Origin of the sequence: Altericroceibacterium endophyticum, assembly GCF_009827595.1 — a bacterium.
GTDB classification, from domain to species: domain Bacteria; phylum Pseudomonadota; class Alphaproteobacteria; order Sphingomonadales; family Sphingomonadaceae; genus Altericroceibacterium; species Altericroceibacterium endophyticum.
The window spans coordinates 402,060-459,730 of sequence record NZ_WTYT01000002.1 but is presented as its reverse complement, the minus strand read 5'-3'; the positions used below and the strand labels follow the sequence as shown (position 1 = coordinate 459,730).

General features: G+C 60.4%; 48 protein-coding genes (2 of these 48 cut by a window edge). 29 read left to right on the top strand and 19 right to left on the bottom strand.

What is annotated here, in order from left to right; all coding sequences use genetic code 11:
- The 15 genes from GRI91_RS15865 to GRI91_RS06065 form a co-directional block, all read left to right on the top strand.
- Positions 1-23, top strand: the end of a protein-coding gene (locus GRI91_RS15865; protein WP_202385477.1) for a hypothetical protein. The gene continues 394 nt to the left of window position 1, outside the view; 23 of the gene's 417 nt are visible here — the last part of the coding sequence; its start codon lies off the left edge, out of view; its stop codon occupies positions 21-23.
- A gap of 90 nt (positions 24-113) precedes the next feature.
- On the top strand, positions 114-386 hold the full coding sequence (locus tag GRI91_RS06130) for a DUF5676 family membrane protein (RefSeq protein WP_160735732.1): 273 nt from the start codon (positions 114-116) through the stop codon (positions 384-386).
- Between the two features lie 29 nt (positions 387-415).
- Positions 416-2,635 (top strand): copper-transporting P-type ATPase, encoded by a 2,220-nt coding sequence (locus GRI91_RS06125; RefSeq protein WP_160735731.1) that lies wholly within the window; start codon positions 416-418, stop codon positions 2,633-2,635.
- A gap of 89 nt (positions 2,636-2,724) precedes the next feature.
- On the top strand, positions 2,725-3,963 hold the full coding sequence (locus tag GRI91_RS06120; protein ID WP_160735957.1) for an APC family permease: 1,239 nt from the start codon (positions 2,725-2,727) through the stop codon (positions 3,961-3,963).
- Positions 3,964-4,375: 412 nt separating this feature from the next.
- A complete protein-coding gene (gene trbB, locus GRI91_RS06115; RefSeq protein ID WP_160735730.1) occupies positions 4,376-5,362 on the top strand; it encodes a P-type conjugative transfer ATPase TrbB in 987 nt (328 codons plus the stop codon).
- Positions 5,359-5,691 carry a TrbC/VirB2 family type IV secretion system protein gene (locus GRI91_RS06110; protein WP_160735729.1) on the top strand — a complete coding sequence of 111 codons (333 nt, stop codon included), beginning with the start codon at positions 5,359-5,361 and terminating at the stop codon, positions 5,689-5,691. Before trbB ends, GRI91_RS06110 begins: the two co-directional genes overlap by 4 nt.
- Positions 5,691-5,960, top strand: coding sequence for a VirB3 family type IV secretion system protein (locus GRI91_RS06105; RefSeq protein WP_160735728.1), 270 nt, complete (start codon positions 5,691-5,693; stop codon positions 5,958-5,960). Before GRI91_RS06110 ends, GRI91_RS06105 begins: the two co-directional genes overlap by 1 nt.
- On the top strand, positions 5,957-8,440 hold the full coding sequence (gene trbE / locus GRI91_RS06100) for a conjugal transfer protein TrbE (protein ID WP_160735727.1): 2,484 nt from the start codon (positions 5,957-5,959) through the stop codon (positions 8,438-8,440). Before GRI91_RS06105 ends, trbE begins: the two co-directional genes overlap by 4 nt.
- Positions 8,437-9,195, top strand: coding sequence for a P-type conjugative transfer protein TrbJ (gene trbJ / locus GRI91_RS06095; RefSeq protein WP_160735726.1), 759 nt, complete (start codon positions 8,437-8,439; stop codon positions 9,193-9,195). The genes trbE and trbJ overlap by 4 nt, the downstream gene beginning before the upstream one ends.
- 8 nt (positions 9,196-9,203) lie before the next feature.
- A complete protein-coding gene (gene trbK-alt, locus GRI91_RS06090; protein ID WP_160735725.1) occupies positions 9,204-9,503 on the top strand; it encodes a putative entry exclusion protein TrbK-alt in 300 nt (99 codons plus the stop codon).
- A 1-nt stretch (position 9,504) separates the two neighbouring features.
- The gene (gene trbL / locus GRI91_RS06085) at positions 9,505-10,812 is read left to right on the top strand and encodes a P-type conjugative transfer protein TrbL (protein ID WP_160735724.1); all 1,308 of its coding nucleotides are present in this window, start codon (positions 9,505-9,507) and stop codon (positions 10,810-10,812) included.
- Between the two features lie 5 nt (positions 10,813-10,817).
- Positions 10,818-11,501, top strand: a complete 684-nt coding sequence (trbF, locus tag GRI91_RS06080) for a conjugal transfer protein TrbF (protein ID WP_160735723.1) — start codon at positions 10,818-10,820, stop codon at positions 11,499-11,501.
- Complete coding sequence (gene trbG / locus GRI91_RS06075; RefSeq protein ID WP_160735722.1) at positions 11,498-12,511, top strand: P-type conjugative transfer protein TrbG; 1,014 nt, start codon at positions 11,498-11,500, stop codon at positions 12,509-12,511. The genes trbF and trbG overlap by 4 nt, the downstream gene beginning before the upstream one ends.
- Positions 12,508-13,746, top strand: a complete 1,239-nt coding sequence (locus GRI91_RS06070) for a TraB/TrbI/VirB10 family type IV secretion system protein (RefSeq protein WP_160735721.1) — start codon at positions 12,508-12,510, stop codon at positions 13,744-13,746. The genes trbG and GRI91_RS06070 overlap by 4 nt, the downstream gene beginning before the upstream one ends.
- Positions 13,743-14,015 (top strand): DUF2274 domain-containing protein, encoded by a 273-nt coding sequence (locus tag GRI91_RS06065; protein ID WP_160735720.1) that lies wholly within the window; start codon positions 13,743-13,745, stop codon positions 14,013-14,015. The genes GRI91_RS06070 and GRI91_RS06065 overlap by 4 nt, the downstream gene beginning before the upstream one ends.
- 257 nt (positions 14,016-14,272) lie before the next feature.
- On the opposite strand, the gene GRI91_RS06060 is transcribed toward GRI91_RS06065, so the two are convergent.
- The 8 genes from GRI91_RS06060 to GRI91_RS06025 all read right to left on the bottom strand — a co-directional run bounded on the left by GRI91_RS06060 (position 14,273) and on the right by GRI91_RS06025 (position 23,833).
- Positions 14,273-15,226 carry a LysR substrate-binding domain-containing protein gene (locus tag GRI91_RS06060; protein WP_160735719.1) on the bottom strand — a complete coding sequence of 318 codons (954 nt, stop codon included), beginning with the start codon at positions 15,224-15,226 and terminating at the stop codon, positions 14,273-14,275.
- Positions 15,227-15,414: 188 nt separating this feature from the next.
- Positions 15,415-16,089 (bottom strand): class I SAM-dependent methyltransferase, encoded by a 675-nt coding sequence (locus tag GRI91_RS06055; protein ID WP_337190330.1) that lies wholly within the window; start codon positions 16,087-16,089, stop codon positions 15,415-15,417.
- Complete coding sequence (locus GRI91_RS06050; protein WP_160735718.1) at positions 16,086-17,078, bottom strand: cation diffusion facilitator family transporter; 993 nt, start codon at positions 17,076-17,078, stop codon at positions 16,086-16,088. Before GRI91_RS06050 ends, GRI91_RS06055 begins: the two co-directional genes overlap by 4 nt.
- Positions 17,075-17,713: a cation diffusion facilitator family transporter gene (locus tag GRI91_RS06045; RefSeq protein ID WP_160735717.1), complete on the bottom strand. Its 639-nt coding sequence runs from the start codon at positions 17,711-17,713 to the stop codon at positions 17,075-17,077. Before GRI91_RS06045 ends, GRI91_RS06050 begins: the two co-directional genes overlap by 4 nt.
- Positions 17,710-18,081 carry a SpoIIAA family protein gene (locus GRI91_RS06040; protein ID WP_237437687.1) on the bottom strand — a complete coding sequence of 124 codons (372 nt, stop codon included), beginning with the start codon at positions 18,079-18,081 and terminating at the stop codon, positions 17,710-17,712. The genes GRI91_RS06045 and GRI91_RS06040 overlap by 4 nt, the downstream gene beginning before the upstream one ends.
- 22 nt (positions 18,082-18,103) lie before the next feature.
- Positions 18,104-21,367: an efflux RND transporter permease subunit gene (locus tag GRI91_RS06035; protein ID WP_160735954.1), complete on the bottom strand. Its 3,264-nt coding sequence runs from the start codon at positions 21,365-21,367 to the stop codon at positions 18,104-18,106.
- 58 nt (positions 21,368-21,425) lie between these two features.
- Positions 21,426-22,571, bottom strand: coding sequence for an efflux RND transporter periplasmic adaptor subunit (locus GRI91_RS06030; protein WP_160735716.1), 1,146 nt, complete (start codon positions 22,569-22,571; stop codon positions 21,426-21,428).
- A gap of 11 nt (positions 22,572-22,582) precedes the next feature.
- Complete coding sequence (locus GRI91_RS06025) at positions 22,583-23,833, bottom strand: TolC family protein (protein ID WP_160735715.1); 1,251 nt, start codon at positions 23,831-23,833, stop codon at positions 22,583-22,585.
- Between the two features lie 1,107 nt (positions 23,834-24,940).
- Here GRI91_RS06025 and GRI91_RS06020 point away from each other — a divergent pair.
- The 11 genes from GRI91_RS06020 to GRI91_RS05970 all read left to right on the top strand — a co-directional run bounded on the left by GRI91_RS06020 (position 24,941) and on the right by GRI91_RS05970 (position 38,963).
- Complete coding sequence (locus GRI91_RS06020; protein ID WP_160735714.1) at positions 24,941-26,167, top strand: tyrosine-type recombinase/integrase; 1,227 nt, start codon at positions 24,941-24,943, stop codon at positions 26,165-26,167.
- 42 nt (positions 26,168-26,209) lie between these two features.
- Complete coding sequence (locus GRI91_RS06015; RefSeq protein WP_160735713.1) at positions 26,210-26,908, top strand: hypothetical protein; 699 nt, start codon at positions 26,210-26,212, stop codon at positions 26,906-26,908.
- Positions 26,909-27,009: 101 nt separating this feature from the next.
- Entirely contained in the window at positions 27,010-27,177 is a 168-nt protein-coding gene (locus GRI91_RS06010) for a helix-turn-helix domain-containing protein (protein WP_160735712.1), read from the top strand.
- 5 nt (positions 27,178-27,182) lie between these two features.
- Positions 27,183-27,662 carry a helix-turn-helix domain-containing protein gene (locus GRI91_RS16380; protein ID WP_160735711.1) on the top strand — a complete coding sequence of 160 codons (480 nt, stop codon included), beginning with the start codon at positions 27,183-27,185 and terminating at the stop codon, positions 27,660-27,662.
- 2 nt (positions 27,663-27,664) lie between these two features.
- Positions 27,665-28,756, top strand: coding sequence for a tyrosine-type recombinase/integrase (locus GRI91_RS06000; RefSeq protein ID WP_160735710.1), 1,092 nt, complete (start codon positions 27,665-27,667; stop codon positions 28,754-28,756).
- A 136-nt stretch (positions 28,757-28,892) separates the two neighbouring features.
- Entirely contained in the window at positions 28,893-31,400 is a 2,508-nt protein-coding gene (locus GRI91_RS05995; protein WP_160735709.1) for a type I restriction-modification system subunit M, read from the top strand.
- Positions 31,400-32,626: a restriction endonuclease subunit S gene (locus tag GRI91_RS05990; RefSeq protein WP_160735708.1), complete on the top strand. Its 1,227-nt coding sequence runs from the start codon at positions 31,400-31,402 to the stop codon at positions 32,624-32,626. The genes GRI91_RS05995 and GRI91_RS05990 overlap by 1 nt, the downstream gene beginning before the upstream one ends.
- Positions 32,623-35,673, top strand: coding sequence for a type I restriction endonuclease subunit R (locus GRI91_RS05985; protein ID WP_160735707.1), 3,051 nt, complete (start codon positions 32,623-32,625; stop codon positions 35,671-35,673). The genes GRI91_RS05990 and GRI91_RS05985 overlap by 4 nt, the downstream gene beginning before the upstream one ends.
- Positions 35,673-36,377 (top strand): M48 family metallopeptidase, encoded by a 705-nt coding sequence (locus tag GRI91_RS05980; RefSeq protein ID WP_160735706.1) that lies wholly within the window; start codon positions 35,673-35,675, stop codon positions 36,375-36,377. Before GRI91_RS05985 ends, GRI91_RS05980 begins: the two co-directional genes overlap by 1 nt.
- Positions 36,378-36,632: 255 nt before the next feature.
- Positions 36,633-37,922 carry an amidohydrolase gene (locus GRI91_RS05975; protein WP_237437686.1) on the top strand — a complete coding sequence of 430 codons (1,290 nt, stop codon included), beginning with the start codon at positions 36,633-36,635 and terminating at the stop codon, positions 37,920-37,922.
- Positions 37,923-38,096: 174 nt separating this feature from the next.
- On the top strand, positions 38,097-38,963 hold the full coding sequence (locus GRI91_RS05970) for a nuclear transport factor 2 family protein (protein ID WP_160735704.1): 867 nt from the start codon (positions 38,097-38,099) through the stop codon (positions 38,961-38,963).
- Between the two features lie 37 nt (positions 38,964-39,000).
- Here GRI91_RS05970 and GRI91_RS05965 read toward each other — a convergent pair whose 3' ends face one another.
- From GRI91_RS05965 to GRI91_RS05930, 8 genes are all read right to left on the bottom strand, one after another.
- Positions 39,001-40,209, bottom strand: coding sequence for a serine hydrolase domain-containing protein (locus GRI91_RS05965; protein ID WP_160735703.1), 1,209 nt, complete (start codon positions 40,207-40,209; stop codon positions 39,001-39,003).
- Entirely contained in the window at positions 40,206-41,879 is a 1,674-nt protein-coding gene (locus GRI91_RS05960) for a carboxylesterase/lipase family protein (protein WP_237437685.1), read from the bottom strand. Before GRI91_RS05960 ends, GRI91_RS05965 begins: the two co-directional genes overlap by 4 nt.
- A gap of 35 nt (positions 41,880-41,914) precedes the next feature.
- Complete coding sequence (locus tag GRI91_RS05955) at positions 41,915-43,609, bottom strand: FAD-dependent oxidoreductase (protein WP_160735701.1); 1,695 nt, start codon at positions 43,607-43,609, stop codon at positions 41,915-41,917.
- Between the two features lie 102 nt (positions 43,610-43,711).
- Positions 43,712-44,335, bottom strand: a complete 624-nt coding sequence (locus GRI91_RS05950) for a MarR family winged helix-turn-helix transcriptional regulator (RefSeq protein WP_160735700.1) — start codon at positions 44,333-44,335, stop codon at positions 43,712-43,714.
- Between the two features lie 16 nt (positions 44,336-44,351).
- Positions 44,352-46,697: a TonB-dependent receptor gene (locus GRI91_RS05945; protein WP_160735699.1), complete on the bottom strand. Its 2,346-nt coding sequence runs from the start codon at positions 46,695-46,697 to the stop codon at positions 44,352-44,354.
- Between the two features lie 167 nt (positions 46,698-46,864).
- The gene (locus GRI91_RS05940) at positions 46,865-48,217 is read right to left on the bottom strand and encodes an MFS transporter (RefSeq protein ID WP_160735698.1); all 1,353 of its coding nucleotides are present in this window, start codon (positions 48,215-48,217) and stop codon (positions 46,865-46,867) included.
- A gap of 61 nt (positions 48,218-48,278) precedes the next feature.
- On the bottom strand, positions 48,279-49,721 hold the full coding sequence (locus tag GRI91_RS05935; RefSeq protein ID WP_202385476.1) for an NAD-dependent succinate-semialdehyde dehydrogenase: 1,443 nt from the start codon (positions 49,719-49,721) through the stop codon (positions 48,279-48,281).
- Positions 49,722-49,753: 32 nt separating this feature from the next.
- Positions 49,754-51,223 (bottom strand): carotenoid oxygenase family protein, encoded by a 1,470-nt coding sequence (locus tag GRI91_RS05930; protein WP_160735697.1) that lies wholly within the window; start codon positions 51,221-51,223, stop codon positions 49,754-49,756.
- 200 nt (positions 51,224-51,423) lie between these two features.
- On the opposite strand from GRI91_RS05930, the gene GRI91_RS05925 reads away from it, so the two are divergent.
- The gene (locus GRI91_RS05925) at positions 51,424-51,972 is read left to right on the top strand and encodes a MarR family winged helix-turn-helix transcriptional regulator (protein ID WP_160735696.1); all 549 of its coding nucleotides are present in this window, start codon (positions 51,424-51,426) and stop codon (positions 51,970-51,972) included.
- Between the two features lie 34 nt (positions 51,973-52,006).
- Here GRI91_RS05925 and GRI91_RS05920 read toward each other — a convergent pair whose 3' ends face one another.
- The gene (locus GRI91_RS05920) at positions 52,007-52,495 is read right to left on the bottom strand and encodes a DUF3237 family protein (RefSeq protein WP_160735695.1); all 489 of its coding nucleotides are present in this window, start codon (positions 52,493-52,495) and stop codon (positions 52,007-52,009) included.
- 124 nt (positions 52,496-52,619) lie between these two features.
- On the opposite strand from GRI91_RS05920, the gene GRI91_RS05915 reads away from it, so the two are divergent.
- Positions 52,620-53,102 (top strand): DUF3237 family protein, encoded by a 483-nt coding sequence (locus tag GRI91_RS05915; RefSeq protein ID WP_160735694.1) that lies wholly within the window; start codon positions 52,620-52,622, stop codon positions 53,100-53,102.
- Positions 53,103-53,197: 95 nt separating this feature from the next.
- Here GRI91_RS05915 and GRI91_RS05910 read toward each other — a convergent pair whose 3' ends face one another.
- The gene (locus GRI91_RS05910) at positions 53,198-54,457 is read right to left on the bottom strand and encodes a serine hydrolase domain-containing protein (RefSeq protein ID WP_160735693.1); all 1,260 of its coding nucleotides are present in this window, start codon (positions 54,455-54,457) and stop codon (positions 53,198-53,200) included.
- A 168-nt stretch (positions 54,458-54,625) separates the two neighbouring features.
- On the opposite strand from GRI91_RS05910, the gene GRI91_RS05905 reads away from it, so the two are divergent.
- A complete protein-coding gene (locus tag GRI91_RS05905) occupies positions 54,626-56,485 on the top strand; it encodes an amidohydrolase (RefSeq protein ID WP_160735692.1) in 1,860 nt (619 codons plus the stop codon).
- Positions 56,486-56,583: 98 nt separating this feature from the next.
- Here GRI91_RS05905 and GRI91_RS05900 read toward each other — a convergent pair whose 3' ends face one another.
- On the bottom strand, positions 56,584-57,671 hold the 3' portion of the coding sequence (locus tag GRI91_RS05900; RefSeq protein WP_160735691.1) for a spinster family MFS transporter. It continues 190 nt past the right edge of the window; the window shows 1,088 of its 1,278 coding nt (coding positions 191-1,278); its start codon lies beyond the right edge, outside the window; its stop codon occupies positions 56,584-56,586.

Genomic DNA, 57,671 nt, shown 5'->3' with positions numbered 1-57,671 from the left:
ACGGACATGGGACGAGCGCCTGAAAATGAGATCACGGCGCTCGCTCTCTCCGCAGAGCGGTCGTTCAGGCAAGTCACTGACGCCGCCAAGGCAGATCGAGGAGGAGAAGAACAATGGCGAAATCCGCAATTGGCCAAAGCATCAGGACCTGGGGCTGGACGCTAAGCCCGTTCCTCCTGATCACCTACTTCGTCTGCATCGCCTTCGGCATGGTGGCGCCTGATCAGATGCACATGCACCGCGCTTGGGCACCACTCTTGCCGGGGTTCGAGTGGTTGACCCCTTCCGGCTTCATCGCCGGAGCCGTGGGAAGTGTCATCTATGGCTGGTTTGCTGCAATCCTGCTGGTGCCGTTGTTTTACCATTTCAGTCGCCGCGCCGGTTGAGACCGCGCGGAGTCGAGGAGCTCCCCGATATGGCCCACGATCACGAACACGCCGGGCATTGCAGTCATCAAGCTGACAAAGATGCTCCAAGCGACGGGCGTTATGACATCGTCCCCGAAGGATACGAAGGAACGGTATACACTTGCCCCATGCACCCTGAGGTCAGGCAGACGCAACAGGGTTCCTGCCCGATATGCGGCATGGGGCTGGAACTGGAATCGGCCACAATGGTCGAGGAAGGTCCCAATCCCGAACTCGTTGATTTCACGCACCGCTTCTGGGTTGGCGCGATTTTGACTGTCCCCTTGCTGGTCCTGACCATGGGGCCGCTGGTCGGACTCTCCAGCATTCGCGAGGTCTTTGGGGAACGCACCACCGTCTGGATCGAGCTGGTCCTCGGCACGCCTGTGGTGCTGTGGTGCGGATGGCCCTTCCTGGTCCGGGGCTGGAACTCGTTCAGCACGCGCAATCTCAACATGTTCTCGCTGATCGGCATGGGTGTGGTCTCAGCCTATGCGTTCAGCGTGGTCGCGGTGATCGCGCCCGATATTTTCCCTGATGGCTTCCGCGATGCGGAAGGCCATGTCGGGGTCTATTTTGAAGCAGCAGCGGTTATCGTGACGCTGGTCCTGTTGGGGCAGGTCATGGAACTGCGCGCCCGCGAGGGTACCGGCAAGGCGATCCGCGCGCTCCTCGACCTTGCGGCGAAGACCGCGCGGGTCATCCGCGCTGATGGCAGCGAGGAGGAGATCCCGCTCGAACACGTCCATGTGGGAGACCGCCTGCGCGTGCGACCGGGCGACAAGGTTCCGGTCGATGGCGAAGTCGTCGATGGGAGGTCGTCCGTCGATGAAAGCATGATCACGGGCGAACCTGTTCCGGTCGAGAAGGTCGCCGGCGATTCCGTTACCGGGGCCACGATCAATGGCACTGGCAGCCTTGTGATCGAAGCCAAGCGGGTTGGATCGGACACCATGCTCTCGCAGATCGTCGAGATGGTTGCAGCCGCGCAGCGTTCGCGCGCACCGATCCAGAAATATGCGGACAAGGTCGCCGGCTGGTTCGTCCCGGCGGTGATCGGTATCGCCGTTCTTGCATTCATTGCATGGGCCATCTGGGGACCAGAACCCACCTTGGCCTATGCCCTGGTCGCCGCGGTCGCCGTGCTGATCATAGCCTGTCCCTGTGCCCTTGGCCTGGCCACTCCCATGTCGATCATGACCGCCACTGGCCGGGGCGCGCAGGCAGGCGTGCTGATCAAGAGCGCCGAAGCGCTGGAACGGTTCGAGAAGATCGACACTCTGATCGTGGACAAGACCGGAACGCTGACCGAGGGCAAGCCGAAGCTTGTGGCCGTCCTGCCCCAGCCGGGAAAGGATGAAGAGGAAGTATTGCGAGTGGCCGCATCGCTTGAACGCGGCTCCGAACATCCCCTGGCAGAAGCCATCGTGAATGGTGCCGAGGAGCGAGGCATCTCCCTGGTCGAGGCGAGGGAGTTCGAGGCGGTCACCGGGAAGGGTGTGAAGGGCGAGGTCGATGGGCACGCGGTAGCGCTCGGAAACAAGGCGATGATCGAAGACCTTGGCCTGGCCGCCGGTGATCTGGTCGAAAAGGCCAACCAGCGCCGTGACGAAGGCGAAACTGTGATGTTCGTAGCGATCGATGGGGCGATTGCCGGACTCGTGAGCGTGGCTGACCCGGTTAAGGAAACCACCCCTGACGCGCTCAAGGCACTGCACGCGCTTGGCCTGCGCATCATCATGGCGACGGGCGACAACGAACGCACCGCCAGGGCGGTTGCCGCACGGCTCGGCATCGACGAAATCCGCGCCGACGTCCTGCCCGAAGACAAGGCTCGCATTATTCGCGAATTGCAGGATGGCGGGGCCAGGGTGGCCATGGCAGGCGACGGGGTGAACGATGCCCCGGCACTGGCACAAGCCGATGTCGGCATCGCCATGGGCACCGGCGCGGATGTTGCGATCGAAAGCGCGGGCATCACTCTGGTGAAGGGCAATCTCGACGGGATTGTTCGCGCCCGCCGACTTGCCCAGGCGACCATGGGCAACATCCGGCAAAACCTGTTCTTTGCTCTGATCTACAATGCTGCCGGCGTGCCCGTTGCCGCGGGGGTGCTTTATCCGGTCATGGGCATGCTCATCAGTCCGATGTTTGCTGCCTTTGCGATGAGTGCGTCTTCGATCTCTGTGGTCCTCAACTCCCTGCGGTTGCGGACAACAAACCTGTGACGGACGAACACCAAAGCCACAGTGCTGGTGAGCATTCACACAGCGGATCGGAAGAGAAGGAAAGCATAACGCTCGGCGGCGCTGTCGCCATGGGCACCGGCGTGATGATCGGCGCGGGTATATTCGCCCTCACCGGACAGATCGCCGAACTCGCCGGACCATTGTTCCCGCTGTCATTCATCGCCGGTGCCATCGTCACTGCGCTGGCCGCCTACAGCTACATAAAGATGTCCAACGCCTGGCCTTCGTCAGGCGGCATCGCGATGATCCTGCAGAAGGCATACGGCCCTGGCACCGTAGCCGCTGCGGCTTCGCTGCTTATGGCGCTTTCAATGGTGATCAATGAAAGCCTCGTCGCGCGCACATTTGCCACCTACGCGCTGCGTCCCTTAGAGATGCAGGACAATGGCCTGCTGCAGTCGGCACTGGCCCTGGCGCTGATCGTGTTCGCCTATCTCGTTAATGCTTCGGGCAATCGCTCGGTGAGCATGGTCTCGATCGTCATGTCTGCGATCAAGATTGGCGGTATCGCGGTCTTCGCCATCGCCGCGCTCTGGGTGAGCGGGCTTTCGGGTGGAGCCTTTGCCGAGCCGATAGGCCAATTCGGATGGGAACGTATGGTTGCGTCCGTCGCCTTCTCGATCCTTGCATTCAAGGGCTTCACGACGATCACAAACAGCGGCGGCGAGATCGTTGACCCGCACCGCAATGTCGGGCGCACGATCATGATCGCCATCGGCATCTGCGTCGTGACTTACCTTCTCGTTGCAGCTGCAGTGGGAGCGAGCCTTGGCATCGACGAAATCGTGGCGGCACGCGATTACTCGCTGGCGGCTGCTGCCGAACCCGCGCTTGGCCGCGTCGGGTTCTGGTTCACGATTGTGATCGCTGTTACCGCCACCGCTTCCGGCGTCGTGGCGAGCGTGTTCGCCGTATCCCGCATGCTGACAATGCTCACCGAGATGAAGATGATCCCGCACAGCCACTTCGGGATGAAAGGCAGCCTGCGCAGCCACCTGTTGGTCTATACAGTGGTGGTTGCCGGGGTCCTGGCCGTCCTGTTCGACCTTTCCCGTATCGCTGCCCTAGGGGTTTTCTTCTACCTGGTCATGGACATGCTCGTGCATTGGGGCGTGCTGCGGAACCTGCGCAAGGAGATCGGGGCGCGCGCCGAGATCCTGCTGGCAGCACTGGCGGCTGATCTGGTCGTCCTGGGAGCCTTCACCTGGACTAAGTTGCAGAGTGACGCGATGATCGTCCTCTATGCCGCACTGGGGATCGCCGTTGTCTTCATCGGAGAACATCTTTTCCTGCGAAAACAGGTGTAAGCTAGGTGCAGCAAATAGGAATGCGCCAAGCAGCTACGAGAAACGACGAGCCGACAATTCGCGGCAGTTCGCATCCGAATGGGCAGCATACTGCGCTTGGCAGTCAAAAGCAGACAGTCTCCTTCCGGCTCAGCTTTCGCCAAACGCGAAAGGTCCGCTTTGCTCATTCGCCACCTGAAACTCGTCAGTCAGCAACTCGCCTCAAAAACCGCCAGTGAATGATTCGCCAAATCTGCGAACAACTCATTGAACTGAAGCGCTCATAGCGAACGCAAATTCGTCCTGCGTAAGTAACAGCCGCCGCCTGTACTACGTCGCCAACATTCTGTTGCGCGCGGGCCTTTTCTGGCTCTCTTGATGTGCCCCGACAGCCGGGCGGCAGTTCGCCCGGCACGCTTACAGGGGCCGAACCTTGACCGTCCAATCGATCCGATCCGAAGCGAACATGCGCGGTGCACGGATGCTGCGCACGGCGCTTGGGCCATCGATCGCGTCCTGGCTCGAAGATCCGGCTGTGATCGAGGTGATGCTGAACCCGGACGGACGGTTGTGGCTCGATAAGCTCGGCGCAGGAATCAGCGATACCGGCATGACGCTTGGTGCGGCAGATGGCGAACGGATCGTCCGCCTCGTGGCACACCATGTCGGCGTCGAAGTCCATGCAAGGTGTCCTCGCGTCTCAGCAGAACTGCCCGAAGGCGGCGAACGTTTCGAGGGTCTGCTACCGCCAGTCGTCGCCGCACCAGCTTTTGCGATCCGCAAGCCCGCCGTCGCCGTCTTCACGCTCGACGATTATGGGGAGGCCGGGATCATGTCGGCGGGCGAAGCCAAGGTGCTGCGCGAGGGCGTTGCGACGCGTGCCAACATTCTCGTCGCGGGCGGCACGGGCAGCGGCAAGACCACACTGGTCAATGCGCTGCTTGCCGAAGTTGCCAAGACCACCGACCGCATCGTTCTGATCGAAGACACACGCGAATTGCAGTGTGCCGCGCAAAATCTCGTCGCCATGCGAACGAAGGATGGCATTGCCTCGCTATCCGATCTTGTCCGCTCGTCGCTACGCCTGCGCCCCGATCGCATCCCCATCGGCGAGGTACGCGGCGCCGAAGCGCTCGATCTTCTGAAAGCCTGGGGCACCGGCCATCCCGGCGGGATTGGCACCATCCATGCCGGCACCGCGCTCGGTGCGCTGCGGCGCATGGAGCAGCTTATCCAGGAGGCCGTGGTTACAGTCCCGCGCGCATTGCTCGCCGAGACCATTGACCTCGTCGCTGTCCTCGTCCGCGACGGTCATGGCCGCCGCTTGGCCGAACTGGCCCGCGTCGAAGGGCTCGACCCCGCCACCGGCGATTACCGCCTGAGTTCTCTCGCATCCCCTAACCTTGGAGATCCCCAATGAACCATACCCTCAGACATGGCGCTGACCGCGCCATGCTCGCAGCGACCGCCGGCTTTCTTGCGCTGACTATCGCCGTTCCGGCTCACGCCGGCGGGTCGTCGATGCCGTGGGAAGCGCCGCTTCAGTCCATCCTCGAGTCTATCGAAGGCCCGGTGGCGAAGATCATCGCAGTGATGATCATCATCATCACCGGCCTGACGCTGGCGTTCGGCGACACGTCGGGCGGCGCGCGCCGACTCATCCAGATCGTGTTCGGCCTGTCGATCGCCTTTGCCGCATCGAGCTTCTTCCTGTCGTTCTTCAGCTTCGGCGGTGGAGCGCTGGTGTGATGGAAAGCGGTGAGCCGATCCCGGGCTACCATGCGCCGGTCCACCGTGCATTGACCGAACCGATCCTGTTGGGCGGCGCGCCGCGCGCGCTCGCCATCGTTAATGGAACGCTGGCGGGCGCAATCGGCCTCGGCCTGCGCCTGTGGATCGCAGGCATCGTCATCTGGATCATTGGCCACGCGCTAAGCGTCTGGGCCGCACGGCACGATCCGCAGTTCGTCGACGTAGCACGCCGGCACCTACGCTATCCAACCTGGATGCAGCCATGATGAGCTTGCGCGAATATCGCAGCAAGGCCGCGCATCTGGCCGACTTCCTGCCCTGGGCGGCGCTGGTCGGCGAAGGAGTCGTGCTCAACAAGGACGGCAGCTTTCAGCGCACGGCCCGTTTCCGCGGCCCTGATCTGGATAGCGCCACACCCGCCGAGCTGGTGGCGACGACGGCACGATTGAACAACGCGCTTCGGCGCCTCGGTTCGGGCTGGGCGATCTTCGTCGAGGCGCAGCGCAGGCCTGCGCTCGATTATCCAGACAGCCATTTTCCCGATCCGGTCTCGGCGCTGGTTGACATGGAACGGCGTGAGCAGTTCCGGGAAGAGGGATCGCATTTTGAGAGCCGGTATTGCCTAACGCTCTTGTGGATGCCGCCCGCAGAGGAAGCGGCACGAGCCGAGAGCTGGCTCTATGAGGGCCGATCTACCAGCGGTGTCGATCCCTGGGAACTGCTCAAGAGCTTCACCGATCGTAGCGACCGCATCCTCAATCTGGTCGAAGGCTTCGTGCCGGAGGTCCGCTGGCTCGATGATGCCGAAACGCTGACCTACCTCCACAGCACGATCTCCACCCGGCGCCAGCGCGTGCGTGTGCCGGAAACTCCGATGCATCTCGACGCGCTGCTCGCCGACGAGCCACTCACCGGCGGGCTCGAACCGAAGCTGGGCGAGCATCATCTGCGCACGCTGACCGTCACCAGCTTTCCGAGCGCGACCTTTCCCGGCCTGCTCGACGAACTCAATCGCCTCGCCTTCGACTATCGCTGGTCCACCCGCGCCATCATGCTCGACAAGAGCGATGCGACCAGGCTGCTCACGAAGATACGGCGGCAATGGTTTGCCAAACGCAAATCGGTCGCAGCGATCCTGAAGGAGATCATGACCAACGAGGCTTCGACGCTGCACGACAGCGACGCCTCGAACAAAGCGGCTGACGCAGACACTGCCCTGCAGGAGCTGGGCGCCGACTATGCCGGCATGGCCTATGTCACCGCGAGCGTAACGGTGTGGGACCGCGATCCCGCCATCGCCGCTGAGAAGCTGCGGCTGGTCGAGAAGGTCATCCAGGGTCGGGACTTCACCGTCATCCCCGAAGCCATGAACGCCATCGAGGCATGGTTTGGAAGCCTGCCCGGCCACACCTATGCCAATGTTCGCCAACCTCCGATTTCGACCATCAATCTCGCCCACCTGATCCCCCTGTCAGCAGTATGGGCGGGGCCGGAACGGGACGAGCATTTCGGCGCTCCCCCCTTGCTCTACGGCAAGACCGAAGGCTCGACCCCGTTCCGGTTTTCCCTTCATGTCGGCGATGTCGGCCACACGCTGATCGTCGGGCCGACCGGCGCCGGCAAGTCTGTGCTGCTCGCGCTGATGGCGATGCAGTTCCGCCGCTATGAGAATGCCCAGGTCTTCGCCTTCGATTTCGGCGGCAGCATCCGCGCCGCCGCGCTCGGAATGGGCGGCGACTGGCAGGATCTCGGCGGAATGCTCGCCGACGAAGCTGGCGAAGGCGTGCAGCTCCAGCCGCTCGCGCGGATCGACAATCCGGCAGAGCGCGCATGGGCGGCCGAATGGCTGTCGGCGATCCTTGCTTCCGAAGGCGTCGCGGTCGATCCGCAGGCAAAGGAGTATATCTGGTCTGCGCTCGGCTCGCTGGCCTCCGCGCCAATCGGCGAGCGCACCATCACCGGCCTGTCCGTGCTGCTCCAGAGCCAGCAATTGAAGCAGGCGCTTCAGCCCTATTGCATCGGCGGGGCATGGGGCCGGCTGCTCGATGCCGAGGCTGAGCGTCTCGGCAAGGCGTCGGTTCAGGCCTTCGAGACCGAGGGTCTGGTCGGCGCCGGATCGGCCGCCGCCGTTTTGTCATACTTGTTCCACCGGATCGAAGGCCGGCTCGACGGTTCGCCAACGCTCATCATCATCGACGAGGGCTGGCTTGTTCTCGACAGCCCCGCCTTCGCTGCGCAGCTGCGCGAATGGCTGAAGACGCTGCGCAAGAAGAACGCCAGCGTCGTGTTCGCCACGCAGAGCCTCGCCGATATCGAGACGTCGAGCATTGCGCCGGCCATCATTGAAAGCTGTCCGACGCGCATCTTCCTGCCGAACGAGCGCGGGGCCGAGCCGCAGATCGCGGCGATCTACGAGCGGTTCGGGCTCAATGCCCGCCAGATCGAGATATTGAGCCGGGCGACGCCCAAGCGCGATTATTACTGCCAGTCGAGGCGCGGCAACCGGCTGTTCGAACTGGGAATGGGCGAGGTTGCGCTCGCCTTCGCCGCCGCTTCGTCGAAAGCCGACCAGCTCCGCATCGCCGAGATCACCGAGACCCACGGAGCGTCCGCCTTTGCCGCCGAATGGCTGCGCCACCGCGGCTGCGCCTGGGCGATCGATCTTCTTCCCACATCCGAAACCCCTCTGGCGGCGCCCGGCCGGGAAGACCTGCGCCCGCTCTCCGAAAAGGAACCCAAAATATGAAATCGCCTCTCTTGCGCCGTGCTCTCATGGCCGGCGTTCTCGCAACCGCGAGCGTTTTCGGCCTCGCCGCTACGACGCCCGCGCACGCGCAGTTCGGCGGCATCGTCTACGATCCCAGTAACTATGCGCAGAACGTCCTGACCGCCGCCCGCACGCTCGAACAGATCAACAACCAAGTCCAGAGCCTCCAGAACGAGGCGCAATCGCTCCTCAATGAAGCGCGCAATCTCACCGCGCTGCCGCTGAGCCAGCTCCAGGAAGTGCAAACCCAGTTCCAGCGCACGCAGCAACTGCTTGGGCAGGCGCAACGGCTCGCCTACGACGTCCACCAAATCGATCAGACCTTTGCCCAGAGCTATCGTGGCACCAACCTGTCCGGCTCGGACCGGCAACTCGTCGCCGACGCGCAAGGCCGCTGGCGGACCAGCGTCGCCGCGTTCGAGGATGCGCTCAAGGTCCAGGCGGGCGTGGTCGGCAATATCGACGGATCGCGTGCCAGCTTGGAACGGCTCGTCACCGCGAGCCAGTCGGCAACCGGTGCGCTTCAGGCGGCGCAGGCGGGCAACCAGCTCGTCGCGCTCCAGTCGCAGCAGCTTGCTGACGTCACCGCGCTGATGGCGGCGCAGGGCCGCGCGCAGGCGCTCGACATGGCTGAGCGCGCTGCCGCCAAGGCACAGGCGCGCGAGCAGCTCCGCCGCTTCCTGACCCCACGCACCGGTTACCAACCCGGCAACGCCCGCATGTTCCGAGACTGAGAAGATCCGTGGAACCCAAGCTCCTCGCGCGCATCGGCGCCATCATCTTCGTCGCCATCGCGATCACCATGACCGCAATCGAGATGAGCCGCGCGCCCGAGCCTGTGCGCGAGGAGCCCGTCGCCGAGGTGGTGGCTTCCGGAATAGATCCTTTGCTGATCGAATTGCGCCGCTGCCAGGCGCTCGGTGCCGCAGGCGCCGATGATCGCGACTGCATGCGCGCCTGGGCCGAGAACCGGCGGCGTTTCCTCGCCCCCGGCGCGCGGCCGATGGCACGCATCGACGACACCACGGCGGAGGGCAACTGACATGGGCGGGACCGGCGTCGTCGATCGCTTTCTCGATGTCTTCACTAGCTACATCGACAGCGGGTTCGGACTGCTCGGCGGTGAGGTCGCGTTCATCGCCACCACGCTGATCGTTATCGACGTGACGCTGGCCGCGCTGTTCTGGACCTGGGGTGCGGATGACGACATTCTCGCGCGTCTCATCAAGAAGACGCTCTTCGTCGGCGTCTTCGCCTACATCATCGGCAACTGGAACAGCCTCGCGCGTATTGTCTTCGAGAGCTTCGCGGGACTGGGGCTGAAGGCGTCGGACACCGGCTTCTCGGCCGCGGAACTGCTCCAGCCCGGGCGCGTCGCACAGGTCGGGCTCGACGCCGGACAGCCGATCCTCGAGTCCATTTCCGACCTGATGGGCTGGGTCGCCTTCTTCGAGAACTTCATCCAGATCGCCGTGCTGCTAATCGCCTGGCTGTTCGTCATCCTCGCCTTCTTCATCCTCTCGATCCAGCTCTTCATCACGCTCATCGAGTTCAAGCTCGCGACGCTCGCCGGCTTCGTGCTCATTCCCTTCGGCCTGTTCGGCAAGACCGCCTTCATGGCCGAACGCGTGCTGGGGCTGGTGATCTCTTCGGGTATCAAGGTGCTCGTGCTCGCGGTCATCGTCGGCATCGGTTCCACGCTGTTCGAGGAGTTTCGCGCAGGATTCGGCGGCGCGCAGCCGACGATCGAGGACGCGATGACCATCGTGCTCGCCTCGCTCTGCCTGCTCGGCCTCGGAATCTTCGGCCCCTCGATCGCCAACGGCATAGTTTCGGGCGGCCCGGCGCTGGGCGCGGGTGCGGCGGCTGGCACGGCGCTCGCAGCCGGCGGCGCACTTGTCGGCGGGGCGGCTGCCGCACGCATCGGTGCCGGAGCCGCTGCGTGCGTGGCAGGCGGAACGGCGCGGGGCGCGGCCTTTACGTCTGGTGCTGCGAGCAGCGCCTATGCCCTCGGCTCGGCCGGAAAGAGCGGTGGTGCGGCGGTGGCGGGCGGAGCTGCGGGCATCGGCAAGGCCGCGCTTGGCGCAGCCACCTCGCCCCTGCGCAAGGCCGCGTCGTCCCTGAAGGACAGCTACCGTTCGGGGGGCCGTGCCGGTGCGACCGCCGCTGGTGCGACGATCTCGGGCGAGGCGACCGGCGCCGCATTGTCCCCCGACGTACAGCCCGCCTGGGCGGCCGCGATGAAGCGCCGCCAGACAATGACTCACGGCGCGACGGTCGCCGCTCACACGCTGCGCTCCGGCGACGGCGGAGGCGGCGGCGCGTCGGTCGATGTCAGAGAGAAGGATTGAGCCTTATGTTCCGACGCCCCACCATCCGCTACGGCCAAACGCCCGAACCGGTCACGCCCTATCAGCGCGCGGCGCAGGTATGGGATGATCGCATCGGCTCCGCGCGCGTGCAGGCGAAGAACTGGCGGTTAGCTTTCTTCGGCATGCTTGCTCTTTCGGGCGCGCTCGCCGGCGGGCTCGTCTGGCAATCCTTGCGCGGGCATATCGTGCCCTGGGTGGTCGAGGTCGATGCGCTCGGGCAGGCGCAGGCGGTTGCGCCCGCCGAAGCCGGCTACAGCCCGTCCGATCCTCAGATCGCGTTTCATCTCGCGCGCTTCATCGAGCAGGTGCGTTCGGTCCCCGCCGATCCGGTAATCGTGCGGCAGAACTGGCTCAGAGCCTACGACTTCACCACCGATCGCGGGGCGCTCGCGTTGAACGATTACGCCCGCGCCAACGACCCCTTCGCCGATGTCGGGCGGGTGCAGGTCGCGATCGAAGTCTCCAGCGTGATCCGCGCTTCGCCCGACAGCTTCCGCGTCGCATGGACCGAGCGCCGCTATCAGGACGGAAGCCTCACCGCGACAGAACGCTGGTCGGCGATCCTGACCATCACCGTGCAGCCGCCGCGCACCCCCGATGCGCTGCGCGCCAACTCGCTGGGCATATTCGTCAACGCCCTCAACTGGTCGAAGGAGCTGTCGCAATGACGCAAGCTTTAACCCACCGCGCTGCCCCCGCAGCGCTGCTCGCCGGAGCTCTCGGTCTGGCCGGTTGCGCCACTACTTCCGACATTCCGGACATCGCCTACGTCGATCCGCCACGCACCATCGAGGCGACGCTCGCGCCCGAACCGCCGCGCCCGGTCGAGGTGGTCGCGATCCCCGAACCGCTGCCACTGCCTGGGCAACTGAAACCGGTGCCGGACGGCGAGCTGGAACCCGAACCCGCCGATCCGCGCCGCCGCATCGGCGATGCCAACGATGCCGCGCGCATGCAGCCGGTGCGCGATGGGTTCCTCAACGCGATCCAGCTCTACCCTTGGGCGGACGGCGCGCTTTATCAGGTCTATACAGCGCCCGGGCAGGTGACCGACATCGCCTTGCAGGAAGGCGAACAACTGGTCGGGCCGGGACCGGTCGCAGCGGGCGATACGGTGCGCTGGATCATCGGTGATACGGTAAGCGGCAGCGGACCCGCAGCGCGCGTCCATATCCTCGTCAAGCCGACCCGTCCGGATCTCGCCACCAATCTCGTCGTCAATACCGACCGGCGCACCTACCATCTCGAGCTGCACGCGACGCCCTCGACCTATATGGCGTCGGTCTCGTGGAGCTATCCCCAGGACGAGTTGATCGCGCTGCGCAGCGCTAATGCGGCAGCGGCCTCCGTCGCGCCGGTGGCGAGCGGCGTGGACCTGTCCGCGCTCAATTTTCGCTATCGGATCGAAGGTGACCGCGTGCCTTGGAAACCCTCGCGCGCCTTCGACGACGGACGGCAGGTGTTCATCGAATTTCCTGCGGGGATCGCGCAGGGCGAAATGCCGCCGGTGTTTGTGACGGGCGCGGCGGGCGATGCCGAACTCGTCAATTACCGCGTGCGAGGCCGCTACATGGTGGTCGACCGCCTGTTTGCCGCCGCCGAACTGCGTCTGGGCGATCGTCGCAGTGAAAAGCGCGTGCGGATTCTTCGCGACGACGGACGGGAGCGGCGGCGATGAGCGAGGAATCCGACACCTTGGGAATCGAGCCGGATGCGGCGCACGACGTTCCCCCACCAGCGCCTGCCGATCCGCGTCCCTTTCAACTGCGCGGTGATGTACCGCGCGTGGTGCGTCTCTCCAGAAAGGCGCTTGCCGTTATCGGCGGGGTCGCTGCCCTCGGTATCGGCGGCTCGCTGATTTATGCGCTGTTGCCTGCCGACGAACGGGCGTCGGAAGAACTTTACAACACCGAGAGCCGCTCCGAAGCCGAAGCAATTACTTCGGGTCCGCGCGACTATGCGGAAGTGCCTCAACTCGGTCCGCCGCTTCCCGGCGATCTTGGTGGGCCGATCGTCGCAGCTCAGGAACGTGGGGAAGACGTGCCGCTTCCGCCGGTCGGCACGCAGGCGCTCCCGCCTGATCCACGCGCGCAAGCTGCCGAAGCCGCTCGTCAACGTGCCGAACAAGAACGTGACGCTGCGCGCACGAGCAATGTATTTCTCGATGGAGCTGGAGCTTCGGCAGCTAACTCGCCGCTCCCGAGCCTGACGGTCGCTCACGCAATCCCGGGTGCCGGGCTGCAGCCTCCAGCTGCACCGCAGAGCAATGTGGCCGGTAAGCGCGCATTTCTAGAGCACACGTCCGACCCGCGAACTGCGAGCGCTGAACGGCTGACAACGCCCGCATCGCCGAACATTCTTCAGGCTGGCAGCATCATACCCGCCGCGCTCATTACTGGTATCCGCTCTGATCTTCCCGGACAGATCACTGCGCAGGTGACCGCCAGCGTCTACGACAGTCCGACCGGCCGTATCCTTCTCGTCCCGCAAGGATCGCGGTTGATCGGCGAGTATGACAGCGATATCGCTGCCGGGCAGACCCGCATGCTGCTCGCTTGGGACCGGCTAATCCTACCCGGCGGCCGTTCGATCACGCTTGATCGTCAGCCCGCCGCAGACGGTGCCGGGTTCGCCGGTCTGCAGGACGGCGTGAACCAGCATTGGGGCATTCTGCTCCGCGCCGCCGCCATCTCGACACTGCTCGGCGTCGGTGCCGAACTCGGCGCGGACGGTGATGACGATCTGATCCGCGCGCTGCGGCGGGGCAGTCAGGACACCATCAACCAGACCGGACAACGGATCGTCGATCGACAGCTCAATATCCAGCCGACGCTCACCATCCGGCCCGGTCATCCGCTTCGCGTGATTTTGACGCGCGACCTGATCCTGGAGCCCGTCGGAGAGATGCGATGACGAAACTCAAACTGGGGCCGCTGGTCGATGACAAGCCGGTCAAGCTGACCATCGAGCTTCCCGCAGCCGTGCATCGCGATTTGACTGCTTATGCCGCGGCGTTGGCGGCCGAGACCCGCGGTGATGCTGTTCCGCCGGAGAAGCTTGTCGCGCCAATGCTCACGCGATTCATGGCGACCGACCGCGGATTTGCCAAACATCGACGCGCGGCGAAATCCGCGCTCAATCGCCCAAATAGCGGCGCCGCCGCTCCTCCGCCTCAACCTTGATGATCGCTTCTTCCGCATTCGTGCATTCGGCACCGCGCACAGTGCCGCGACGGCAGCCTTCGATGGTTCGCCGTGCGTCCTCTTCATGCGCGACGAAATACTGCACACCACGCGCCTCGTTCGGTTGCGCTGGCGCTGAGCGCGCGATGTAACCGCCATCCCCGCAGGCGCGGATGCTGCGCTCGCTCGTAGCACGAACCCCGCGCTAAACCCGATGACGAGAACGATCAGCATCATCATCACGCTCTTGCCTTGCGTCATGGTGCTTCTCCCGAAGACAGTATGTTCTCGTTAGCCTGTGTGCCGATCTCGAACGACAGCGCATAGCGCTTGCGGACGAAAGCCAGGAATCGCTTCAGGGCAGGATTGGCGTTGTCTTTCCGCCAGTATCCAGAATAGGCAATGAGCGCCGGTCCCTGTTCGCCATGCACAGGCCGATAGACGACATCAGGATAAAGCGCTCCGGTCGCACCCTCGCAGGCGACCGACAACATCCCAGTCTCGCCGAGAATGCTGAGGATCGTCTCGCGGCTTACTGGGTGTAACTGGATGTCTGGCTGCGCGCCCGACCGCCAAAGGCGCCCGATCAGCATGTCGCGGATTTCCGGACCGGGATCGGCCGTCGGGAGCGCGAAGCGTTGGTCGCGCAATTCCACCCAGTTGACGACATCGCGCTCCGACAGCGCATGATAGTTCGACATGGCGACAAAGACATGCTCGCTCCAGAACGAGGCGTGACGGAAGTCGTCGCGGTCAACTTCGCCCATGATGATGGTGATATCGATCTCGCCACTGTCGAGCCCTGCGAACAGAACGCTTCGGTCCGCTTCCACGCCTTCTATCTCGACGTCCGGGTTTTCATGTAAAGCCGAGACCAAGGTCGCGCGCAAATTGCCTGCTGAGACGGAGCTGTTGAAGCCAACCGTAAATCCGCCGGCGCGGCCTTTTCCACCTGCGCGGGTCGTAGCGAGGATGCGGTCCGCGTTGGCGACCATGGGCCGGGCGCTGCGCAAGATTTGCTGCCCGATCTTCGTAAGTCTTACTCCAGCCCTCGTCCGGATGAACAGCTCACTTCCGAGAGAACGCTCTAACTTCAGAACCGTCCGGCTTAAAGTCGACTGATCGACATCGAGAGCGCGGGCTGCCCTGTAGAAGCTGCCATGATCCGCAGCTGCAATGACATAGCGAAGCTGACGAATTTCAAATGGCACAACCCCTCCGCAATTTAGAAGAGGCTATTGTCCATTTGTCTTCGAAAGGACCCACGCTGTCGACAAACTGGGAAGCCGGTTCAATGGCCGCAGCTACGGCCAAGTGCATGCAGAAATAGGCAGACTTGGCGATCGCCACAAAGCCAACGGCGCTTTTAAGAACCGGATTAGTCGAGGGATCAGGCCGATCACGAGCCATCGGGCATTCGCACCTTTTCCGATGTCTGCGCCGCTACGCAGCGGTATGCGGCACCAGCCAGCAACTGCCGAAAGCTGATGATATCAAAATGCTCTGCCGCTGCTTCCCAAGGCTTAAAATCGGCATAGTCAGCGCTCGCGCCGAAGCGCTGTGTCAGCCAAATACCAGCAGTGATGAGCCATTTCGGCCATCGATTTGGGTATTTGAGTCCCAGAAGGCCAAGCCGCCCGCCCGGGCGAAGAGCAGCGGAAGTCCTTTCAATAACCTGCGCATATTGGGGAACCATCTCGAGACTAAAAGTTGAAACAACAGCATCGACATCGGATGGGATATCCCATGCCTCCACGTCCGCTTCGATCAGTTCAACATTACTCCAACCTGCGCGCTCGGCTTTACGCCGCGCTTTGCTGAGCATTCCGCGCGAAAGGTCGACCCCGATAATACTCCCAGATGCTCCGATGACCTTTAAGATGCTCTCGAAGTTTTTGCCGGTCCCGCAACACAAATCGATGACCGTGTTCCCCGTCTTGAGCCCAAGTTCGTTGATTAGCGCTTCCCGCTCCCGGCCGATCCCTACCAGCCTAAAGCCGAATAGAAGGCGGTCATATCGCGTCGCGATATTGTCGTAGAGTGCGCGGGCCTCCATCTTGTCGAGGATACTCACGATTCCTCTGCTCCGGGTGCGCCGCGGCCTTGATCGTTGTGATGCTCCCCATCATCAGGAGCAGCATGATCTGAAACGAGCTGGTTGTCGCAATCGGCGGCCAGACAAGCCTCAAAAGTCGCATGACCGATCCCATGCTGAGCTATCAGCATCGCACGCAGCTTTGCCTTGAGCTTTTCGAATTCTTCCAGCGATCCTTCTTGAGGCACAACATGCGCTTCGAGCGATTGCACATGCTCGCTGAGGCTCCAGATATGCAGGTGATGCACATCTTTCACCCCTTCCGTTGATCGCAGCGCCGCAACAATCTGATCGAATTCCAAATCGTCCGGAACCGCGCCCATCAATAGCCGGATCGTGCGCGGCAGCAGCGTCATTCCTTGCCAGATCACGTAGCCCGCGATGATCACGGTAATGATCAGGTCCGACACGTAGAGATCGTATAGCAGGATCAAAACGCCCGCTACGATCACCCCCACCGATGCCATCGCGTCGGACACATTATGCAGAAAGGCAGCCTTCATGTTGATGCTGTCCTTGGCACCGCGGTAGGTGATGAAGGCGGTGAGCAGATCGATCACCAACGCAACGCCAGCGACACCGATCACCGTCCATCCCTCGATAGGCTGCGGGTCGGCGAACCGATTGATAGCCTCAACGAGCAGATAGAAGCCGACAATAAGCAGCGTGGTCAAATTGATCAGCGCGGCGACGACCTCACCCTGCGCGTAGCCGAACGTCATCATCCTATCTGCCGGACGCCTGCCTATCCTTCGGGCGAACCACGCAAGGCCGAGCGAAGCCGCATCGCTGAAATTGTGCAGCGCGTCAGCGATCAGCGCGAGCGAGCCCGAGACGATTCCGCCGACGATCTGAGCGAACGTGAGCAGGACGTTAATCGCGACAGCGAAGATCAGCTGGCGATCGCTCAAATTCTCTTCGCCGTGGCTGTGGCTGCCATGCCCGCCATGTGTGTGATGAGTGCTCATGTCAGGAACTGATCCCCCTTCCGATGCTCGCTCCCTTCTTCCTCGTGAATGTCCATGTGTGCATCGCGCAGGATCTGGACGCCGCCGTATAAGGCGATGCATGCCACCGCGACGCCTACCACTAGGTCGGGCCAGTTGGCGCCGGTGAGCATCACGACGATGCCCGCGACGATGATCCCGCCATTGGCAATGAAATCGTTGAAGCTGAAGGTCGTCGCTGCGCGCATGCTGACGTCCTTGCCCTCAGTCCGCTGGAGCATCCGGAGGCACATCACATTCACCACGGCTGCCACTGCCGCCATCGCCAGCATCATGAAGCCACCAGGCTCCGACCCTTCCACGAACCGGCGCACGGCGTCGGCAATGACACCTGCCGCGAAGACCAGCAGCATGACCCCTGAGAACCGGGCGGCACCACGCTGCCAGACGCGCGAACGGGTCAGCGCAAGCAGGCTCAGCGCATAAACGATCGCGTCGGACGAGTTGTCGAGCCCATTCGCCAGGAGCGCGTTCGAGTCCGCGAAGTAGCCCGCGACGAAGAATCCTATTGCGATCGCGACGTTCAGCCAAAGCACGATCCACAACGTTCGGCGCTTCCCGGCTGAACCGAGATCGATATCGTGGTCGCCGCTCATGCGATGCTCTCCCCAGATCGGGCCCAGATTTCGGCGACCCGGCGTTCGGATGGCTCAAAGAACTTCATTTGGGCGTGGAAGAGCGGATCGGAGAGCCTGGTGCCCCATTCTTCCCATTTCGCATCGCCGACGATGGCGATCCTGCCGAAGCTGTCCCGGTGACGCGCGTCGAATTTGAGATCGCGCCAAAGTCCGGGGAGATCCCAGCCTGCAAAATCGGGCGCGAGTTCGATTACCATCGGCAGCTTGCCGGGCTTCCGCCCGACAAGCTGTTCGAACCGAGGCACGAAGTCGTCGTAGTCCGAGCTTTCGAGTTCGCCACTCGCGCGTATGCGTAGCAGCCCGTTCTCTTCATCTATCCTCAACATCGTATTCTCCTTTCCTGGACCATCATGCGATGTCCGTCAGTTCGCGCTGCTCGTCGCTGGTCACATTCCGACGCAGGCGATCCCACCACTTCTCGCGCCAGCTGCGCTCATCATCTGATCGATTGAGCACGAGCCGCGCGATCGCGGGCAGGACGAAGAGCGTGAGCGCAGTCGCGGTAATCAATCCGCCGATCACGACAGTCGCCAGCGGACGCTGGACCTCCGCGCCCGTGCCGGTCGCAAGGGCCATCGGCACAAAGCCGAGCGAGGCCACCAACGCTGTCATCAGCACCGGCCGCAGCCTCGCCAATGCTCCGTCGGAGATCGCGTCATCAAGCGACATTCCCTTCTCGAGGCGCTGGCGTATCGCGGTCATCATCACGAGCCCGTTCAATACCGCGACACCCGATAGGGCGATGAAGCCAACCGCGGCGGACACCGAGAACGGCATTCCCCTTAGGGCGAGGGCGAAAACACCGCCTGCCAGCGCCATCGGGATCGCACTGAACACCGCGAGCGCCGGAACCCAACCACCCAGCGCCATGAACAGGAGCAGCAACACCAGCGCGAAGCAGACCGGAACGACGAGTGCGAGCCTTGCCTGTGCAGCCTGGAGGTTCTGGTATTGTCCGCCCCATTCGATGAACGAGGCGGGCGGCAACTCGACGCCCTCGGTGACGCCTGCGCGGGCCTCTTCGACGAACGAACCGAGATCGCGTTCACGCACGTTCGCCGACACGATTACGAGGCGGCGACCCTGCTCACGCCGAACCTCGGCGAGACCGTCAACGACCCGGAAGTCTGCCAGCGTGCGGAGCGGAACCGTGACTCCGCTTTCGAGGACGATGGGAAGGGCACCGAGCTGATCGAAATCGTCCCGGGTCGCATCCTCGAGCCTCACGACGACATCGAAGCGGCGATCACCCTCGAAGACTAGTCCGGCGGGGCGACCGCCCAGCGCGATAGCTACGGACTGCGCGACCTCCTCCACGGTCAGGCCGTAGCGGGCGATCGTCGGTCGATCGAAGGCGATGTCGAGCGTGGGGAAGCCCGTGACCTGCTGTACCTTGACGTCCGCAGCACCCTCGACGCCGCGGAGCACCTCGGCCACTTCTCCGGCTGACCGGGTCAGCGCGGTCAGGTCGTCTCCGTAGAGTTTGACCGCCACGTCGCCGCGAACACCCGCGATCAGCTCGTTGAAGCGCAGTTCGATGGGTTGGCTGAACTCGTAGAGGTTGCCTACCAGACTACTGAGCGAGTCCTCCATCTGGGCGACGAGTTCGTCCTTCGACAGGTCGGGATCGGGCCACTCCTCGCGCGGCTTCAAGATGACGTAGGCATCGGACGCGTTCGGCGGCATCGGATCGCTCGCGACCTCGGCCGTACCGGTGCGCGAGAAGACCAGTTCGACTTGCGGGAAGGTCTCTAGCCTGTCCTCCACCTGTCTCTGCATGGCGAGCGATCGCTCGAGCGAGGTCGACGGTATACGCAGTGACTGAACCGCGATGTCTCGCTCATCCAGCTGCGGCGTAAACTCGCTGCCGAGGAACGTGAACACGAAAGCCGCTATGGCGAAGAGCCCGGCACCCGCGCCTATTACGGGCCATGGACGTGTGATGGCGCGGCGCACCGCCGGGCCGTAGCGCTCCTTCACGACCCGGACAGGTTTGACCTCCTTCTCGGTCAGTTTGCGATTAAGAAGCACCGCGATCATCGCCGGGACGAAGGTCAGCGACAGCACGAAGGCCGAGGCGAGCGCCAGCATGACCGTGATGGCCATCGGCGAGAACGTCTTGCCCTCAACGCCCGTAAAGGTGAGCAGCGGAGCATAGACCAGCAGGATGATCGCCTGACCGTAGACGGTCGGCTTGATCATTTCCTGCGCGGCCAGCCGGGTCTCGGTCAGCCGTTCGCCGAGGCTGAGCAGTCTGCCCTCGCGGTGCTGTCTGGCGGCGAGCCGCGCAACGCTGTTCTCAACGATGATGACTGCGCCATCGACGATGAGTCCGAAGTCCAGTGCCCCGAGGCTCATCAGGTTGCCTGAGACACCCAGCCTGTTCATTCCCACGGCGGCCATCAGCATGGATATCGGGATGACCAATGCGGCGATGATCGCTGCCCGGATATTGCCGAGCATGAGAAACAGGACTGCGATCACCAGCAGCGCGCCCTCGACGAGGTTCTTCTCAACCGTCGCGATGGTCGCATCCACAAGCGACGAGCGGTTGTAGACGATCTCGGCGACCACTCCGGCAGGGAGCGAGGCGCGGACTTCGTCCAGTCGCTCAGCCGAGGCGGCAGCCACGGTGCGACTGTTCTCGCCGCTGCGCATGAGGACCGTGCCCACGACCGCCTCCTCGCCATTGAGCGAGGCAGCACCGGTTCGCAGGTCACCACCGATGCGAACCGAGGCGACATCCCCGATCCGGATCGGAACACCCTCGCGGGTGGCAACGACCGCCTGTTCGATGTCCTGCGTGCTCCCAAGTCGCGCATCGACACGAACGAGCAGGGCCTCTCCGGCACGATCCACGAAGTTGGCGCCCTCGGCGAGGTTCGCAGCCTCCAGTGCCTCGATCAGCGAGTCAAAAGACAAACCGTATCCGGTGAGACGGGCGGGGTCAGGTCGGACGAGGAACTGCTTCTCGTAGCCACCGATCGAGTCCACGCCTGCCACCCCGTCGATCGAGCGCATCAGCGGCGCGACGACCCAGTCCTGAACCGTGCGCAAATAGGCTGCCTTGGCCACATCGCTATCGAGCCGCTCGCCCCGTTCAGTGATGAAGCTGCCGTCCGACTGCCAGCCCGTCCGGCGACCGGTCGGTGCCCCGCGACCTGCCGGATGCTCGTATTCGATCGTGTACATCAGCACTTCGCCGAGACCGGTCGAGATCGGCCCCATCGTGGGCTCCGCCCCTTGCGGCAGCGAGGCGCCGATCGGGGCGAGCCGTTCGTTCACCTGTTGGCGCGCGAAGTAGATGTCGGTGCCTTCTTCGAAGATCGCGGTGACCTGGCTGAAGCCATTGCGCGAGATCGAGCGGGTCATCTCGAGTCCCTCGATCCCGGCAAGCCCGGTCTCGATGGGGAAGGTCACCTGCGTCTCCACCTGCGAGGGAGAGAGCGCCGGGGCGCTGCTGTTGATCTGCACCTGCGTGTTGGTGATGTCCGGCACCGCATCGATCGGCAGGCGCAGAAGGTTCATGGCGCCGTAAATTGCGGCGAAAACGGTGAGGACGATGACTGCCCAGCGGAACCGCACGGCGATGTCGAGGATAGCCCCGATCAAACCGTGGCGATGACTGCCCGTATCGGCATGGGTGTCCACGGCGGGCTCGGTCTGAGTCTCAGTGACCATGGGTTGCGCCCTCCTTCCCGAGTTCGGCCTTGAGCAGGAAGGCGTTGCCGACAGCGATCCGCCATCCCTCCCGAAGACCGGAAAGGATCGTCACTTGACCAGCGGATCGTGTTCCAAGCTCAACGTCGCGAGCCTGGAAGCCGGTCTTCGTCCGGACGAAGACGACGTCGCGACCTTCGACCACCTGGATGGCGTCCTCGGGCACCGCGATGCCGTCGCTGTCGATCTCAGCCGAAGGCCTGATCCGCGCTTGGAGAAACGCGCCCGGCTGAAGCCCCGGCACGCCGCGCGACAACGACAGGACCGCAGTGGCACTGCGGCTCTCCGGATCGAGCGAGGGCGTTACCGAACGAACCCGGGCCCCGATTTCCCGACCGTCCCCGACGACCAGCATCGCCTCGTCGCCAGGTTGGATGCGCGAGGCTTCGGCAGAAGGCAGCGCCACCTCGATTTGAAGTCCGTTGGGATCGACGACGCGATAGAGTTCCTCGCCGGCATCTACGAAGGTTCCGAGCACGATCGGTGCTGCGGTGATCCTGCCAGCCAGGGGAGAGGTGACTGCCAGTGAACGCCCATCGCCGCTGACGCCAGCTGCCGCTACTGCGGCTTGCGCCCGCTGGAGTTCCGAGCGGGCTACGCTGAGATTGGCCTGCGCAGCTTCTAGATCCTGGCGAGCCGTTACATTCTCATCGAACAGACGCCGTTCGCGTTCATAGGCGGCGGACAGTTCGCTCATCCGCGCGCGTGCGGCGCTGAGCTGCGAGGCGAGAGCAGCGGCATCCGCGCTCTCGATGCGGGCGACGGTCTCGCCGCGCGCAACATAATCGCCCAGCGTCTTGCCCACGGAGCGGACGACACCCGAGGCGCGGGCGTCGATACGAGCGGATGCGGAGGGGCTTGCAGCGACGGTCGCTGGGAAGACGAGTTCGACAGCGGCTCCAGACCGCACTGGGGCCAACTGTATCCCGGCCTCGCTGATCTGCTCGTCGCTCAGGGTGACCACCCCCTCGGGTGTCTCGGCTTCGGCTTCCTCATGCGGATGGTCGTCGACCTCGGCGGTCGGCCAGAAGATCAGCGTCAGCGCGCCGATCGCGATCACGATACCGACGAGGATCGCCAGCTTTCTGCGTGTCATGGGAATATCCTTCACTGTGCGGCCAGCGCGATGAGTTCGGCTGCGGCCAGGCCCCGTTGCTCACGGGCGGCGATGAGCGTCTCGCGGATCGTGTCGCGTGACTGTGCGGCCGCGAGAACCTCGATCAGGGGAAAACGTCCGTTGCGATATCCGATGCGGACGAGGCGCAGCGCCTCCTCCGCCTGCGGGAGCGATGTCTGCGATAGTGTCTCGACCCTAGCTTGGGCCCCGAGATACCTCGCCCGCGCGGTGGCGACGGACTGCTCGTAATCCGCGAGTGCGACGGCTTCGCGCGCGTTCGCCGCCCGCGATCGAGCCTCGGCAGCAGCGATGTTTCCCTGATTCCGATCCCGGAAGGGCAGAGGGATCGACACGCCGATGAGGAACGCGTTGTCGCCGCTTTCCTCGAAGCGCCGCACGCCTGCGGAAACCGTCGGATCCGGAATACGCAGGCTTCGCTGCCGCTCCATTTCCGCCGCCGCGGCAGTGCTCTCGGCGCGCGCAACTCGATAGGTCAGGCTTCCCGTGGCCTGCGCCATCAGCGAAGCGGGCGGGACGATATTCGGAAATTCCGTCGGAACGAGTGGCGCTTCACCGCCAGACCATAGAACAGCGAGCGCTGTCCGCGCCGACAGGCTCTCCGCCTCAGCCTCCAACAGGCGCGCGCGCGCCTCGGCAAGGGCCGCATCCGCGCGCAGCGCGCGCAGAGGCGGCTCGCGACCGACCTCCACGAGGACACCGGCTATGCGTGCCAGTTCCTCGTTTCGCGCAACCACATCCTCGGCAAGTTCGACCCGGGCGGCCGCAGCAGCAGCCGCTAGGTATCGCTCGCGCACCAGTTGCCCGAGTTCCGCCGTGGTCAGGTCGGCCCGGAGAGAAGCCAGTTCGGCCTGTGCCTCGGCCGCACCGATCCGAGCGGAGCGCTTGCCACCGAGCTCCAGGCGCTGCCCCAAGGAAAGCGTATATTCGGTCGATTGAAGGCCGGAAAACGCACCGCTGCCGGCTACGTTTTCGACCTCGAAGGACACCTCGGGATTGGGCCTGAGGCGAGCTTGGTCGACAAGTGCGGCGGCAGCCTCAGTTTCAGCCCGGGGACCCACGAGGCGAGGATTGGTGACGGAGTCGGCCTGTTCGGCGACCCCGCTAAGTTCAAGGGCGTCGTCGAGCGTGACGACACGCGGGTCCTGCGCACTGGCAGGGCCCGAGGACAGGGCGAGTATCAGCCCCCAGAAGGGGACCGCTCGCCACGAGATGGCGAACATGGATGGGAATTCCTCTGCTGACGTTCAGATCGGTGTCGGAAAGAAATCCGACGCGCGGCGAACGTCAGGCGCGAGGAGGGGGGGTGGCCAGTTCTATCAGGCCGGAGCCGAGCGAGGACTGGGCCGCTGCGCGTAGCACGTTTGTGACCAATCCCCGGGCAAAGGGCTCCGACGACCTGTCGATGGCCTGTGAGGCATGATGGCAATGACCATGTGCGCAGGTGCCATGCTTCTCCGGTCCCTTGTCGTCGTTCCCCGGCTCGTCATGCTGCTCGAGTTGGGAGGCTACCGGAGGCTCTCCTGCGCATTCAGCCGCTTCCGCAACCGGTGCCCAAAGGACGCCGAATGCAGCGCACAGCGTGAGAAGCTGCAGCATGAGGGAGCGGGCAAAGAGCCGGGTCATCGACAGTCCGGTAGCAGCAGAAACTTTGCTATGAAAGAACAATCTCTAAGGTCGAAATGTGATTTCATCACAGAGAGATCAATTGATCTGCTTCAATTCTTGGACGAGCGATCACCGCGACACATCGATTGCTCACCAACGGAACATGCATCTAAGAAAAAGCGCTGACGTTCGAGCAACCTACATTTTCGGCCGGAAGTCTTTCCACGAAGTTTAACAAAGCGCGCGGGCAAGTCTGTGCCTCGCGTCATCATGATCGACCATCGCGCGATCCGACCGGCTGAATTTTTTGTCATCCGGCTAGGCATGAGAGACTTAACTTTTCGACCCGCCAGTACCAGACTGCGACTCAGCAGGGAGATCAGATTAATCGGCGCGAAATTCCTTGGTTGGGCTTCGAACCACTACAGCGCACCGAGCTGATGGTCAGCGTGATGGTTAAGGTTTAGAAAGTCCATGAATTAGACAAATAAAAACAATGCATTACCCCGCTCCTTCGAGTCCTCTTCTGGGCACCATTTTCCTGAACATAGCTGTTCGCTAGTGGTTGAAAAAACCGCAGTTTTCTGCCAAAAACCATGCCTTGGCCGTCGCCAATGTTCACCTTCACTCGCTGGCAATCGTGCTGCGATGGGGGCTTTTGCGGGGGCCTTCTTGTGATCAATGGGGTCTGAAATGGCCTCTCTGGCAGGAAAAGGCCCCCAATGGCGATTAACGACACTTTAATTCGTGCAGCCAAGCCCCGCGAAAAAGACTGGAAATTGGCGGATGAGAAGGGGTTGTACCTCCTTGTGACAGCCAAAGGTTCCAAGCTTTGGCGCGTCAAATTCCGGATAAACGGCAAGGAGAAGAAGCTCTCCTTGGGGGCCTATCCAGAAATCAGCCTGAAAGAGGCGCGGCGATTGCGGGATGAGGCGCGCACTACCCTTGCGGAGGGTGCTGATCCGGCGCGACGCAAAAGAGAGGAAAAAGTTGCGGCAAAACTTGGCGCTGAGAATAGCTTCGCGGCGATTGCGGAGGAATATCTCGACAAGCGGAAAAAGGAGGGCTTGGCTGAAGCCACCCTTACCAAGAGCCGCTGGTTTCTGGATCATTTGCGTCCAAGCATCGGCAAACTTCCGATAGCGGAGATTACCCCGCACGAAATCTTGCTCGCTTTGCGTAAGGTGGAGAATGCGGGCAAACGCGAAACAGCGAACCGCATTCGTTCCTTTGCCAGCCGCGTGTTTCGCTACGCCATTGCTACGGCGCGCGCGAATGCCGATCCGGCCCATGCCTTACGCGGGGCCTTGGCTGCTCCGATCGTGAAGCACTACGCGGCAATTACCGATGCGGCGGAGCTGGGCCAGCTCTTGCGATCGATCGACACTTATTCTGGCGAACCGGCCACGCTGGTTGCCCTTCAACTGACACCGCATGTTTTTCAGCGGCCCGGTGAAGTCCGGCAAATGCGTTGGCAGGAGCTGGATTTGGAAAGGGCAGTTTGGACAATTCCGGAATCGCGCATGAAGCAGCGGCGGGGCGATCATGCTGTTCCCCTGTCCCGGCAAGCGGTTGAATTGATCCAGCGGATGCAGGGACTCTCCAGCCATTCGGTTTACGTCTTTCCGTCGGTCCGCTCCAAAGATCGGCCCATGTCGGAAAACACGATCACCGGGGCCTTGCGGCGGCTGGGTTATGGCGGTTCAGAAATGACGGCCCATGGCTTCCGGACAACGGCAAGCTCGCTTTTGAATGAAAGCGGCAAGTGGAATCCAGATGCAATCGAGCGGGCGCTTTCGCACGCGGACAAGAACGCCATTCGCGGCACCTATAACCGCTCACCCTATTGGAAAGAGCGCGTGGCTATGGCGCAATGGTGGAGTGACCATTTGGAAGCCTTGCGCTCTGGTGCGACTATCCGGCCCTTTGATCGATCCGGAGCGGCCTGAGCAGCTGGACTCTAGAGCGTGCGCGGATAAAACCGTGCAGTAATGACCAAAGACGAACGCGAGCAAATTGAGCTGATACTAGACTATGAGTTTGGTCAAGCCCTTCAGCGTGCGAACAAGATTGCGAACCAAGTATGCGCGCGGAACAGTGCGGCGGGGTGTCTGCAATCCGGTGCTACAATCAAGGAGTTCTTGCGCCTTGTCCGAGAGGACTTGGAGACGTTGCTGGATACGCTGCTTTCTCAGCTTGGAGCGGTGAGCAAAGAACGAAAAGCAGCCATCATGCTATCTGTCGCTTGTGACGAGCATCTGGACAAGCTGAAGCATGGCGAAGTCCATAAGATCGCTACAGTGGCCAGTGGACGAGGAAGAAAAGAGCCAGACCCAAGCGCTTGGGACACAACTGAAGGCATTTTTCGTCAAATGAGAGACGCCTTAGATACCAAGCTGAGAATTGCCTCCTATGACTTCAAAGCAAAGGCGCTTCCCCAAGGCAGTGTGACTGCCGATGTGCAACCGCCAGTGAAGAACGTGGGCGGTAAACCGCGTGCAGAGCATTGGGACAGGATGTGGGCGGAAATTGCCGTTCAGCTCTGGCAGGGCGATCTAAATCCGAAGACACAGGCGGACATCGAAAAAGCGATGCTCGATTGGTTCGCCGCAAACAAGATTAAGGTTGGCGAATCCACCGTTCGCCAAAAGGCACGCCTCTTGTGGCAGCGCATGGGCGAGAGCGAATAGTATCTGCCCCTTTCTGCCCGTTTGAATCCGACAGGTCGTAATAGGTCGTCCAGATTCTCCTGCATCCGCTGGCACACGCCAGCCAATCAGGAGATCGCACAATGGAAAAGCTGGCCTACTCAATCAATGAGGCCGCAGCGGCACTAAGCCTCGGGCGCACCTCAATTTACAGCATGATCGCCAATGGACGGCTTGAGGCCTTCAAGCTGGGCCGTCGCACACTGATTAAGGCGGAATCGATCCACCGGCTTGTGAATGGGCAGGGCTGAACCGGATGGCGCGGCATCGGGTCAACCCCAAGCAGGTCAAGATACATCACAGCTACACCGTGCATGAATTGGCCGAGCGATTGGGAGTGTGCAGAAGCACAATTCGCAATTGGCAGAGAAAGGGCCTGGCCCCAATTGATGGCCAACGTCCCTATCTGTTTCAGGGTGTGCATGTTCGGCGTTTTCTCGAGGAGCAAAAGGCCAAGCGGAGGCAGCCATGCCCACCGGGCACCATGTATTGCCTGCGATGCCGCCAGCCGCGCGAGCCAGCCTTGGGCATGGTGGATTTTTCCCCGCTGCGCCCCGGAACGGGCAATCTGAAAGCGATTTGTTGCCAGTGCGGCGCCGTGATGCATCGGCGCGCTCGGCAGGCTGATCTGGCGCGGATCATGCCCGGCATCACCGTTCAAATCTCGCAAGCAGCACCACGCCTAGTTGGGTGTGAACCGCCTTCCCTGAATTGTGACTCTGGAAAGGACCAATAGACATGACGAAACACAACGCTGAAAACGAGCGCGTTAAGCGCGATTATTTCCGCTATTTGGAGCAGGCATTGGGGCGCGATCCGGCCAGCATTGACCGCGTGGCGAAATCGCTTGCCCGGTTTGAGGAGGCGACCGGCTGGAAGGCCTTCAAGTGCTTCCACCGTGAGCAGGCAATTGCTTTCAAGAAGCGCATGGGAGCCGCGCGCAATGTCCGATCGGGTGAGGCTCTCAGCAAGGCCACCATTCAATCGGCACTGCGCGATCTGAAAGCCTTCTTTGAATGGCTATCGCGTGAGCCGGGGTTCAAAGCGCGCATCGCCTATTCGGATGCCGATTACTTCAATCTGAGCGAAAAGGATGCGGCCATTGCCCGCGCCAGCCGGGAGAAGCCGGTGCCGAGTGTGGAGCAAGTGGAACATGTCCTGAAAGCGATGCCCGTCCAAACAGTGCTGGAAAGGCGTGATCGGGCGCTGGTGGCCTTTGCTGCTCTCACTGGCGCGCGCGTTAATGCACTGGCTTCGTTCCAGCTTGGCCATATCGATTTGGCCAATGGCTTTGTGGAGCAGGATGCACGGCAAGTCCGCACAAAATTCGCCAAGAGTTTCCGCACCTATTTCATGCCGGTGTGCGAGGGCGCGCTGGAAATTGTGGAGGCATGGGTAAAGGAATTGCGCGAGGATCATCTTTGGGGCGATGGCGACCCGCTCTTTCCCGCAACGGCGATCGGTATTGGCGAGACGGGCGGCTTCCAGCCGCAAGGTCTGGCGCGCAAGGGCTGGGCCTCAACCGGGCCGATCCGTGATATATTCAAGCGGGCCTTCGCGGCGGCGGGACTGCCCTATTTCAACCCGCACAGCTTCCGCGACATGCTGGTGCATCACGCCATGGCGCTCAACCTGTCACCGGAACAAATGAAGGCGTGGTCTCAAAATCTTGGCCATGAAAGCGTGCTCACCACATTTACGAGCTACGGGAAAGTTCCCATTCGCAGGCAAGGGGAACTTATTCGGGAGAAAGTTTCGTCGCATGTCACCGAAATTGATGACAATGCTTTACTCTGCTCCTTAGCTAAGCGATTGGGAAGGCGCGACTAGAGCGCTGGGCGAAAGTATCGGCGGCCCGCTAGATCGTTGCCTGAGGTTCGATCCTTTAGGGCGTCCCTTGAGGCGATGTAATGCTTCACCTGCTATGCCGCAACTGGCAGTAGGAATTATACGAGACGAGAGGCGCATGGCACTAAAGAAGTCGGAACTATACAGCTCGCTCTGGTCAAGCTGCGATGAGCTTCGTGGCGGCATGGATGCGAGCCAGTATAAAGACTACGTTCTCTCCCTGCTCTTCATCAAATACGTCAGCGACAAATACTCGGGCGTTCCTTACGCGCCGATCAAGATACCCGCCGGTTCAGATTTCAAGGCGATGGTTGCGCTGAAAGGTGCGACCGACATTGGCGACCAGATAAACAAACACATTATCGCTCCGCTAGCTGCTGCTAACGAGCAGCTCAACCAGGCCGATTTTCCCGATTTCAACGACTCCACAAAACTGGGAGATGGGAAGGAAAAGGTCGAGAAGCTCACCAATCTGATCGCCATCTTCGAAAACCGGGCGCTGGATTTCTCCAAAAACCGCGCTGAGGGCGATGACATTCTGGGCGACGCCTATGAATATCTCATGCGGCACTTCGCCACCGAGAGTGGCAAAAGCAAAGGCCAATTCTACACCCCTGCTGAGGTCAGCCGCATCATGGCTCAGATCATTGGTATCGGTCAGGCTCAAACCAGCACCGACACCACCGTTTACGATCCGACTTGCGGCTCCGGCTCGTTGCTCCTGAAAGTCGGGGACGAGGCCCGCGCCAAGGTGTCGCTTTATGGGCAGGAGAAGGACTCAGCGACGAGCGGCCTAGCTCGGATGAACATGATCTTGCACGATTACCCCACGGCGCAGATCGCGCCGCCAGGCAACACGCTGACCGATCCGAAGTTCAAGCACGGCGATACGATTAAGCAATTCGATTTCGTGGTTGCCAACCCGCCATTCAGCGACAAGCGGTGGAGCACGGGCCTGGATCCGCTGCATGACCCTCATGCCCGCTTCAAAGGCTTCGGCATTCCGCCGGCAAAGCAGGGCGATTATGCCTATCTGCTGCACAACGTTCGCTCGCTGAAAAGCACCGGCTCTAGCGCCTGTATCCTTCCGCACGGCGTCCTCTTCCGCGGCAATGCCGAGGCAGACATTCGTCGCGCCCTCGTGCGCAAGGGATATATCAAGGGCATTATCGGCCTGCCCGCTAACCTCTTCTACGGCACTGGCATTCCGGCTTGCATCGTCGTGGTGGACAAGAAGGACGCCCAGGCGAGAAAAGGCATCTTCATGATCGACGCCTCCCAAGGCTTCATGAAAGAAGGCCCCAAGAACCGTCTCCGCTCGCAGGACATTCACAAGATCGTTGACGCCTTCAACAAGGCGCTCGACCTACCCGGCTATTCCCGAACCGTGCCCTACAGCGAGATCGAGAAGAACAACTACAACCTGAACCTGCCGCGATATATCGACAGCCAGAAGACCGAAGACCGGCAGGACATTGAGGGGCATTTGCGCGGCGGCATTCCGCAGGCGGACATCGATGCACTGCAACCCTATTGGGAGGTCTGCCCCGGCCTGAAGTCCACGCTGTTTTCCGAGGTGCGCCCCGGCTACCTCGATCTTGCGGTCGAGAAGGCCGCGATCAAAACGACCATCTTTGAGCACTCGGAATTTTCTGACTTCGTCGCGAAGATGGCGGCGCAGTTCGATGCTTGGCGGGATGAGAATTCCGAAGCGCTGAAGGCTCTGACCCCCGGCTCCAATCCCAAGAATGTGATTTTCAATCTCTCCGAAGGGTTGCTTGCCCACTACACAGGCAAGCCGCTGATCGACAAATATGACGTCTACCAGCACCTGATGGATTACTGGGCCGAGACTATGCAGGACGATGTCTATGCCATCGCCCTGGACGGCTGGAAGGCAGAGACCAGCCGCATCATCGAGAAGGACAAGAAGGGCAAGGAGAAGGACAAGGGCTGGACCTGCGACCTGATACCCAAGTCCTACATCGTCGCTCGCTACTTCGCCAAGGAACAGGCGGAGATTGACGAGCTGCACGCCAAGCTGGAAGCTACCAACGCAGCCATTGCTGAACTGGATGAGGAGCATAGCGGCGAAGACGGTCTGCTGGCCGAAGGTCGCAACGACAAGGACAAAGTGGCGGCTGCGCTCCTGAAGGCCCGGCGCAAGGCTCTGGCGGGAGAACTGGATGCAGGGTTTTTCAAGCGCTACGACAAGCTCGAAAAGCAAGGTGGCGCCGAAGAGGACATCAAGGCGGAGTTCCTTGAGGCCATCCCGGACTTTCAGGAAGTGTTCGTTATCGACGACATGCTCAAACTGCTCGATGAGGGCGGCGCGCTTGGGAGAGCAATCAAAACAGCAGAGGCTGAGCTGGATGCCGCCGCCTATGCCAAATATCCCGAACTGACCGAAGCGGAGATCAAGACCCTTGTGGTCGATGACAAATGGATGGCCCGTATCAATGCCGACATCCACGGCGAAATTGATGGAGTTAGTCAGTCGCTGACCCAACGCGTGCGCGTTTTGGCAGAGCGTTATGAGACTCCAATGCCTAAGCTTGCCAGTCGTGTCACTGATCTAGAGGGCAAGGTAGCAGATCACTTAACAGCGATGGGGTTCGCGTGGTGATGACCCAGACCGCCAACCGATTACCCCAAGATTGGGAAACAGTGCCCTTAGGCGAGCACTACCATTTCCAGAATGGCGTGAACGCAGATGCTCAAGCCTATGGGAGAGGCATACCGTTCGCAAATGTGCTCGAAGTCATCACGCGAACACATCTCCGCGTGGATGACATACCTGGGCGCGTCACTCTTAGCCGCGATTCCGTGAAGGCCTACGCTATCCGCCGAGGCGATGTGCTCTTTAATCGCACGTCAGAAACCCATGAAGAGGTTGGGCTGGCTTCGGTTTATTCCGACGACGCAGCCGCAGTTTTTGGTGGTTTCGTCATTCGAGGCCGCCCAAAAACAGAAACATTTGACCCTACCTTTTCAGGCTATGCTTTTCGCGCTCCGAACGTTCGGGCGCAGATTGTCGCCAAGGGGCAGGGTGCGGTAAGAGCAAATATCGGCCAATCCGAGCTCAAGAGCGTCTTGGTTCCCAGACCCAAGCCTCATGAACAACGAGCCATTGCCGCCGCGCTATCGGATGCGGATGCGCTGATTGAGGGGCTGGAAAGCCTCATCGCCAAGAAACGCGCCATCAAACAGGGTGCGATGCAGGAGCTCCTCACCGGACGGCAGCGCTTGGCGGGCTTCAGCAATGAATGGCCTGTGAAACGCCTTGCGGACTTGGCCACATTTCACAAAGGAAAAGGACTTCCCAAATCGGCGCTTGCGACGTTTGGGGCTCATCCTTGCATTCATTACGGCGAGCTCTTCACAAAATATGGCGCCGAGATTGGAGAGATTTTCAGCTCCACCAATGATGTAAGCGATCCATTTCTGGCAATGAAAAATGATGTTCTGATGCCAACTTCTGATGTCACTCCTCGCGGGTTGGCAAAGGCCAGTGCGCTATTTCAGGACAATGTGGTCGCGGGTGGAGACATTCTGGTGATACGTCCAGCTGATCTCGTTCTTCATGGACCATTTTTGAGTAATATGATCCGGCACGACGAAGAGCAGGTTTTAAAGTTGGTCACCGGAACTACGGTCTTTCATCTTTATGCTTCGGATATGATGAATTTTGAAATGCCCGTTCCCGAACTATCGGAACAGCGTGCAATCGCCAGCACCCTTTCAGACATGGGCAAAGAGCTCTCAGCCCTAGAAATCCGCCTCGCAAAAGCCCGTCAGATCAAGCAGGGCATGATGCAGGAATTGCTCACCGGGAGGATCAGGCTGATATGAGCGATTTTGTCGGCAAGCCGGAGGTGGTGACGCAGAAGCGTCTTATCGGCCTGTTCCGCGACGAGCTGGGCTGGACCTACCTGGGCGACTGGAAGGATCGAGAAGGCAACAGCAATATCGAAGAGAAATTGCTGACCGACTATCTCAGCCATGCTGGCTATAGCGACGCCCAGATCAGCGCCGCGCTCTTCAAGCTGCGCACCGAAGCCAGCAACACCCATCGCAGTCTCTACGATAACAATCAGGCGGTCTATGGTCTGCTCCGCTACGGCATTGATGTGCAGGTGGAGGCCGGGAAGCCGACCGAAACGGTGAACCTCATCAACTGGGCCGAACCGACGAAAAACGATTTCGCCATCGCCGAGGAGGTGACGCTAAAAGGCGGTTTGGAGCGTCGCCCCGATCTGGTGCTCTATGTCAACGGCATCGCCATCGGCGTGATCGAGCTAAAGAACAGCCGCGTCACCATCGGCGACGGCATCCGCCAGCTCCTCTCCAATCAGCGTCCCGAATTCAACGCCTGGTTCTTCTCGACAGTGCAGATCGTCTTCGCAGGCAGTGATTCCGAAGGCATGCAGTATGGCACCATCGGCACCCCGGAAAAATTCTTTCTGAAATGGAAAGAGGACGAGGCCGACAACGCCGGTTTCAAGCTAGACAAATATCTCGCCAAGCTTTGCGACAAGCATCGCCTGATCGAACTGATGCACGATTTCGTGCTGTTCGATGGCGGCGTGAAGAAACTGCCCCGCGTGCATCAATATTTCGGGATCAAAGCGGCGCAAGAGCACGTGCGCGCACGCAAGGGCGGCATCATCTGGCACACCCAGGGCTCCGGCAAGAGCATCGTCATGGTCATGCTCGCCAAATGGATCGTCGAGAACAATCCCAACGCCCGCGTCGCCATCATCACCGACCGCGATGAACTCGACAAGCAGATCAAGCGCGTGTTCGACGACGCTGGCGAACACATTCACCGCACCAGCAGCGGCCGAGATCTGATGTCGAGACTGGCCGAAGCCAAGCCTCGGCTCCTGTGCTCGCTCGTTCACAAGTTCGGCAAAAAGGGCGGTGACGATTTCGACGCCTTCATCAAGGAATTGGAAGACAACCCCGTCCAGACGGTCGGCGAGCTTTTCGTATTCGTTGACGAATGCCACCGCACGCAAAGCGGAAAGCTGCATCGAGCGATGAAGGCGATCATGCCGAATGCGGTCTTCATCGGCTTCACCGGCACACCGCTGTTGAAGCGCGACAAGCAGACCAGCCTGGAAGTGTTCGGCCACTACATCCACACCTACAAGTTCAGCGAGGCAGTGGAGGACGAGGTCGTGCTGGATCTCATTTACGAGGCGCGCGACATCGATCAGAAGCTTGGCTCGGAGGATAAAATCGAGGCGTGGTTCGATGCAAAGACCAAGGGCCTCAATCACTGGCAAAAGGATGAGCTGAAGAAGAAATGGGGCACGATGCAACACGTGCTCAGTTCGCGCTCGCGCATGGAGCGAGTGGTGCAGGACATCATATTCGACTTCAGCGTGAAACCGCGCCTATCCAGCCAGCGTGGCAATGCCATCCTTGTCGCGTCATCTATCTACGAGGCGTGCAAATATTACGAAGCGTTCCAGAAGACCGAACTGAAAGGCCGTTGTGCGGTAGTCACCTCCTACAATCCGAACGCGCAGGACGTGACCAAGGAAGACACCGGGGCCAACTCCGAAACCGACAAGCAGTTCATCTACAACACTTACACGGAGCTTCTGAAAGACGTCGAAGCCATGCCGGGTATGACCAAGACGGAGTCCTATGAGGAGGCCGCCAAGGATCGCTTCATCAAGCAGCCAGCGAACATGAAGCTGCTGGTCGTCGTCGATAAGTTACTCACGGGGTTTGACGCGCCAAGCTGCACCTATCTCTACATCGACAAATCGATGCAGGATCACGGGTTGTTTCAGGCCATCTGTCGCACCAACCGGCTGGACGGTGACGACAAGGAGTACGGCTATATCGTGGACTATATGAGCCTTCTGAAGAAGGTGAATAAGGCCATCGCAGTCTACACCTCGCAGATCGACACCACCGCAGACGGGGCCGATCCAGAGGTGCTTATGAAGGATCGGCTGGAAAAGGGCCGTGAGCGCCTGGATGAGGCGCTGGAGGTCATTGCACTCGTCTGTGAGCCCGTCGAGCCTCCAAAGGGTGAATTGCAGCACATCCATTACTTCTGCGGAAATACCGAAATCGCGACCGATCTTGCCGAGCGCGAGCCGCAACGAGCAGCTCTTTACAAGGCGGTCGCCTCGCTTGTTCGTGCCTTCGCCGGCATTGCGGATGAGATGGCGGACGCGGGTTACAGCGACGCCGAAATCGCGGACATCAAGAAGAAGGTCGAAAACGCCGTCAGCGTCCGCGATACCGTTCGCCATGCCAGCGGCGAGGTGCTCGACCTCAAGGCTTACGAAGCCGATATGCGGCACCTGATCGACACTTACATCGAAGCCGAAGAGCCGCGCAAAATCTCACCGTTCGACAACATGAGCTTGCTCGACCTGGTCGTAAAAAGCGGGATCGCCGACGCAATTGCAGGCCAGCTAAGCGGAATGAAAGACCGAGAGGCTGTCGCTGAGACGATCGAGAACAATGTTCGCGCGAAGATCATCAAGGAACACCTCAACGACCCAGCGTATTACGAGAAAATCTCTGCCCTCCTGGACGAGATCATAAAGGCTCGAAAAGCCAAGGCCGTCGAATATGAGGACTATCTCAAGCAGATCGCTGACCTCATCACTGACATGGCCCAGGGCAAAGGAGATACGGCACCGCCCACACTGAACACGCCAGGAAAACGTGCGCTCTACAATAATCTCGGCGAGAACGAGGAGCTGGCTCTTGAGATTGACGCAGCGGTAAAGACAAATCGACCCGACGGGTGGCGCGGTGTCGAACCGAAAGAGCGTGCCATCAAAGCCGCAATCTACGCCATCCTCGGAAGTGAGGACGAAGTGGAACGCATTTTCACCATCATCAAGGCGCAACCGGAATACTGATGAACGCGGTGCTCGACATTGGTGGGGTCCCAGTTGATGTGACCTTCAAGGACATCAAGAATGTCCACCTGAGCGTCCATCCACCGACGGGGCGGGTTCGCATTTCTGCCCCGCGTCGCATGTCCCTCGACAACGTTCGCCTATTTGCGGCCAGCAAGATCGGCTGGATCAAACGGAACCAGGGCAAACTGGCAGCGCAAGCACGGGAGGCACCGCGCGAGTATCTGGAGCGCGAAAGCCATTACGTCTGGGGACGACGCTATCTACTGACAATCAAGGAAGGTGGAACCAAGCCATCGGTCGCGCTAGGCCACCGCACACTTGAATTGACGATGCCACGCGAAACTCCAATCGAGCAGCGCGAGGCGGCCTTGTCGGAGTGGTATCGGGCTGAATTACGTGAGAGAGCAGAAATCGCTCTAGCCAAATGGACCAAACGCCTGGGCGTTAAAATAAGCGGCTTTGCCATTCAGCGCATGAAAACCAAATGGGGTAGCAGCAACCCATCGCGCTGCACGGTCCGGCTTAACCTAGAGCTGGCAAAGTTCCCCGTGGAGTGCCTTGAGTATGTCGCTCTGCATGAAGTTGCGCATTTCGTGATCCCAAACCACAGCGAGCGGTTCATTGACCTTCTTGATCTACACATGCCAAGCTGGCGCACTGCGCGAGACCGACTAAATCGAGGGCCGCTACCGGCAATCTAGTACGTTGAAATCGCTTCTATGAATGTGATTTAGGGGCTTTTTTGGGGGCCTTTGCCGGAAGTATTTTTATTTTTACATTAATATTCAGGGTTTTATGATCTAAATCACGGTCCTCTTCTGGCACCAACACATCTCAACATGCTGATACTCTTCAAAAATCGTCCCAAAAACGGTCTGCTCAGCGTGTGATTCCCGGTTTTAATTCCCGGAATGGTGCCCATAACTCTCCTGAAATCTCCCTTAAATCAAAGCGTTATGAGGCTTTGGCTTTTCCCGGAAAGCAAGCGCCCAGACGGATGGATCATCGCTGACGTGTATCGCGGCGACAATTTTCCGGACGGCTATGCGGATCGCAAGTTTCTGGATGAGGCTTTCCCAGACACGCCGGTCTATATTCGCGAATGGTCGTATCATCACGGGCTTGCCAATAGCAAAGCGCTGGAGATCGCCGGTGTCGATCGCGACACGCCCGATCCCGATGGCGGGAAGATTCTGCATCGCGATGATGGCGAATTGACCGGCGAACTTCTTGCCGGTGCGACCTGGCTGGTCACGCAACATATGCCGCCACTCTCGGAGGAAGCGGTCCGTCAGGCGTTGCTCGATACGGCTGCGCTTTGTGCGGAATATGGAATTACGTCGGTGCAGGATGCGGGGATCACGGAAACGATGGCCCTTCAGCTTCACGCGCTCGATCAAGAAGGTTTGTGGAACCTGCGCACGCTTGCTCACGTCTTCTGGGGCAATCCGGCGGTGTCGATGATGTCGATAGAGCAGAGTGAAGAGACAATTGCCAAGCGCGCGGAATTGCGCTCGCCCCGCATATCGTTCGACGGGGTCAAGCTCCTGATCGACGGTTCACCTCTTCAGCCGCATCATACCGACGTGCAACTGGACGGGCATGGGCATTTCGACCGATCGAAGCTTTATACCTCGCCGGAAACCATCGCGGCGGCTCTGACGCGCTTCGATATAGAAGGCTTGCATGTAAAGATGCATGCGGTGGGAACCGGGGCGAACAGGGTGGCGCTGGATGCCATTTCAGCGATGCGGAAGGTGAATGGCCAATCGGGCCTGATGCCGGAAATTGCGCATAGCCTCTATTTTTCCCCGGAGGATCTCGTTCGGCTGGAGCCACTGGGCGTTGTGGCGGAAATGTCTCCTGCGATCTGGCAGATCAAGGGGCCGCTGACTGAAAGTCTGGCCGGAGCATGGCCCTTCCGCAGCCTGCTGAACCACGGTGTAACGATGACAATCGGTAGCGACTGGGTCATGCTTCCTTCGCCGAATCTGTTTCCCGCGATTGGCGGCATGCTTGATCATGGCGACGAGTCCATCTCCCTTGCGGATGCGCTGGAAATTGCGACCCGCAACGGCGCGACAGTTGCGGGCTGGGGAGATACGGCAGGGTCGATTGAGGTGGGCAAGATGGCAGATATGATCGTGCTTGATCGGAACCTGTTTGCGGTTTCGCCTGAACAGGTGGGCAAGACCCGTGTCTTGAAGACAATATTCGAAGGCCGTGAGATTTATACGGCCCAGTGACCTCAATTTGCGATTTGTGGTGCATCCTGTGGGGTCAGCGCTAACGCGTCACGCTCGCTGATCCCGCCGCTTCATGTTCAATCTCGCGATAGGGGGCAGGAAAGGCCGCTCTAGCGGTTTCCATTTACTCCCCCCTCGATAGTCGGTTATTGATAGCGGGAGAGGGGATTGAACATGCTACCTGCCTCCCGCCGGATGATTCTTGCAGGCATCGCGGTGGCCTTTGCCGCCCATTCCACAACCCTTGTGGCGCGCCGCGCTGAGGCTGCCGGCCCCTTGGCGATCGCGGACCGCGATACGCTATTCGAACGCTTCGCGGTATTTATGGCATTGGCGGACACAGGCGATCCGCGTCAGCAAGATTACCTGTCGGCAGGCACGCAGCTGCCTGGCAGTGTTCCTGCGCGGAAAACCACGCTGCGCACGCTCGCCCGTGATGATAGTGGAACTCTTCTGGCCGCCGAATACAGGATTGATGCGCCGGGAGCGAGCGCAGCGGCCGAGCCGGAATATGCGCTGCAATTCTACCGGCTTTCCAACGGCTACATTTCCGAAATCATACCCGTGGCAAATGGTGCGGAATTTATCCCGGCCGAGGGGCCGGCCCTGGACCGCCCATCTGCTTCGGTGAGTGATCCCTTGCCGCCGACAGTCACGGCGCCCCGCATGACCCGCGCCAAGTTCCGCGATTATCTCAAGCTGTTCGGGCGCTTCGACGAACGCTTCGTGTCCTATTATGACGAGGATGTGGTGTTTTCTGCATCGCCGGCACCCCGACCGTTGCATGGCAGGGACGCGATTTTGGAGCTTTATCGCCCCTTGCGGAAGAATCTCGGGGAAGATGTGACCATTCACGAGCTGGTGATCGACAGTGAAGCGGGCGTGATGATCGCAGCGCTAACCAATCGATTGACCGCCTATGGCACGGTTACCTTACCCAGCAGCACGCTGGAGCAGGGCGACCAATTGCTGCTTTCGGGCGCCATCATCTATGGTCTTGAGGATGGCCGGATCAGCCTGATCCGCGATGTCGGCGGTTAGCCACACAGTTGCGGATCAGGCCCTCCGTCAGTTTGAGTTAACGCCCATCCCATTGCGATGCAGCGGCCATGAAAGCCAGTTCCTCGCGCAGGACGGGGTCCGCTTCTGGCCCGACCGGACCGTGGCTCATCTTGACGATGACCGTATCGGTATCAGGATCGACATAGATGAACTGGCCTTCACCGCCCAGCGCAGTGAAGGCATTGGTGCCCGGCACCGTCCACCAGAACCAGCCATATCCCAGCCCATCCTCGCTCGGCGCGGTGGTGATGTCGTGCCTCAGATTGTCGACGAAGCCTTCGGGCAGGAAGGCTTTGCCGTTTGCATGGCCGTGGTTCAGCATCATCAGCCCCAGCCTGCCATAATCGCGCAATACGGCGTTGAAGCCCCCGGCCGTGAACTCTCTGCCGATGCCCGGGGGGCCGTCGATGACATAAAAGGCATCGGCCTCCATCCCCGCGGGTTGCCACAGTCTGGTGGACAGATATGTGCTGACCGGCATTCCGGCAGCGCGCTCCACCACCCAGCCGACAACGGCTGCATCCAGACTGTTATACCGATTGAAAGTGCCAGGAGCATGCTCCCGCTTGGTGATCAGCGCCGCGTCCGTGTAGCGTGCGCGCTCCTCGACCCAGGCTGCGACATGGGCGTTGTAGGATGACGTGCCGGGTTTGAAGAAGTTCTCGTCCCAGGCAATGCCAGAGCGCATCTCCATCAGATCCCGAATGGTCGCGCCATCATATCCGGTCCCTTTGAGTTCCGGGATATATTGCGTCACCTGATCGGTCACCGAGGCGATCAGCCCTTCCTTTACGGCCAGCCCGACCATGACGGCATTGAGCGATTTCGCCATGGAATAGGAATTGTACCGCGTCTCTGGTGTCGAGCGGTTGAAATTGCCTTCGAAGACGACGGTGCCGTCCTTTATGATGATCAGAGCATCGGCAAAGGTATTCACGATGGCATCGCTACCCTGATGAACCTTGCCATCCACTTCATAGGTGAAGTTGAGAGGGGCGAGGCTTACGGGCAGTGACGAAGGGGTTTCCCCTGCGTCTACCTCTGCAATGTTGAACATCAGATCCATGGTGCGATTGGCGAGGGGGCGAACCGCCTCATCAAACATCCGCTCGCGATATTTCATGACCGCTTCCGATGGGCCGGTTTGCGCTTCCTGAGCGGTGGCGGTGCCAATCATCGTGCCGGAGAGAAGGATGCCGGCGAGCACGTTGAGCAAGGGTTTCATAAAGACTTCTCCCGTTCGAGTGGATTGGTGACCCCGCCCGCGACGACCTCTAGATTGGCGAGGTCTTTTTTCAGGAAAGCGAGATCCGATCCGTCAGGATCATTGGCCATATGGCTGTGCAGATTGAAGATCATCGTTGGCCGCGATGCGGAATTGTAAGGCTGCCATGGCGGGATATATTTGTTTTGCGGATTGCCGTTGCGGGCAAAGGACACCCACGCACTGTTCATCTGCTGCATCATCCGCTGCTGTTCGCCCAGCTGACCGGGCTCGACGGGTTCGGTGCCGACCGTGTCCAGCACGAAGGGAATGTCGATTGCGTGGGGCGACATTAACAATCCGTCACGGGCAGTCGTCTCCCAGTCCATCCGGTACATCCAGACCGGGGCGCCCCCCAATTTGACCTGTTCGTCTGCAATGCGCTGGGTGAACAGTCGGGTGGGCCAGTCGGACCGGATCAGCGCGTCCACTTCCCACGGGCTCGCCTGTGGATGGGTGACGCGATAATGGGCGACGACTGCTGGCGCCTGCGTGCCGAAAATCGGCTCCAGCTGCGCGGTCACTGTGGCAAAATCGCGCTTGGCTGCATCCGGGTTGCTGGCCAGGAAATACTCGGTCATTTCGGTGCGCGTGCAGCCGATCATCAGCGGAATATCGCGCGATAGGGGGGAGGCGCCGTTCCAGAAGGGATGCTGCGGCAGTGCCACATCATCGACGACCGGAGCGAAGTCCTGAATTACACCCATGACGCCGAAGCCGCCAACTTCTTCAAAAATCTGGTAATAGGCCCGCATGATCGCAGCGAGCGGTACCTCCTGAATATCCCGCACCCGGTTCGTCGGAATGTCCAGCAAAGTGAGCAATCTTGCGCTCAGTTCGCGGCCATAGGGCTTTTCAAGCGCCAGCGGGGCCGGGCCGCTCTGGATTATGGCCTTATGAAACAGGCCTGCCGCGGCGGGCATGGCCATCAGGAAGGACACTTTCTGCCCGCCACCGGACTGGCCGAAAATGGTCACATTGTCCGGATCGCCGCCAAATTCCTCGATATTGTCGCGCACCCATTCGAGCGCCAGCACCAGATCGAGCATGCCCGCACTGGAAGACCCTGCGAAAGCCGGATCATATTCATCGAGATAGGCGTGCGCCAATACATTGAGCCGGTGGTTGGGGCTGACCATGACAACATCGCTATGCGCGGCCAGATGCGCTCCGGCCTGAGAGTCTCCCGCCGAAGACAAGCGCCACAGGCCGCCCCCGTGGAGCCAGACCATCACCGGGCGCTTGCGATTGTCGTCCAGAGCTGGCGTCCAGACGTTGAGGGTCAGACAGTCTTCGCTTTCGCGGGCGTCGGCAGCTACCGATTCCAGAGCTTCTTGCGGGTCGGTCTGCGGGGCCATGGGCCCATAATCGAAGGCGCGAAAAGGGGTGTCCCATGGCTGCGGCGGTGACGGGGGCATGAAACGGCCGCGGCCGCTGGTCGGTGCCCCATAGGGAATACCCTTGAAGGCCAGCGATCCCTGATCGATCTTGCCCACGACCGGCCCATAGCGGGTGCGGACAAGAGGCGTCCTATCACCATCTGCAAGAAGGCGCGACGTTGTGCATCCCGAACTTCCCAGCAATATCGGGGCAGTGAGGCCTGCCAAGAAACTTCGTCGTCCAACTTGCATTGATGGTTCCTCTCAAAGAATGTCCACAGGCGCTGTTATTTTGCTGTTGCTGCCATGGATTGATGTGCCTTTTGCTGCTCCGGCGAGGCTGCGCCTCTTATGAGGTCGATCAGCTCTTCCGGTCTGTCGGGCAGGGCATCGCCGCGCCACGCCACGTGATTATCCGGGCGGTTCAACAGCAGCTTGTGCAGATAAGGCTCCGGCAGCTCGGTGACATTCACATCCAACACCGCCAAAGGAACATTCGCCGCGCTCGCAGCCTGCACTAGCGGTGCCACATCAATGTCGCGATCAAAGCGCAGCAGCGTGTATTCCGGCCCAAGCTGGTCATAGAGGGACTGTCCCCCTGGCAGCCACAGATGCGGTGTCCGGCAACCGGGCACGGTCGAGGGCGTGTATTCATTGATCGTGTAGGAGGGCGCAGCGCCGCCGTCATAGGCGATCAAAGGCGATGCGGGATAGAAATAGCCGTAGTTCAGACCGGCGCAGGCAAATTGCTGTACATGCAGTTCATAGGAATCCTTGCCGATCTTGGCGCGCAGCGCTTCACCTTCGGGGCCATCGTCATCGATTTCGAGCGGGATGTTGATCCGTTCTGAAATCGCCTTCTGGGCGTGGTTCATCGCGAAGCGCGACACTTGATCCGTAATCGGCCAGCGTTCCGCTTCATAGGCATCGAGGATGCTCTCCGTCCCCCACCCATTCAGGTGCGCGGCCAGCAACCATGACAGGTTCATGGCATCGGCAATGCCGGTATTCATGCCGTATCCGGCATAGGGCACCCAGATATGGGCGGAATCTCCGCAGATGAAGACACGGTCCTGACGGAAGCGGTCGGCCACGAGCCGGCGTCCGGTCCAGTCTTCCTGACGCAGCACTTCATATTCGAAGCTCTCGTCAACACCGAGCAGCGCGCGCAGGCACTTGTCGCGATCGACAGATGCAAAATCCGGCTCACCCGGCAGCAGGTAATTGTGGAGCAGCCAGGTTTCGCGCCCGTTGATCGCCACCAGGTTGCCTGCACGCTCGCCGATATAGAGATAGCTCATCCAGGCCCGGTCGGTCGGGATGGATTTGAGCAGCTCAGGCGCACGAAAATAAGTCGATTGCACTTGCTGGATGACTGCATCGCCTTCCAGCTTCGCCTCGATCTGCCGGCGAATGTTCGATGCACCGCCATCGCAGCCGATCAGAAATTGTCCTGAGAGACGGACCTGCTGACCAGTCTTCAAATCGGTTGCCTGCGCATCGACCTCCTCACCATCCTGCGTGACGTGTTGAACATCAAGATCGTTGAGGATTTTGATATGCGGGTTTGCCTGCGCTCGTTCGAACAGGATCGGTTCGAAGAACAGCTGGTTTACGCGGTGCGGCGGTTCGGGCGTGGGCCACCAGCCATCGGGCACGTCGGTAACGGTAAACCGGTCGCGGCGGCATGGGATGGGAATGCGGGTCAATTCGCGGCCGGTGGCTCTGGTGCGCACGACCACATCATTGGGATAATCGTCCGGCAGCCCGACGGCGCGGACTTCATCGGCAAAACCCAGTCTCCGGAAAGTCTCCATGGTGCGTGACGAGACGTGATTGCAGCGGACCGTATCATTGGCACCGGCAGGATAGCGTTCGGCAATGATCGAATTGATCCCGCGGCCCGCGAGATCGAGGGCCAGACAAAGGCCGACAGGGCCGGCGCCTACAATGAGAACGGGTGCTGAAAAAGTGGTTGTCATCAAAACCTCTCCGGCTGGTGCCGACAAATTGAGTCAGAAAATATCTCGGTCATACAAATATCTCGCCAGTGCTCCGCGTGAGGAAATGAGCGTCTCATGCGGTCAGGATGATGAAGCGCGTGTAGGTGTTTGGTCCGCTGCTGTTGCTGTATCGGGGAGCAGCGGATTGCGAACGCGGTGGTTGAAGGACTGAACGAATTGCAACAGCAGGTGGCTGAGCTGGGTCAGCTCTTCATCATTGAGCACTTCGCGCATCCGGGTCGAAATGGCGTTGGACAGGGGGGCTGCACGGACCAGCAGATTCTCTCCCGCGCTGGTGAGCATCAGGGTGTTGCGGCGCCGATCTTTTTCACTCTGTTTGCGTTCGACGAGACCGTTCTTTTCCAGCAGGCGCAGAACCATGGTGGCCGTAGAGCGATCTATTCCGATCAATTCGCAAAGCCCCATCTGATTGATCCCAGGTCTGGCCCGCAAAGTGTGCAATACGCTGTATTGGGTGGTCGTCAGGCCAAGATCGGCAGCCTCTTCATCAAACAAGGCAAGGACAATCTGATGGGCCCGTCTGATGATGAAGCCGGGACGCTGATAGAGAGCCTCCATCGAAGTCGGATCCTGTCCATTCATAATGCCACTTTTCTCCACAAAATCGGGTATCGGCAGTGTGACACAGGACTTGCGAAAATGCGAAATAGAGGGGGCGACAGAAGGATGGGTCATCAGGCTCATGTTCGCCCCCCTCGGATCAATAGCGATAGCTTACGGTCAGGCCGGCTGTCCGGGGTCTCAAGGTCCGATAATAGTAAAGCGGGGAGGTGTCGGTATCCCGGTTCTTCCCCAGCAGGGGCGCTGCGTTGAGCAGATTGTTCACGAAGATGGAGGCATCGACATTCCCTGAGCGAAGGCCAATCCTCATATTGACCTCTGTGACGGCCGGGTCGAATTGCAGCGTCGGGTCATAGCCGGACGCGGCAGGGTCATCATACATCGCGCGCTTGCCGTTATTGTGGCTGTTATAGCGCGCATCCGCGTGGATATAACCTTCGCCCAGCGTGCTGAGCGGCAGCGTGTAATCGACATTGCCGGCAAGCTGCCATGGTGATCCTTCAAGGGCGTCTCCGTCACGGGCAAACACCACATCATTCACCACCACGGTCTTGGTAAGCTTGGCGTCGACATAGCCGACCGAACCGCTCAATTGCAGATTATCCGTAGCGCGCAGCGAAACTTGCAGGTCGAAGCCCTTGCTGGTGGCTGCGCCGATATTGTCGCGGAAACCATTGCCCGCACATCCGGCAAGGACGAACTGCTGGATATTGTCCCATTTGATATAAAAGGCGCTGGCATCTGTACGCAAAGCACCGCCGAACAGTTTGTTCTTGGCGCCAAGCTCGAAGCTCCAGGTCGTGTCCGGATCGAAGGTTGCCGGCGCATCCTGGATGGCACAGCTGGCAAAGAGCGGCGGATTGACACCCCCGCCACGGAAGCCCTTGGCGGCCGACGCATAGACCATGTTGCCATCGTCAATGTCGTAGGTGAGGCCAAATTTAGGCGTAAAGGGCTTGGACTTCTGAACGCCGGTCGTCGTCGTGGTTTCAGGCCCACTGCCGGTGTAGTTCAGCGGCCCGCCAACGTCGCGGCTATAATCGAAGGTCGTGTCGCTATATCGCGCGCCAAGCGTGGCCGTGAGACCTTCGAACAGATCCACATCAATCTGGGCAAAGGCGGCCCATTGCTTGTCGATCGTGTCATTGGCGGAGGTGAAAATATACAGGTCGTCGGTCAGGCCAATGCCGAACACGGCTTCGAGAGGGATGATCTGCCCCGTAAACTGGTCTTCGATCTTGAAGCTCTCGATCTGCCGGGCCCTGCTGTAATAGCCGCCAACGGTCCAGCGGATCGCGGAGTCACTGTTATTCGACGACAGGCGGACTTCCTGGGAAAAGACCTTCTGTCGTGCCGTGACAATACCCGGAGCTTTCCAGCCGGGCAGGAAGGGGAAGGGCGTGTCGAAGATGAAACTCGTGTTGAGGTTGGTGTAATCCGGCGTGCTCGATCCGTCGCGGTCGAACCATGACGTTACCGAAGCCAGTTCCAGATCGCCAAGCTCGACTGTCGCGTTGATGCTGGGCAGGAAGAAACGATCATTGAAGGTCTGCGCAACCGAATATCCGTTTACAAATTTCCCGGCCTCGGCATCGGTCAGATTGCCCCACAAGGTCCCTGAATCATCGCCCCGCACACGCTGATAATAGAGGGACGGGGTAATGTTGATACTATCGGTCAGCTGGAACGAAAGGCCTCCGCGCAAGGCCACGGTATCGGAGGAATTTACGTCCTTGTAATATTCCGTGCTGTCCGGTGTTGCGACATTGAAGGGCCGACGATCCACCCAGCCGCCATCCTTGCGGTAGAAGGCGCTGATACGCATGCCGATCCGGTCTTGCACGATGGGCGCGCCCACGGCCGCGCCAGCTTCATAACTGGCATCGCCGCCCTTGGTGGTGGCTACCTCTGCGCGGGCATAGGCCGATGTGTAGTCGAGATTGGGCTTTGGCGTGATGAAGCGGACGACACCGCCCTGCGCACCAGCGCCGAACAATGTCCCCTGCGGACCGCGCAGCACTTCGATACGTTCGAGATCGAATATGCGGGGGAATGCCGTGCCAAAGGCGGTCTGGGTATTGGACCTGATCTGGATGGCGGAATCATCGATATAGATGCCGGTCGTGGCCGCACCGGAGGTTGAGGACACGCCGCGAATGGCGATGTTTGAGCTTGTATCGCTGCCGAAAGTGCCGCCGCTAAAGCTGAGGCCGGGGGTCAGTCGGGCAATATCGGCGATGTTCTTGACGCCCTGGCGATCCATCGATTCCTGCGAAAAGGCAGCGACGCTGATCGGCACCTTGCTGAGCAATTGATTTTTCCGGGTGGCCGTGACGACGATTTCCCATTCGGAACTGTCGGCAGCATCGGCCTTCTGGGGGGCGGAGTCCTGCTCACCTGCCGTCTGGGCATAGGCCGAAGACGGTAGCGCGGCGCTCAGCGCAATTGCAGACGACGCGATCAGTAAGGCTTTGTACGTGCCCATTCTTTCTCTCCCACATTTTTATTGTCTCGGTTTCCGAGCCCGATTTTTTTAATCGGTATGATGACTGATTATTTTGCGGCGATGATGCGGTCAAGCATTATATGATTAATCAAGCTAATTAATGGCCGGTCGACGGCATTGGCACGCGAACCGGCCGGCCACGTGCATCAGCGCGTGGAAGGCGCAGGTTCCACAGGGCGCAGAAACAGCACGAGAATTGCGACGATGACCGGTGCCAGCGCGACAAGCACCAAGGTCAGCTGCAGGCTGTAGGCTGAGCTCAGCGCGAATCCGCCGAACAGAGGCAGGATCACTCCGCCGATGCGCCCGGCACCACCGGCCCAGCCAATTCCGGTGCTGCGCACAAAGGGGGGATATACGCGTGCCATGATCATGTTCAGCCCGGCCTGCCCGCCGCCCTGGAACATGGCCATCAGGAACAGGGTGGGAATGAAGAACGGGCTGTGAAACGGAACCTGACTCAGGGAGACCACGGCAGTGGCATAGCCGATAAAGAAGAAGGGGATCGGCAGGGTCGGATGAATACGGTCCAGCAGGCCGCCAATTGTCAGCATCCCGAAAATCCCTCCCAGCAGTCCCACCATGGCAGACAATGCGAAATCCTGGATGGAAATGCCGGCCATTTGCAGGAAAAAGCTGGGCAGCCATGCGGCCAGCAGGGCGATCGTCCCCATCGAAAAGAAGCATGAGGTGAACAGGATCGCGCTGGTCCGGGCCCGGCCATCGCGAACCAGCTCCAGCGGATTGGGCCGTGCGCCGGTCTTGCGATTGCCTTGTCCGACAAAGACCTCTGTTCCGGTGAGTTCGATTCCCGGAGAGATTTTGGCTATCGTCCGGGGAATCCTGGCGTCACTCGGATCTCTGTTGACCCGGTAGGCAAGCGATTCCGGAAGGAAGGCGACCAGGACAGGGATCAGGACGAGTGGCAGCATGCCGCCTACCCAGAAGCCGCTTTGCCACCCGAAGTCGGGGACCAGCAGGGCGGTCACGGCCCCGGCAACATTGCCCAGACTATATCCGGCCATGCCCACGGCGATGAAGGTCGCACGGCTTTTCTTCGGTGTGAATTCGGAAATCAGGGCAACGGCCATGGGAAGCACGCTGGCCAGAAACAGTCCGGCCACGCCGCGCATGATGGCCATGATCAGGATCGAAGGCGCGAAAGCGGTCGCCACCGTCAAACCGCCGAACAATGCAAAGGAGATGACCAGCATTCTTTTCCGGCCATACAGGTCGCCGAGTGGGCTGATCAGGAAGGCACCCAGAGCCAGGCCGATCTGTTGCAGCAGGATGACGATGGTCATCGCCGCCGGAGCAACGCCGAAACCCTCGGCAATGGCGGGAGCGATCTTGCCGATCATGAAGATATCGAACCCGTCGCTGAACATCACCAGGAAGCACAGGATCAGGACCAGGAAATGGATGGGCCGCAGTTTCTGCTCATCGACAAACCCCTGAACATCGAATGTCTTCGGCATCATCGCGGTATTTCCTCTCATGTGACCACCCCTTGTCCCGGGGTTGCGGGGCGATTGCGTCACCCTCGTTCAGTAGGTTTCGTCAGATCTGATGGATTGTTTTGGTGACCAGACAGGCGGCCAATCCCTCGGGGCCGTCTTCTGCACCATGGCCGCTTTCTTTCACGCCTCCAAAAGGCGCATCTGCGGCCGCCAGTCCGGTGGTGTTGATGCCGACCATCCCTGCTTCCAATGCGTCGCCGACCAGATTGGCCTGACGTGCATTTTCGGTGAAGGCGAAAGCAGCCAAGCCGTAAGGCAGGCGGTTGGCCTTCTCTATGGCCTCGTCAAAATCGCTAAAGCGGGACGTGACGACAATCGGTCCGAACGGTTCTTCATGCATCACACGGGCGCTCAAAGGTGCGTCTGCCAGCACTGTTGGCCGCCAGAAGAAGCCTTGCTCACCCGACGCTTCGCCGCCGCATAGAAGGGTCGCACCCGATTGCACGGCATCGCTCACCAGCGTCGATACGGCATTCAGGCGCCTGTCATTGGCGAGCGGCCCCATTTCGGTAGATGGCTCCAGCCCGCTACCGAGCCGCAGGGCAGAAAACCGCTTTGTGAACGCGTCAATAAAGCGGTCGTGAATGGCATCCTGAACATAGAAACGAGTGGGCGAAACGCAGACCTGCCCGGCATTGCGCGATTTTCCGATGGCCAAGGTTTCGACCGTTCGTTCAAGGTCGCAATCATCGAAGATGATCACGGGGGCGTGCCCGCCCAGCTCCATGGTCGTGCGCTTCATCGTGTCCGCGGCGAGCTTCACCAGATGCTTGCCGACCGCGGTTGAGCCGGTAAAGCTGACCTTGCGGATGATCGGACTGGCAAGCAGGTGGCGCGACACCTCGTCAGGCACGCCGAAGACCAGTTGCACGACATCGCCGGGGCATCCTGCGTCGATGAGTGTCTGCACCACGGCCATCGCCGAAGCGGGTGTTTCCTCCGCCGGTTTCAGAATGACCGAGCAGCCGGCTGCGATTGGCGCGCCGAGCTTTCGGCCCGGATTGTGGATCGGGAAATTCCACGGTGCGAAGGCAGCGACAGGCCCGACAGGTTCATGCATAACCAGTGAGCGTGTCCCGCTCGGCCGAACCAGCACCCGGCCATAGTTTCGCTTGGCTTCTTCGGCATAGAAATCGAACAAATTGGCGCAGGCCAGTGTTTCGATGCGAGTTTCAGCCAGCGTCTTGCCCTCTTCCAGCGTCGCAAGTGTGGCGATCTGGTCGATGCGTTCACGCAGCAGGCGCGCGGCTTCATGCAGAACATGGGCTCGCTCACCGACGGGCGTCTTGCGCCATTGCCGAAAGCCGCGCTCGGCCGCATCGAGAGCGCGATCGAGATCGGCTGCTTCAGCGAGCGGAAGTTCGCCCAGCGTATCACCATTAGCCGGGTTAATAACACAGTGCGTGCGGGTGGATTGCTGGATCCATTCACCGGCAACATACATGCCGAGGCGGGGGTAGGGTGTGGGGTGCGTGTTTGGCATTGATCGCTTTCGCAAAACAGGATGTGTCAGGGTCAGGCCGGGAGCGCAGCGAAAGCGCTGGCTGGCGCCCAATTGCCATGCAGGCCCTGGCGGAGACGGAAGGGGGCGGCGATCGTGGTAATCGGTCCCTTCGACAGAGCCATGGCATCGAGCAACAGCAAACGTGAAGCCTGCTCAGCGAGCCTGTTCTCGACCACCACCAGATAGCCATCGCCCTCCTCGGTGGAGCCGGGCCGGGGGATGAAGGCGGGTTCCTGAAGCGAGCTGGCCGGGCCGACCCAATAGGTTTCCGTGGCTCCGGTTTCGAGATCGAGCCGGGCAATCGTGTTCATCATCATGCCGGTCGCGCTGCGAATGCCGGGCAAGTCGACCGGTTTCGTCTGATCCTGCACCAGCTGCCAGCCATAGCGGTTCGCCTGACCAGCAAATCGATCATCGATGCGGGGAAACTCACCGACCAGATCCGACAGCTGCGTCATGGCGATATCATCGCTGTTGGCCGCCATGTCGACGCTCCAGCGTGTCATGCAGGCCGCCGCCTCAACCGGATCGAACGGCGCGCCTTCGGTGTCGGGGAAAAACGGAAACATATTGCCCGATGCCATGGGCACATCGAAATGCACCTTGGTGCCGACATTATGGGCATTCATCACATGGCTGGCGAAACAGGTCGGGGCGCTGAACCAGCGAATGTCTTCCGCGCGCCCACCTCGTGGCAAAATACCAAGATGGACAGGCCGCGCGCGATCAAATCCGAAATGCGGCAATCCGGATTCGAGACGTTCCCATGATCCCACGATCGGAACCACATGGAAGACCACGTAATCCTCCGTGAAACCAAAGTCGTGCATCATGCAATAATAGGGAATTTCGAACCACACTTCGTGGTCGATTTCACCGGCTGCATTGATGACGTAGAAAACCATGTCACGGGTGCACAGGCCTTTTGCAGCGTAGCCAAAGGCCAGCATTTCACCTGTTCGTGCATCGATTTTCGGGTGGGCCGTAAAGGTTTCCGATGTCATGCGGCCGCCGAAATCGTAAACCGGATCGATCGTCTCCAGCGTTTCCGGGGCCATCCAGACGGGCGGGCTGTCTTCTTTCAGCGCCAGCAGTTTGCCCGCGTGCAGAATGACGTTTGTGTTGGCCGTGCTGCGGACCTTGCCTGTCACGCTGGCATCGTCGGTCAGTGGATTGCGGTAGGCGCCGAACAGCGCTCGTCCTGCTTCGCGTTCTGCCGTGAATTTTTCGGTCCGCGCCCAGCGTTGCTGCAAGGACACGTTCCCGTCCTTGAAGCGAATGCGGGTGACCATGCCGTCGCCGTTGAACCAGATGTCGTCACCTGCGAGCGGCGGGAATTGCGGATCGGGGGCAACGCGGAAGAATGAGCCATCCAGAGCGAGCGGGACGGCTCCGTCGATGACAGGCAGATGCGCAACATCCGCCTCGACACCAGAAGGCGTGAAATTACCGGAGAAATTGGGAGTATTGGGAAAGTTCATTGCCAACCTGTTCCAGGCAAGTGCCCGGTTCGGACTGCGCCTGCTTGAATGTTCATCTTCAAAACTTGATTAATCAAGCTATATCGCGAAGGCAAGCAATTTCATGTTGTCATTGTGCGGCCGGTGAATCATTGCTTGAGAAACGACTATCGGCAAAATAAGCGTGAAGGGCAGTTGGGGCTGCCGCATCGGGACAAGAAATGGTGACATCGAAGAAAGCCGGTTCCGCCAAAAACGGGGCAGGCGCAGCAACGGACGGCACGGAGAATTCGGCCACGCAACTGGCGGGCTGGAAGATGGATCGGCTGGATTACCCGACCTTCCGGATGGGCCTGCTTGCCAAGATCATGGACCGTCTGACAATTCGCCAGCTGCTGGAACAGGATGAGATGACCTATGCCGAATGGCGGGTTCTTGCCCGGTTTGCGACGATGCCGGATGGAGGCACTGCGGGCCAGGTAGCCGAACTTGCCTGGGTGGATTTTGCTGAAGTGAGCCGCGCCGTCACGTCCCTGGTGGGCCGGGGGCTGCTAGAGCGAAAGAGAAACCCCGCTGACAGGCGCGCTTCCATCGTTTCGCTCACGGAGGCCGGGCGGGTGCAGTATCGTGAGACGCAGGAACGGCGAAGCGCGTTTCACGAGGAACTGCTGTGCGACCTTTCTGCGGATGAACGCGCCACGCTGGATGATCTTCTGATGCGTATCGGAACGCAGCTGAAGGGCATGTTGAAAGACGGTTCGTCGACCTGACCGCCCGGCATGTGACCACGCTCGGGAAAGCTGTTCACACCACCGCGTAGTAGCGGAAAATCGAATGATCGGGTTCACCGTCCGGGCCGATTTGCGGCCTGCGTTGTCCGACGCCGACAATCACAGTCCGGTTGAGCCATTCATGGGGCCCGTCAGGGGCCCGGAAATAGGGCGTGCAACGAAAGTATGACCCAATGGCTTCCTTTCCCGGTCGCTCAAGCTTGCCATGTACGTAACCCAGATTGCGGATGTAGATGAGCGCCCCATCGTCGGCTTCGATCATGTAATGGGCATTGAGCTCAACGACACCGTCGGTCCGCATCACAGGCCAGTCGGCGCCGCTGTAATCGACCAGTTTCCCTGAAAGTCTGGGACCGCTTACCAGCGAATTTTCGCCGATTGAGGTGTAACCGTGGTTTGGGCCGCCCTCGTGAATGGCACCCGTGGTCCAGCGCCGGTCGAAATTAATGCGTATGTCGAACGCATGTTCGAATTTCAGATCGAGCGATTGATTATCCTGCACAGTCTCATCCTCCTCCGCCAGTCTGGCATTTTATGATGCCATTGCGCTTGCAACCTTCGTGCAGCATAATATATGATTAATCAAGCAATATGCTGTAACCCCAGCTATGGAAGGGAATTTCCGAATGACTGACTGGCAGGCTTTTACCCCGCAATTTCGTTTTGCTTTTTCCATCGCGCTGACGCTTGGGAAGCCATACTGGCTCAAGCCGACGTCCCAAGGCGCGACACGTGCGGGAGTGTATGCCCTGGACGGGACGATCGAAGGCCCGGGCATTGCGGGCAGGGTCATCCCCATGAGCGGCGGTGACTGGCCCTTGTTGCGCCCCGATGGGGTGCTCGATTTCGATGCCCGCTACATGCTGGAACTGGACGACGGGACTGTGATCTATATGCAGAACCGTGGCTATCGCTGGGCATATACCGAGGAAGTGGCCGAACGCATGGCGCGTAACGAACCGGCAGAGCCGCACGAATATTACATGCGGGTCACGCCCAAATTCGATGTAGCCGAGGGCCCGCATGACTGGCTGGCGCGCCATGTCTTTGTGGGTGTGGCTGAGAAGATTCCCGGTGCCAATCGCATTCACTATTTCGTGGTCGAGTGATGGTGCGATTTCGTGGATGCCTGCTCTGAAGAGGGCGCCATTCTGGGGGCGGCGAGACAGTTTAATCACGCTGTCTCGCCCCTTATTGACCGGTTCTACGGCTTGGCCGGCTCCCAGTCGGACACGGCGCGAAAGAATGCGTCGCTTTCCAGATAGCCTGCCTCGGCAGTGGCCAGAGGAAGGTAGCTCAGTTTTACGACTACAGTCTCGGTGTCCGGATCGACATAAATGAACTGACCCTGCAGTCCGAGCGCCATGTAGGCGTTGGAATCCGCCAGCGTCCACCATTGGTAGCGATAGCCCCAGTGTTCATCAGCTGAAACCGGTTCTGGCCCCGTGGTGACAGTCGATGTCCGGACCCATTCCGGGGAAATGATCTGGCGGTCGCCGACGTGCCCTTCATGCAGCATCATCTGTCCGAGACGGGCATAATCCCTCAGGGTCGCATTGAAACCCATGCCATTGGTGGAGCGGCCTACACCGGGAGGGCCATCGGTCAGGAAAAAACCGTCCGCCTGTGCGCCCAGCGGAATCCACACGCGTTCGCTCATATATTGATCGATCGGCTTTCCGGTTGCCTTTTCCAATATCCAGCCCAGCAGATTGGTGTTGAGCGTGGAATATTGGAAGATCGTGCCCGGCTCTGCGATCTTGTCGACCGTGAAAGCCTCCTCGACAATGCGCCGCCGGTTGTAGACGAGGATTTCCTCGCGCAATTTGGCGGACGGCGTGCCGGGTTCAGGGCGATAGGAATCCGGGCGATTGGCGCCCGATTTCATCTCGAGCAGATCCTCCACCGTGGCCCCTTCATAGGCCGTGCCGATCAATTCGGGAACATAGGTTTCCACTGTGTCATCCAGCGATTTGATATAGCCGTCTTCTAGCGCGGCACCGACCAGAATCGACGTGATCGACTTGGCCATGGACATCGACAGAAAATGCGTGTCGGGACCGGTGAAGTTCCGATAGTTTTCATAAATGATATCGCCCTCCTTCATGACCAGAAGAGCATTGGTGTAGGTACGCTCGAGGAATTGCTCCGGCGTGTATGTCTCCCCCTGAAAATCATAGGTGAAATTCAGCGGATGTTCGTCGCGCGATAAGGGAGATACGTTTTTCCCTGCTTTCACGGGGAGAGTGTGAAAGATCGAATCGATGCTGTGAAAGGTCAGGGCATTGATCGAATCATTCATGAAGATCCTGCGCAGTTCCTGAATGGCAGGCGTGGGCTCACTTGCTGCAGAATCTGTGCTGTCCTGTGCAAATGCCGTGCCGGTGCAGGCCAGCGATAGCGCCGCCGTTGCCGCCAGCAGAGCTGCGCGGCCTGCGCCATACATGCGTTTCCTCTCGTACATCCTATTTCCCTTCAGCATTGGGGCCAGCTTGATTGTGGCCGCTCGAATGAGGTGCGTCCCGGCAAACCATATTCTGAAAGCTTGATTACTCAAGCAGTTTCTTTTTCGGATGTACGCGTCTAGCGTCCGGATTCGCTGCCAATAATATAAAGAATACGAGAGGAAATTATGAAAAAGCCGGACTGGATAGCTGCCTGGCCTGCCCGATTTGGAGCCCTTGCCGCCGCTACATTGATGGCCTCCGCCTGTACCACCGTGAGCAACCCGCGGGACGGCGCCATCGTTGAGGCGGCCGTTCCTTCTGCCGATCTGGTTCTGACGAATGGCAAGGTCTATACCGTCGATGCGACCAACAGCGTCCATGAAGCCATTGCGATCCGCGATGGTCTGATCATTGCAACGGGCAGCGAGGCGGAAATCGCTCCACTGGTCGGGCCGGAAACCCGGCGCATGGATTTGCACGAACGGATGGTCCTGCCGGGGCTGATCGATGGCCATATGCACCCGCTGGCGGGTGGCGCCATGCTGACCGCGTGCAGCCTCGACTATGAACCGCTGACAATTGACCAGATATTGCAGCGAATTACCGCCTGTCTGAAAGAAGACAGCGATGCCGCGCCGGGTGACTGGTTGCGGGTGCAGGCATGGTTCCGCCAGGCAACGCAGCCGGCCGGTGCAGATTTGACGGCGGAAATACTCGACCGCTTGCCGACCGATCGCCCCGTGGTCGTCCAGGCCAGCGACTTCCATACCATGGCCGGCAATTCCGCTGCCATGGCCGCCGCTGGTATCACCGGCGACACGCCCAATCCCAGCGATGGCGAGATCGTGCGCGATGAGAATGGGGAGGCGACCGGAATCTTCCTCGATGGTGCGATGTGGCAGGTCATCGAAGCTGCCCCTACACCGTCTGAAGAGGCCCAGCGGCAGATCAATCTGGCCAACGCACGCGCTGCTGTTCAGGCGGTCAATTCCCAAGGGGTGACCACTCTTCTGAATGCCTCCGCCCGGGTCGCCGACATGGAAGCGTGGGCAGATTTGCACGAAGAGGGTGGTCTGACCGCCCGATCTGTGTTCGCTGTGAAACTGTCACCCGATGAGGCAGCACAGCCCGATCAGGCTGCCGCGCACATTACCGATCTTGCTGCGCGCTACCGGCTGGCAGGCAGCGCCCAGGCGCCGGGGCTGGTCATAGACCGAGCCAAGCTATTCGTGGACGGCGTGGTTCAGGCCCCGGCCCAGACCGGCGCCATGGTCGCCCCCTATTTTCAAAATTCCGGGTCGCACGACCACCCGCAATGGGCACCGGGCGACAAGACCGGTTCGCTGTATTTCGACGAAGCCGAGCTGACCCGAATTCTCGATGCGCTCGTGTCGCGGGGGCTCTCTGCGCATATGCATACGACGGGGGACAAGGCCATCAAGGTTACGCTCAACGCAATCGAAACCGTGCGTAGAAGCCATGATGCCCCCAGCTTCCGCCCGGGTCTGGCGCATGATGAAGTGATCGATCCGAAGGATTATCCGCGCTTCGCACAGCTCGATGCAATTCCCGTATTGTCGCTGCAATGGGGCAAGCCCGCGCCCGACACGGTGGATGCGCTCGTGCCGCAAATGGGGCCGGAGCGGGCTCCCTTTGTCGAGACGGCAGGCAAGTTCCATGCAGCAGGCGCGCGGATCGCTTTTGGAAGTGACTGGCCGATCGAGAAACTGGACGAATGGCTGGCGATGCAGATCGCGGTGACCCGGGAAAATCCTGACCCGACTGAACGGCGCTACGATGGCCATCTGGGTGATGATCCGGGACTGGACATTGCCACCGCTATTCGTGCCTTCACCATCAACGCGGCCTATTCGCTCAATATGGAAGACCGGGTGGGATCGCTCGAACCGGGCAAATATGCCGATCTCATCGTGATAGACCGTGACCTGACTGCCATTCCGTCAGACCAGATCGCTGATACGCGGGTCTTGCTGACTCTGGTGGGCGGCCGTGAAGTGTATCGTTCCGAAGACCTTTCAGACTAACCTTCCATCCAGAATGAGCACCATCCGGCTGTGCACCTGTTGTGCCCTGCTGGATGGTGCCATCTGTTTGGTTTTTCACCAATCAACGGACCCTGAGCCTAATCCTCATGATGCTCCAGAGCTTCGGCATAGAAAAAAGATGCGCGATAAAAGCACAGTGCAGCCAGAACAGGGGTTAAGGCGATCATCAGCATGGAATAACGGATCGCGTGATCGCCCAAGGTCGGGTGCAGCGCATCATTCAATATGCCCACCGCGGTCGGGCCGACGATATTCCCGATCAGACCAGCGCCCAGCAGGATGACCGAGATTGCCAACGCCCGCCGGCGGCTGTTCACGACATTGACGACCGCAGCATAGATCGGCCCTTGATGGATGAGGGTGAAGAAACTGGCAGCCGCAAATCCGGCGACCCATATGGTTTTACTGTCTCCCAGAAGAAACAGCGCCTCTGCCGGGCCGACAGCGGCGCAGGCGAGTGCCGGGATGGTAATGCGCCAGCTCAGCCGGTCACGCCGCAGCCGGTCCACGATGAAGCCACCGGCCAACACGCCGATGGCGCCCAGAATACCGCGCGCAGGGCCGATGACCACCGATGCTTCGGCCATGCCCATATCATGCACGCGGGCGAAGAAAGTGGGCGTCCATGCCCCTGCTGCCCAGACATTTGCGCCCATGAAAGTGACGCCCACGAACATCCAGACGAAGCAGCGATTGGAGAACAGTGCCTTGAGATCCAGCACCATGGATGCCGATGGCTTGATGGTTCTTCCGCTTGGTCCGGCGGTGCGTTTGGGTTCGCGCACGGTAAGCAGGAAAAGGATGGCGATGCCTATTCCCGGCACACCTGCGGCCATGAACATGATGCGCCAGCCCTGATGTTCCGCGATCCAGCCCGCCAGTGGAAAGAACAAGGCAAAGGAAAGGGTCGGCGCTAGGCCATATAAGGCCAGAGCAAGTGGGCGTCTGCCAGCGGGGAAGTAATCTGCCAGCATCGAATTGGATGGCGCGGCACCGCAGGATTCCCCTGCGCCCATGATGAAACGCGCCATGGCCAGCTGCCAGATATTGCTGACGAAGCCGGTGAAGGCAGTCATCAAGCTCCATACAGCAAGGCCAGCAGCGATGATGTTGCGGCGATTGTGCCGGTCCGCCAACCAGGCCACCGGAACCCCCAGCAGCGAAT

Excerpts from the sequence above, each read along its gene's own strand:
- GRI91_RS06130 (WP_160735732.1), top strand. The coding sequence starts at position 114 with ATGGCGAAATCCGCAATTGGCCAAAGCATCAGGACCTGGGGCTGGACG.
- GRI91_RS06125 (WP_160735731.1), top strand. The coding sequence starts at position 416 with ATGGCCCACGATCACGAACACGCCGGGCATTGCAGTCATCAAGCTGAC.
- GRI91_RS06120 (WP_160735957.1), top strand. The coding sequence starts at position 2,725 with ATGGGCACCGGCGTGATGATCGGCGCGGGTATATTCGCCCTCACCGGA.
- GRI91_RS06110 (WP_160735729.1), top strand. The coding sequence starts at position 5,359 with ATGAACCATACCCTCAGACATGGCGCTGACCGCGCCATGCTCGCAGCG.
- GRI91_RS06105 (WP_160735728.1), top strand. The coding sequence starts at position 5,691 with ATGGAAAGCGGTGAGCCGATCCCGGGCTACCATGCGCCGGTCCACCGT.
- trbE (WP_160735727.1), top strand. The coding sequence starts at position 5,957 with ATGATGAGCTTGCGCGAATATCGCAGCAAGGCCGCGCATCTGGCCGAC.
- trbJ (WP_160735726.1), top strand. The coding sequence starts at position 8,437 with ATGAAATCGCCTCTCTTGCGCCGTGCTCTCATGGCCGGCGTTCTCGCA.
- trbL (WP_160735724.1), top strand. The coding sequence starts at position 9,505 with ATGGGCGGGACCGGCGTCGTCGATCGCTTTCTCGATGTCTTCACTAGC.
- trbF (WP_160735723.1), top strand. The coding sequence starts at position 10,818 with ATGTTCCGACGCCCCACCATCCGCTACGGCCAAACGCCCGAACCGGTC.
- trbG (WP_160735722.1), top strand. The coding sequence starts at position 11,498 with ATGACGCAAGCTTTAACCCACCGCGCTGCCCCCGCAGCGCTGCTCGCC.
- GRI91_RS06070 (WP_160735721.1), top strand. The coding sequence starts at position 12,508 with ATGAGCGAGGAATCCGACACCTTGGGAATCGAGCCGGATGCGGCGCAC.
- GRI91_RS06065 (WP_160735720.1), top strand. The coding sequence starts at position 13,743 with ATGACGAAACTCAAACTGGGGCCGCTGGTCGATGACAAGCCGGTCAAG.
- GRI91_RS06050 (WP_160735718.1), bottom strand. The coding sequence starts at position 17,078 with ATGAGCACTCATCACACACATGGCGGGCATGGCAGCCACAGCCACGGC.
- GRI91_RS06045 (WP_160735717.1), bottom strand. The coding sequence starts at position 17,713 with ATGAGCGGCGACCACGATATCGATCTCGGTTCAGCCGGGAAGCGCCGA.
- GRI91_RS06040 (WP_237437687.1), bottom strand. The coding sequence starts at position 18,081 with ATGTTGAGGATAGATGAAGAGAACGGGCTGCTACGCATACGCGCGAGT.
- GRI91_RS06030 (WP_160735716.1), bottom strand. The coding sequence starts at position 22,571 with ATGACACGCAGAAAGCTGGCGATCCTCGTCGGTATCGTGATCGCGATC.
- GRI91_RS06025 (WP_160735715.1), bottom strand. The coding sequence starts at position 23,833 with ATGTTCGCCATCTCGTGGCGAGCGGTCCCCTTCTGGGGGCTGATACTC.
- GRI91_RS06020 (WP_160735714.1), top strand. The coding sequence starts at position 24,941 with ATGGCGATTAACGACACTTTAATTCGTGCAGCCAAGCCCCGCGAAAAA.
- GRI91_RS06015 (WP_160735713.1), top strand. The coding sequence starts at position 26,210 with ATGACCAAAGACGAACGCGAGCAAATTGAGCTGATACTAGACTATGAG.
- GRI91_RS06010 (WP_160735712.1), top strand. The coding sequence starts at position 27,010 with ATGGAAAAGCTGGCCTACTCAATCAATGAGGCCGCAGCGGCACTAAGC.
- GRI91_RS16380 (WP_160735711.1), top strand. The coding sequence starts at position 27,183 with ATGGCGCGGCATCGGGTCAACCCCAAGCAGGTCAAGATACATCACAGC.
- GRI91_RS06000 (WP_160735710.1), top strand. The coding sequence starts at position 27,665 with ATGACGAAACACAACGCTGAAAACGAGCGCGTTAAGCGCGATTATTTC.
- GRI91_RS05995 (WP_160735709.1), top strand. The coding sequence starts at position 28,893 with ATGGCACTAAAGAAGTCGGAACTATACAGCTCGCTCTGGTCAAGCTGC.
- GRI91_RS05990 (WP_160735708.1), top strand. The coding sequence starts at position 31,400 with ATGACCCAGACCGCCAACCGATTACCCCAAGATTGGGAAACAGTGCCC.
- GRI91_RS05985 (WP_160735707.1), top strand. The coding sequence starts at position 32,623 with ATGAGCGATTTTGTCGGCAAGCCGGAGGTGGTGACGCAGAAGCGTCTT.
- GRI91_RS05980 (WP_160735706.1), top strand. The coding sequence starts at position 35,673 with ATGAACGCGGTGCTCGACATTGGTGGGGTCCCAGTTGATGTGACCTTC.
- GRI91_RS05975 (WP_237437686.1), top strand. The coding sequence starts at position 36,633 with ATGAGGCTTTGGCTTTTCCCGGAAAGCAAGCGCCCAGACGGATGGATC.
- GRI91_RS05970 (WP_160735704.1), top strand. The coding sequence starts at position 38,097 with ATGCTACCTGCCTCCCGCCGGATGATTCTTGCAGGCATCGCGGTGGCC.
- GRI91_RS05965 (WP_160735703.1), bottom strand. The coding sequence starts at position 40,209 with ATGAAACCCTTGCTCAACGTGCTCGCCGGCATCCTTCTCTCCGGCACG.
- GRI91_RS05960 (WP_237437685.1), bottom strand. The coding sequence starts at position 41,879 with ATGCAAGTTGGACGACGAAGTTTCTTGGCAGGCCTCACTGCCCCGATA.
- GRI91_RS05955 (WP_160735701.1), bottom strand. The coding sequence starts at position 43,609 with ATGACAACCACTTTTTCAGCACCCGTTCTCATTGTAGGCGCCGGCCCT.
- GRI91_RS05950 (WP_160735700.1), bottom strand. The coding sequence starts at position 44,335 with ATGAGCCTGATGACCCATCCTTCTGTCGCCCCCTCTATTTCGCATTTT.
- GRI91_RS05945 (WP_160735699.1), bottom strand. The coding sequence starts at position 46,697 with ATGGGCACGTACAAAGCCTTACTGATCGCGTCGTCTGCAATTGCGCTG.
- GRI91_RS05940 (WP_160735698.1), bottom strand. The coding sequence starts at position 48,217 with ATGAGAGGAAATACCGCGATGATGCCGAAGACATTCGATGTTCAGGGG.
- GRI91_RS05935 (WP_202385476.1), bottom strand. The coding sequence starts at position 49,721 with ATGCCAAACACGCACCCCACACCCTACCCCCGCCTCGGCATGTATGTT.
- GRI91_RS05930 (WP_160735697.1), bottom strand. The coding sequence starts at position 51,223 with ATGAACTTTCCCAATACTCCCAATTTCTCCGGTAATTTCACGCCTTCT.
- GRI91_RS05925 (WP_160735696.1), top strand. The coding sequence starts at position 51,424 with ATGGTGACATCGAAGAAAGCCGGTTCCGCCAAAAACGGGGCAGGCGCA.
- GRI91_RS05915 (WP_160735694.1), top strand. The coding sequence starts at position 52,620 with ATGACTGACTGGCAGGCTTTTACCCCGCAATTTCGTTTTGCTTTTTCC.
- GRI91_RS05910 (WP_160735693.1), bottom strand. The coding sequence starts at position 54,457 with ATGTACGAGAGGAAACGCATGTATGGCGCAGGCCGCGCAGCTCTGCTG.
- GRI91_RS05905 (WP_160735692.1), top strand. The coding sequence starts at position 54,626 with ATGAAAAAGCCGGACTGGATAGCTGCCTGGCCTGCCCGATTTGGAGCC.